The following is a 57,142-nucleotide window of genomic DNA, read 5'->3' as shown; positions in this document are numbered from 1 at the left end:
GGTTCGACGCTCGTCAGCGACGAGGCCAGGGCCGCCGTCCTGGCCGCCATAGCCGAGCTGAAGTACGTACCGAACTCCGTCGCCCGCGGCCTGGTCACCAGCCGGACCAACTCCATCGCCCTGGTCATCCCCGAATCGGAGTCCCGGCTCGGCGCCGAACCGTACTTCGCCGCCGTGATCCGCGGCGTGAGCACCGGCCTCGCCGACACCCGGACCCAGCTCCAGCTGATCCTCGTCCGTGACCAGGGCGAACGCGACCGGCTCACCGCGTCCGTCGCGGAGCGGCGGGTGGACGGCGTCCTGCTGGCCTCCGTGCACGAGCACGACCCGCTGCCCGCGCTGCTGGAGGACATGGGCCTGCCCACCGTGCTCGCGGGCCGCCGCGGCCCCGGGGAGTCGCTCAGCCACGCCCACGCCGACAACGTGGGCGGCGCCTGCGCGGCCGTCCGGCACCTGCTGGAGCGCGGTCGCACCAGGATCGGCACGGTCACCGGGCCGATGGACATGGACGTCGGCCGCGGCCGGCTCCAGGGCTGGCAGGACGCGCTGCGCGCGGCCGGTGCGCGGCCCGAGGAACGGCTCGTGGCCCGCGCGGACTTCACCGAGGAGGGCGGCCGGGCCGCCGTGCGCACGCTCCTGGACCGCGTTCCCGGCCTGGACGCCCTCTTCGTGGCCTCCGACGTGATGGCGGTGGGCGCCCTGAGCGAGCTGCGCGCCCGCGGGCTGCGCGTCCCCGAGGACGTGGCCGTGGTCGGCTTCGACGACTCCTTCCTCGCCCGGCACACCCATCCGCCCCTGACCACCGTCCGGCAGCCCGTCGAAGAGCTGGGCACCACCATCGCCCGCGTCCTGCTGCGCGAGATCGCCGACCCCACGGCCCCCCGGCAGCAGATCGCGCTGACGACGGAGCTGGTGGTCCGCGAGTCCTCCTGAGAGCCCGTGCCCGGACCCGTGCCCGGCGCCCCGTGCCCGGGCCCCGCGCGGCCGGGTCAGTCGCGCCGTATCGGACCGATCCGCTTGTGCGAGACGGCGAACGCCGCGAAGTCCGCGTAATCCGCGTCCGGCGTCGCCCAGCTCGGGTCCGAGCCGCCGAAGAAGGTCGAGAAGAACACGCCCTCGATCTGCAGCTTCTCCGAGGTCCGGAACTTCAGCTCGTCCTCGCGGAGCACCCGGCGGCCGTCGAGGAACACCTCGACCGAACCGTTGTCCTCGTCCGGTGTGTTGAGCCGTACGGCCTGTTCCACGCAGGTCCAGCGGCCGGTCGGCCACTTCCACTTGCCGCGGCCGAGCGAGGTCCCGTGCTCCACGGAGGTCGGCAGGTACGCGTACACCTCGCCGCGGCCCTTGCGCCGCCACATGTACCGCGTGGACAGGCCGTTCTCGCCGTCCGGGATGCGCCGGCCGCCGGTGACCGAGCCGCCGTACAGGCCGGGCAGCTTGCCGCCCTTGACGAAGTCGAAGCCCTTGGGAAAACGCAGGTAGTAGCGCAGGTGGAGGGAGTCGGTCGGCCCGGAGCGGAGCGGCAGGTACAGCTGCGCGCCGCCTTCCGGGCGGCCGTAGCGGCGGGCGACGGTGGGGCTGGCCGAGCGGGCCGGATACCGCACCCGCAGCACCGGCCCGTACACCGGGTGGTGCCGCAGCGCGGCGCGGTCCAGGCCGAAGGAGCCGTCCTCGCGCGGCCTGAGCCGGGGCCCGAAGAACCGGGCGACCGCCGCGGTGTCCCAGTCGAGGGACGGTTCGGCGGAGGGATCGTCCGTCTCCCGCGGCGGGGGTTTCTCGTCCGAGCCGGAACAGGAGGCGAGGAGGGCGGCCAGCGCGGCCGCTCCCGCGGCGACGAACTTCCGACGGTCCATGGGCCGGGTGCTCCTGTCCTGGCTCGGGGGCATCGGCCGCCCCGCCGCACGTGGCGGCGGGGCGGCCTGCTGTCAGGCGGCGGCGACGCGGTAGGACACCGCCGAGCTGCTCGCCTGCTTGGCGCGCAGGGTCACGGTGCCGTTCGAGTCCGCCTTTCCGGTGGCCACGGTACGGCCGTCCGCGGTGAGTTTGTACGAAGCGCCCGGTTTCAGGCCAGTTACCGTGAACGCCGCTGAACTGGCCGAGTCCAGCTGTACGTTGACCGGGTTCTGGTCGCGGAAGGCGATCGACCCGGGTGTGCCGGAGTCACCCTTGACGGAGTACGTCAGTCCGGACGGCGCGGTGTTCCGGTCGAAGTACGTCCCGGTGGTCTGCTGGGTCAGCGCCCCGGAGCCGAACGTGCCCGTGAAGGTGTTCCCGCTGAACGTCAAGTCGTCGGCCTGTCCGATCTTCAGGACGTTGCTCCCGCTGCCGTCGAAGGTGTTGCCGGTGAACGTCAGCCGGGCCGGCCGGCCGGTGTCGTTGGTGTACGCGGGCTTGTCCGAGCCCTGGTACGTGTAGACGGCGTACTGCCCGCTGTCCGTGACGGTGTTGTTCGCCGAGGTGATGTCCTGCGAGCCGACGCTGAAGCGCAGCCCGAACTTGGCCCGCGTGACGGTGTTGTTCTCGATGACGTCGTCGCTGCTGTCGAAGACCGCGATGCCCGCGCCGTTCGGCTGGTCGTGGACGTTGTTGTCGCGCACGACGGAGTCGGTGACGCCGCGGTGCAGCATGATGCCGTGCACCTGGTTGTCCGACGCGTCGTCGTCGCCCGGCGGCAGATAGGGCGGAATGCCGTTGTGGTCGCTCTCGTTGCCGACGATCTCCAGGTGGTCGCACCGCTGGGAGCAGATGATCCCGTGGTTGCCGTTGTCGTGCGCGTGGTTGTTGGTGATCGTCAGGTGGTCCGAGTCGTCGTGCGGGTCCAGCCCGTACGCCACGTTGTGGTCGTACTCGTTGCCGTCGAAGGTCATCCCGTAGGCGCCGAACGTGTAGGTGCCCATGTAGTTGTGGTGGAAGCGGCTGCCGATCTGGTCGCCGAACACGTCCAGCTTGTCGCAGACGTCCTGGTGGGTGATGTCGCAGCCGCGGGCCTTGTACGCCACGCCGTAGCTCTCGGCCGCGTAGTAGCCGAGGTAGCCGATGTCGCTGTGGTAGATGTTCATCGTCGACTCGCGCGGCGTGCCGTCGGCGTCGAGGTAGGACAGCGCCCGTATGAAGGCCCGTCCGCGCTCTCCGGAGCCGGCGGAGGTGTCGGTGTCGGGGCCGTTCCCGTCCCACGAGGTGATGTCGACGCGGTCGATGTCGATCGTGCCGTACTGCGCGGTGATGGAGGCGACCTCGGTGGGCCCGCCGCCCGCCGGGCTGTTGAGCCGCAGGGTGTTCACCTCGCCGCCCGCGGCGGAGCCGTGCAGCTCCAGGGTGGAACCGTTCTGGACGACCAGGTTGGCGTCCAGCTGCCAGGTGCCGGACTCGTCGACCTTGTGCAGGGGAGCGCTCGGGCACTGCGTGCTGATGCTCGACGGCGACCACGTGCCGGACATGAGGTACACGGTGTTGGTACTGGCGGCGTACCGCACCTGTCCGGAACAGGCCGCGGCCTGTGCGGGCGGGGCGAGCACGCCGGTCAGGCCGGTGACCAGGGCGCCCGCCGAGAGCAGGACGATGCCCGCGCGCAGGGTTCTGATGACGCCGGATGATCGGTCGGTCATGGTGTGCGACTCCTTCTCCGGTTCTCCGGCCGCCGTCCCGGTGGGGCGGCGGCCGGATCGGGGCACGGCTGACGTTGCGTCAGGCCGTGTTCTCCACGTGTCCTGCGACCTTGGGCCGTGGGGTGCCCCGGTGCCGGACGTGGTGGAGGGTCTGCAGGACGACGGCCAGGGCCAGGGCCACCAGGGCCGCGAAGCCCAGCCAGGGGAACGGCGGCAGCGAGACCTCGGTCTTGCCGTGCCGCTTGACCTCGCCGTCCCCGTCCAGGGCCACCGGGGCCCGGACGCGGGAGTCGGTGAGGTCCAGCAGGGACCGGGCGTCCGCGTCGATGCCCTGCCGCTCGGCCAGGACGTCCAGGGACTTCCCGGCGGCCCGGACCCCCTCCGCGAGGTGCATACCGCGGTGGGAGCTGCCGATCGTCACGTTCTCCAGGCGGGCCGAGGCACCGAGGTCGACGGCCGTGGTGCCGCCGGACAGGGCGCCGCCGGTGACCCGCAGCGCGGGGGAGCTGGAGGCCAGGCCCTTGCGGCTGGCCTCGCTGACCCGGACGCCCTTCAGGGTGATGTGCCGGGTGGCTCCGGAGACGAGTACGCCGGTCTCGCCGCCGTCCACCCGGACGTCGCGCAGCGCGACCCGGTCGGCCCCGCCGCCGATGGCGATGCCGGTGCGGTTGGCGGACAACGAGGTGCGTTCGACGCGGACACGGGAGCCGGTGATGCCGATGCCGCGGTCGAAGCCGCTGACGGTACCGCCGGAGACCGTGGCGCCCCGGATGCCCTCGGCCAGCAGGATGCCGGGCTCGCTGCCGTTGTGTCCGGTCAGCTCGGGCTCGCGTACCGTGACCGAGCTGTCGCTGCCGGAGACGCGCACCGCGGCGCGCGACGAGCTCTCCACCGCGGCCTTCTCCACGACGCACTCCCGGCAGGACGTCAGGTCGATGCCGCCGCCCATGTCGAAGCGGGAGGTGGGAGAGGTGAGCCGCAGGCCGCGCTGGAGCGTGGCCTTGATCCCGGCGCCGTCGTTGTCGCGGGTGCTCAGGCCGGCCAGGGTGCGGTTGTCGGTACCGCCGAGGGCGATGCCCGTACGGCCGTTGGACTCGGCCACAAGGCCGCTCGCCTTGGTGCCCCGGTCGCCCTTGAGCACGATGCCGTCCTCGGTGGCGCCGGTGGCCGTGACGTTCTTCAGGCTGACGTCCTTGGAGCCGGCCAGCCGCAGCCCGGTGTGGTTGTCCTGGAACGTCGTGCCGGTCGCCGACCCCGTACTGCCCCGTCCCCAGGTGACGCCCGACTGCTCGGCGGTCGCGGACGAGCCGAGCCGGCCGAACCCGCTGACGGTGGCGTTGCGGAAGTCCATCCGGCCGCCCGCGCCCATCGAGAGGTACGGGCGCCCGGGCGCACTGGCCGGCGCGGGGCTGGAGCCGTCCTCGGCGACCGAGGCCAGCGTGGTGCTGTCGACGTCCAGGGCGGCCCGGCTGCCGCTGATCCACGTCCCCGACTTTGCCGTCTTCCCGGCGGTGAGCAGGACCTTCTTCGTCCGGTCGTCGATGCGCAGGATGGTGTCGGGGGCGAGCAGCACGGCGGTACGGATCCGGACGGTGGACGGCCGGCCGGGCTCGGAACCGATCCACTCCCGGCCCGCGTTGGCGGCCAGCCAGCCCAGCGAGACGGACGGCGTCCCCGGGTACAGCCGGCGCACCACGACGCCGTGGCTGAGCAGGCTCACGCTGCGCGGCCGCAGCACCATCAGCTTGTCGGGCTGCCCGGTGCGCTGCCAGGCGGCGACGTCCTCGGGCAGCCCGACGGCCGCCGCCGGCGTCCCCTGGGCGCCGAGGGCCAGGACGGCCGAGAGGGCGGCCGCGGCCGCCCCGAAACGGTGTACGGTTTTCATGCGCCTGCCTCCGAACCCGCTGCCTGCGGCGAGGTCCGCACCGCGACACCGTTGACGACGGACACCTGCCGGGTCAGCCAGCGCTGCCTGCGGATGGTCAGCAGGGCGCAGATCTTCACCCCGGCCATCAGGAACGACACCAGCACGAAGCCGGGGACGAGGAAGAACGACGACGGCTTGCGCACCAGGTGCGGAAGCATCTTCATCGCCCGGCTGATCCACCACCAGGCGGCCAGGCAGGCCACGAAGAACCAGTCCTGCCGCACGATCGCCCACGCCATGAAGAACGGCGCGATCAGCAGCGTGAAGCTGCTCACCGCCTTGTCGGCCATGGTGAAGGCGAGGAACGGATGGCGCCGGATCCAGCGGGACGACAGCGCTCTGAGATCTGATCTCCAGGTGTTGCGGGACCAGCGCAGCCGCTGCTTCATGAAGATCCGCCAGGTGCCCGGGAAGGTCGACCACACCCGGGCCGAGCGCTGCATGTACGTACGGTGGCCGCGCGCCAGGGTCAGCGTGGTCAGCCGCTTGTCGTCGCCGGACATGCACGGCACGCCCATGAACGTCTCGTGCATGAAGTCGTCGGATATCTCCAGCAGCAGCTCGCGGCGGTAGACCGCGGTCCGGCCGGAGAGGCAGGAGACGGCCCGGCCCACGGCGGTCTGGGCGGCGTTCTCGTCGAAGTACCGGTAGTCCAGGTACATGTCGTTGACCCGCTGCAGGAAACCCCGCGGGTTGTAGACGTTCTGCCGGGTGCCGACGCCGCCCACCTTCGGGTCGGCGAACGGCTTGCACACCTCGGCGGCCACGTCGTCCGCCCAGATGGTGTCGGAGTCCACCAGCGCGACCAGGTCGGTGCTGCACGCCTCCCAGCCGCGACGCAGCGCGTCGCGCTTGCCGGGCACGTCGGTGATGACGACGGTCACGGGATAGCGGGCCGCGACCTCCCGGCACGCCTGGTCGGTGACGTCTATGACGAGGACGACCTCCTCGACGTCGTTGGCCAGCCAGGACTCGATGGCGTGCGCGAAGATCTCGGGGTCTTCCTGGTACACCGGGACGACGATGCTCAGCGGCAGCCGGAAGTCGTTCCGCACCGGGCGGTACAGCGCGGCCGGCGCGCGGCGCACGAGCCAGCAACTCCAGCGCACCAGGCCCAGGATGCCCAGCGGCAGGTAGACCAGGTAGTACCGGAAGTCGTAGAGCGTGGTATCCAGTAGGGCACTCATGGTTCCGTTCTCGATGACGGGTGAGCCGAGGCCGGGCAAGGGGGGAGTGGGGGCTCCGAGGGGGGTGTCCGCGAAGGTCAGGCCAGTTCGGCGGCCAGTTCGTCCGCTTCGCGGTCGGCGCGCTCGATCAGCATGTCGTTGACCTGGACGACGGCCTTGAGCAGCGGCATGTCAAGGTTCAGGGACTCGGCGAGGCCCAGGAAACCCTGGGTGTCCTTGGGCAGGCACACCCCGCCGTACGGCGCTCCCCCGCGGATGCCGTAGAGCGGGTTGTAGGAACCCTCGGCGGACCGGGCCACGGTCTGCGCGATGGGGTCGAGGTCCAGCCCGAGGGCCTGGCTGACCAGCCACATCTCATTCCAGAAGCTGATCTTCGTGGCGTTGTAGATGTTGTGGGCGCACTTGACCAGCTCGGCGGCCGCCGGGTTGGAGAAGGTACGCAGCTCCCCGCCGAACGGCGCCAGCAGCTCGGTCAGCCGCTCCACCGTACGGTTGCTGCGCGAGGCGATCACCGTCATCCACGGGTGCCGGAAGTCCTCCAACGCCGTGGCGGCGCGCAGGAATTCGGGGTTGCCGGCCAGCGAGAAGCCCTCGCCGACGCACTTCCCCGAGTGCTTCTCCAGCAGCGTCTGGACGAGGCCCTCGGTGGTGCCCGGCGGCACGGTGGAGCGGACGACCACGGTGTGGTCGCCGGTGGCGTCGGCCAGGGCCGCGCCCACCGAGGCGGTACCGTCCTCGAAGGCCGTCAGGTCGTAGCGGTGACCGACGTTGGGCGTGGGCAGCGTGAGGAAAATGAAGGCGTCCGGTTCATTACGCAGATCGAGCACGTCACGCGCGTCCAGCTCCTGCGAGCGCAGGTATTCCAGCCGCTGGTGCGAGATGTCGATGAAGGTCACCTGGTGGCCGGCGTGTAAAAAGCCCTTACCGGTAGCCGTACCGACGACGCCGGAACCCACGATGAAAATACGTGCCATGGTGCTGTCCTCCTGGTGGATGTGCGTGCTCGACGCGACGCGACAGTGGTAACGAAAAAGGTGCGGGCCGGAGGGAACCGATCCGATGTCACGGCCGTCGGAGCAATGGCGCACGGGGCGGGCCCGCGCGTTCCGGTGAGCTCGGACGGGACAGTGCTGCCGGGTGCGTCAGGCCCCCCTGCCTGATCAGCATGTATGCATCCTCCGCCGGACGGCGCCTGTACGACTGCGTGACGGTGTGAGCGCTGAGTCGCACTCTGCACTCATCGGGACGGACAGTACAGAAGCCGACTTACTGAGAGGGCAGGAAATTGCCGTGAATCCTGAATTCCGTATGCCCGGCTCCGGTACGGGTCCAAAGGCGTCGATATCCTGCAGAAAAGCGCTGATCGGAGCGGGAAACCGGCAGGCCGGAACTCCCGCCGGTGAGCCGGGCGTACGCCGTCTCCTCGGTACGGGCACCGGGGCATGACAAGCGTTTTCGCGGGCTGCGTGCCGGGGCCATCGAATTCAGTAGGTTGTCCGAATCGGCGAGATTGCCGGGACCGTTAATGAGACGCGCGGAATCACTGTTCCGTGACGTCAGGAAGAGCGCTCGTCACGCCCGTCCCTGTCGTCTCCCGAGCAGCGCGCGGCGGAGGCGGGCCGCGCCGCGCTGACCTGCGCGAGCGCGGCGCGCGGCGGATCGAGCGGGGTGTGTGGCAGTGCGGCGCGCGCCGCTGGCCGGAACCGCGTCCGTCACCTTGCCGCCTGGGCAGCGGCCTTCTCGCGCGCCGCCGCGGCCCGCTCCGGAGCGCCGAGCTGCTCCTCCAGCCGCGCCTGCGCCGACCAGTTGTACGGGCAGACGGGGCGCAGCTGAATGCGCTCGCTCAGCAGCGTGCGCGCCAGGTCCGTACGGCGTGCGCGCAGCGCCGCCTCGACCAGCGTGCGCTGCACGGCGTCCCGCTGCGCGTGGCTGCCGCCGAAGGTGTGCAGCCGGTGCCGCACCGGCAGCAGCAGATCGGCGGCGCGGCCGAACTCCTGCCGCCCGTACGCGATCAGCGCCCGGCACACCGGCAGCCCGATGTCCGCGGTCATCGCACGGTTCGACACCGCAGGCGCCGCCCCGGCCAGCCACCGCTCCCGGTCCGCCACCAGCCGCTCGGCCAGGCCGAAGCGGCCGGCGCCCACATACGCCATGACCGCGTGCACGTCGTTGAAGGCGTAGTGCGCGCCGTCGTCGCGGCGCTCCCACGCGTCGGCGAGCCGCGCCCACCGCCCGCTCTGGTCCTCGCCCGCCAGGTACAGCCGCCACAACAGGGCGGCGGCGTCCAGCAGTTCCATGGCGACGGGCGCCGACCCCTCGTGGTGCAGCGCCGCGTCGTAGATCTCCAGCACCCGCGCCGCGTCGCCCATCTCCAGTGCGTACAGGGCGTAGTGCCACCAGTTGTGCACGGTGAGCAGGGTGCCGTCCGCCCAGTGGTCGGTGCGGGCGTCCAGGAAGCGCATCCCGTCCGCGCTGCGGCCCCGCATCTCATAGCTGTGCACGACACCGTGGATCGCCCACACGTCGTACGGATGCCGCGCGAGCGCTTCGAGGCCCGCCTCCTCGGCGCGCTCGTAGTGCCCCGACTCCTCCAGCCCGAACGCGTACATGCCCAGCAGCGGGCCGCGGTGCGGGTCGTCCGCCTCCCAGGCGCCCAGCGCCCCGCCGATGCGGTCGCGCAGGCGCTGGGCGTCCCCGGTGAGGAAGTCGTGCTGATGCCCGGCGAAGAGCGCCAGCACATCGCGGGGATGGGCGACGGTGAGATCACCGAGCAGCCGGCCGGCGCCGTGCAGGTCCCCGTCCAGCCAGGCAGCCGCGGCGGCGAGATGCATCCGCTCCCGTGACGTGAGGGCCGCCTCGTCCAGACCGGAGCGGAAACGGAGGAAGGCGTCGCGCGCCGCGGCCGCGTCCTTCTCCTCCGTGCCGAGCACACCGAGGTACGCGGCCAGCACCTGGCCCATCACCGACCGTGGCGACGCCGCCAGCGCCGCGCCGGCCGCCTCGACCACCTCGGGCCGGAAGAACACCAGGTGGTCCAGGGCCCGTTCGTAGTGGACGAGCGCATCGGCACCGGTATGACTCATCCGGTGCCCGTGCCGGTCCGCTGTCATAGGTCCCTCCTGCGTAGCCGGTCCGCCTGCCCTCAGCGATGGTGGACGACCGGCGGCCGCCGGGAGCGGAATCCGGTCCCCGAGGGCCACCGCCCGTACCAGGCCAACGATCACAGCCCTACCCGGACACGATCCGGACAACCGCCGTCCGCCGCCGGACCGCGCACGAGTGCCGCGACCGCGTCGCCACCAGCACGCGTACGGCCGCCGCGCCCGCTCGCCTGCCGGGCCGTCCCCGGGCCGGCTCCGGGCGATTCGGTCAGCGGGGCCGGGGCCGGAAAGCGGGGCTCCGGACCGCCGCGCGGCACCCGTCCGTACCCAAGCGGCCCAGCCGCCGCGGCAGTCACCGGACATCCGGGGCGGGACGCGGGCCCGCACCGCCACGGAAGCGGCCGGAACCCGGCACCGGGGACCGCCGATCCCGTCACTCGGGATACGGGCGGAACCGCCGCGAGCGCGGTCGCCCTGCCTCTGCTTTCTTTCCTTTTGCCGGACCGGCAAGAAAGCTCGCCACCGCCGCGCGGCCGCCCGATGATCACAGCAAGCGGGACTTCGCCCGCCCCCACCGCAGGAGGAGACATGCCGCAGCCCACCTCTGTACCGGCCCAGCAGCACCGCCTGATCCGCACGCCCGGCGGCCGTATCCATCTCGTGGAGCAGGGCACCGGCCCCCTGGTCCTCTTCCTCCACGGCTTCCCGGAGTCCTGGTACTCCTGGCGCCACCAGCTCCCGGCGCTCGCCGCGGCGGGCTTCCGCGCGGCGGCCCTCGACGTCCGCGGGTACGGCCGCTCCTCCGCGCCCGCCGCGGTCGACGCGTACCGGATGCTCGACCACGTCGAGGACACCGCCGCCGTCATCGAGGCCCTCGGCGCCGGGAGCGCGGTCGTCGTGGGCCACGACTGGGGCTCGTCCATCGCCGCCCACACCGCGCTGCTCCGGCCGGACCTCGTCACGGCCGTCGGGCTGCTGAGCGTGCCGTACGCGCCCCGGGGCGGGCCCCGGCCCACCGAGGCGTTCGCCGCGCTCGGCGGCGACGAGGAGTTCTACGTCGGGTACTTCCAGGAGCCCGGGCGCGCGGAGGCCGAGATCGAACCGGACGTGCGCGGCTGGCTGGCCGGGTTCTACGCCGGGCTCTCGGCCGACACGATGCCGCGCGACGGCGAGGGCAGCCTCTTCTTCGTGCCCAAGGGCGGCCGGCTCCGCGACCGTTTCCCCGCCGGCAGCCTGCCGTCCTGGCTCACCGAGGCCGAACTCGACGTGTACGCCGGGGAGTTCGAGCGCACCGGCATGACCGGCGCGCTCAACCGGTACCGCAACGTCGACCGGGACTGGGCAGACCTCGCCCCGTGGGACGGTGCGCCCGTCACCCAGCCGGCGCTCTTCCTCGGCGGCACCCTCGACGCCTCCACCACCTGGATGCGCGAGGCCATCGAGGCGTTCCCCACCACCCTGCCCGGCCTGGTCTCCTGTCATCTTCTGGAGGGCTGCGGCCACTGGATCCAACAGGAGCGCGCCGAGGAGGTGAACCGACTCCTCATCGACTGGCTCGGTTCCCCCGCCGTGCGAGTCGGCTCGGACATGCCCTAAATCACACACCGTGCGACGGCGCCGGCCAGCGGGCACCAGCACCGGGAAGCGGCTGGCGTCCCTCGCCGCACTCGCGACGGCGGGCGGTGGGGCGCACTCCGGTGTTGACAGCGGGGGGTGCGCGGGGGGCGCGTTCTTTTTGCGTGCGCCCCCACCCCTCCGGACCGTGGCGTGTGAGGCCGTCCGGTTCCGTTGTGCAGTCCTGCTGCCTGCACAAAAACCTGTGGGTGAACCGCTTCTCGCCGAGTTCGGCCACCGGATGGTTCCTAAGTCTGGGCGTGCTTAATCTGCTGTCACCACCTATGCGCGTCTCGAGGGGGAGCCGTGCTCATGACGTCGATGCAGGGTTACGACAGCCTGGTTGGTAGGGGGGAGGCGTCCGGGTCGGGGGGCCCAGGCGCTCACGGGGAACGGGGGGTATTTCCGGAGCGTTCACCGTACGGTGACCGCTCGCCGCAGGACCGGCCGGCTCCGGCCGTGCGCGCCGCGGGGGCGTGCCCGGCGACCGTGCCGCCGCACCGTGTCCCGTCGCACCGGAGGACCTGTGCCGCGCCCTTCGGGCGGGCCACGGAGAGCCACCGCGCGCGCCGGTCGGACCCGGCGCGCAGCAGACGCCTGACGAGGTGCGGATACCTTGACCGGGCCGCTCTGAAGGCCGGCTTCACCGGCCGGGGCGTCGCCCCGGACGCAGCACAGGACCTGGACACCGTGCCGGGCCTCAGTCACCGCACCGAGGATCCTCACCCCACGGAGGACCCGGGCCCCGCCGAGGACGACGGCGAGAGCGATCACCACGACCGCGCCGGGCCGCGGGCCGCGCCTGCCCTTGTGGCGGGTCGCGCAGCGGGTGTCTGCAGTGAGCCCCTTCTTCTCATGCCTTTTCTTCTCGTGCCTCGCGGTGCCGTCCTGCCCTGCCCAGGAAGGCGACCACCGCGGGCTTCGCACCAGTCCCCCCACCGCGCAGACCGAATGCGTTGAATTCGCGCACAGCTATCGACTTTGACTTACAAGGAGCTCACGTGGTGGGAAAACCTGCCGAGATTTCGGCAGCGGATCTGGTTGAAACTTCAACTATTCAAAATGGGGGTACCGCGCCGACGACCGGCGCCGAGCTCATATTCGCCGAGGTGCTCGCCGGTGTGGTGAATTCCGAACAGATTTCGGTCGACAGTCATTTCTTCGACGACCTCGGCGCCAACTCCCTGCTCATGGCGCAGTTCTGCGCGCGGGTCAGGAAGCGCGGCGACCTGCCGTCGGTCTCCATGAAGGACGTCTACCGCCACCCCACCATCCGCAGCCTGGCCATGGCCCTGCCGGCCGTCCCGTCCGCCGAGGCCGGGCCGCCGGTACCGGTCGTCCCCGAGGAGCCGGCGCCCGTCGGCAGCACCCCGCGGTACGTCCTGTGCGGCACGCTCCAGCTGCTGATCTTCCTCGGCTACTCCTACCTCGCCGGCCTGGTCACCATCCGCGGCTTCACCTGGGTCGCCGCCGGCTCCGGACTGGTTGACATCTACCTGCGGTCGGCCCTTTTCGGCAGCGCCGGATTCCTCGGGATGTGCCTCTTCCCGGTCGCGGCCAAATGGATTCTCGTCGGCCGCTGGCGGACGATGGAATTCCCGGTGTGGAGCCTGGCCTATCTGCGTTTCTGGACGGTCCGGGTACTGATCCACGCGAACCCGATGCGGCTCTTCATCGGCAATCCGCTCTACGTGCTGTACCTCCGGGCCCTCGGCGCGCGCATCGGCAAGAACGTCACGATCCTCTCGCCCGCCGTCCCCGTCTGCACCGATCTGCTCACCATCGGCGCCAACACGGTGATCCGCAAGGAGGCGTACTTCCTCTGCTACCGGGCGCACGCCGGGCGGATCCAGACCGGCCCCGTCACCCTCGGCCGGGACGTCTTCGTCGGCGAGCGGACCGTGCTGGACATCAAGACGTCGATGGGCGACGGCGCCCAGCTCGGCCACGCCTCCGCGCTGCAGAGCGGCGAGGCCGTGCCGGCCGGGCAGCGCTGGCACGGCTCACCGGCGCAGCGCACGGACGTGGACTACGTACGCGTCGCGCCGGCCCGTTGCGGCACCCTGCGCCGTTTCGGGTACGGCTTCCTCACCCTGGTACAGGTGTGCGTGGTGTACGTGCCGCTGGGCGTCGGGGCCATGTACCTCGTGCTGACGGAGGTCCCCGCGCTCGGCAGGTGGCTGGGGCCCGGCACCGAAGGGCTCACCTCGGCGGCGCTCTATCTCGACGCGCTGGTCATCTCCGTGGTGGTGTTCTTCGGCTTCAACCTGCTGGGCATGGTCTGGCTGTTCACCGTGCCGCGGCTGCTGAACCTGATGATCAAGCCGGACAAGGTGTATCCGCTGTACGGCCTGCACTACTCCGTGCACCGGGCGATCGCGCGGATGACCAACATCAAGTTCTTCAAGTGGCTCTTCGGCGACAGCTCCTACATCGTCCACTACCTGCGCTGCCTCGGGTACGACCTGTCCCAGGTCGAGCAGACCGGCTCCAACTTCGGTACGGGCATCGCCCACGAGACCCCGTTCCTGAGCAAGGTCGGCAGCGGAACGATGGTCGCCGACGGGCTGTCGGTCATCAACGCCGACTTCTCCAGCACCTCCTTCCGGGTCTCCCGCGCCGAGATCGGCGACCGCAACTTCCTCGGCAACTTCATCGCCTACCCCGCGGGCGGCCGGACCGGGGAGAACTGCCTCCTCGCGACCAAGGTGATGGTCCCGCTCGACGGCGAGATGCGCGAGAACGTGGGCCTGCTCGGCTCGCCGAGCTTCGAGATTCCCCGCACGGTGGAGCGCGACACCCGCTTCGACCACTTCCGCACCGGGGACGAGTTCCGCCGGCGCCTCGCCGCGAAGAACCGGCACAACATCACGACGATGGGCATCTTCCTGTTCCTGCGGTGGGTGCACGTCTTCGTCCTCACCGTGCTGGCCGTCGCGGCCATCGAACTGTACGGCGTGGCGGAGCAGTTGCTCATCGCCGCCTACATGGTGCTCAGCATCGCCTTCACCGGCGCCTACTTCGCCCTCGTGGAGCGGGTCATCCTGCGGTTCCGCCCGCTGCGGCCGCAGCTGTGCTCCATCTACGAGCCGTACTTCTGGTGGCACGAGCGCCTGTGGAAGGTGCCCGACACCCACTTCAACGTCTACAACGGCACGCCGTTCAAGAACCTGCTGTGGCGCCTGATGGGCGTCCGGATCGGCCGGCGGGTCTTCGACGACGGCTGCTACATCACCGAGCGGACGCTCACCGCCATCGGGGACGACGCCACGCTCAACATGGGGGCCAAGATCCAGTGCCACTCGCAGGAGGACGGCACCTTCAAATCCGACCACAGCACGATCGGCGCCGGCTGCACGCTGGGCATCGGCGCCCTGGTCCACTACGGCGTCACGATGGGCGACGGCGCGGTACTGGCCGCCGACTCCTTCCTGATGAAGGGCGAGGAGATCCCAGCGCAGGCGCGGTGGGCGGGAAACCCGGCCGCCGAGACGCACCGGGCGCCCCACCGGACCGCATGACCCAGCGACCACCGCAGATGCCGGACGACGACTCGCACCGGCGTGCGCCGAGCGGCGCGCCGGCGAAGCAGCAGACGACCACGACCGCGCCGCTCCGGACAGCGGCGCGCGGCACCGCGACAACGGTGCCTGGAGGGGGAAGATCCCATGGCAAAGCCGGCTGAGAGCGGTCGGGAATTCTGGCGGGGTGTACTTGTGGGAGGCGGCGCCACCGCGCTCCCGCGGTGGACCCGGCATCCGGTACCGGGCGTCGCCGAGCACGTGGCGAGCGTCCCGGCCGAGGTGGTCACGGCGGTACGCCGGCTGGCGGAGGAGCTGGCGGTGCCGTTCGACTCCCTCCTGCTGGCCGCGCACGCCAAGGTCCTCGCGGCCCTGGCGGGCGAGCGGGAGGTGGTGACCGGCCATGTCGCCGTACGGGACGGCCGGCCGCTGCCCTGCCCGCTGACGACCGGCGCCGGCACCTGGCGGACGCTGGTGCACGACGTGGACCGCGCCGTCTCCGCACTGCTGACGCACCGTGAGTTCCCGGTCGAGGAGCTCCGGCGGGAACTGGGCGTGACCGGTCCCGAGTACGAGACGGTGTGGGACCCGACCGGCGGCGAGGGCGAGCCGGCCGGGAACACCGTGCTGTGGGTGGGCGTCACGGCACGTGGCGAGGAACTGGTACTGCGGCTGCGGTACCGCACCGAGGCGCTGGATGCGGCGTGCGTGGACCGGATCGCCGGCTACCACCGCCGCGCACTGGCGCTGCTGGCCGCCGGGCCCGACGCCGACCACACGCGGCAGAGCCTGCTGTCCGCCGGCGAACTCCGCTACCAGCTGGAGGAGTTGGCCGGACCGGAACGCGAGCTGCCCGACGCCCGCTTCCACGAGCTGTTCGAGCAGCGCGTACGCAGCCACCCGGACGCCGTCGCCGCCGTACAGGGCACCCGGCAGTGGACGTACCGGGAGCTCAACGCGCGCGCCAACCGGCTGGGCCGCGCCCTGCTCGCCAGGGGCCTGCGCCGGGAAGGCGTCGTCGCCGTGGTGACCGAACGCAACCTGGACTGGATGGCCGCCGTGCTGGCGGTCTTCAAGGCCGGCGGTGTCTACCTGCCCATCGAGCCGCACTTCCCGGCCGACCGCATCGCCACCACGCTCTCCCGCGCCGAATGCGGCCTCGTGCTCACCGAACCCGGCAGCACCGCCACCCTGGACGAGGCGCTGGCCTCCGTGCCCGGCGCCCGCAAGCTCCTCATCGGCACCGCGTACGAGGAGGGGCACGCCGAGGACGACCTCGGAATCCTCATCGAGCCGGACCGGCTCGCGTACATCTACTTCACCTCCGGCTCCACCGGCGAGCCCAAGGGCGCGATGTGCGAGCACGCCGGGATGCTCAACCACCTCTACGCCAAGATCGAGGACCTCGGCATCGGCGAGGGACAGGTGGTCGCCCAGACCGCGCCCCAGTGCTTCGACATCTCGCTGTGGCAGCTGGTCTCCGCACTGCTGGTCGGCGGCCGGACGCTGCTGGTCGGGCAGGACGCCGTACTGGACGTCCAGCGGTTCATCGACACGATCGCCGAGGGCCGGGCCGGCGTCGTCCAGGTCGTCCCCTCCTACCTCGAAGTCGTACTGTCCGCGCTGGAGGCAGCGCCCCGCGAACTGCCCGACCTGCGCTGCGTGTCCGTCACCGGCGAAGCCCTGAAGATGGAGCTGGCCCAGCGGTTCTTCACGGTCCTGCCGGGCCTGAAGCTGGTCAACGCCTACGGCCTCACCGAGACCTCGGACGACACCAACCACGAGGTGATGGACCGCGCGCCCGAGGGCGACCGGGTACCGCTCGGCCCGGCCGTGCGCAATGTGCACGTCCACGTCGTCGACGACCACCTCGCCCCGGTACCGCTGGGCGCCCCCGGCGAGATCGTCTTCTCCGGCGTCTGCGTCGGCCGCGGCTACGTCAACGACCCGGAGCGGACCCGGCAGGCGTTCCTGCCCGACCCGCACCGCCCCGGCGCACGGCTGTACCGCAGCGGCGACCGCGGCCGCTGGCAGGCGGAGGGCAAGCTCGAATTCCTCGGCCGCCGGGACACCCAGGTCAAGATCCGCGGCTTCCGCATCGAGATCGGCGAGATCGAGAACGCGCTGCTGCGGATGGACGGCGTACGGGACGGCGCCGTGGTGGTCGCCGAGCGCGCCGACCGCAGCAAGCATCTGATCGCCTTCTACTCCGGACGCGAACTGGAAGCCACCGCGCTGCGCCAGGGACTGGGGGAGTCGCTGCCCGGTTACATGGTGCCCGCCGCCTTCCACCACCTGGACAGCCTGCCGCTGACCGCCAACAGCAAGATCGACCGCAAGGCGCTGACCGCGCTGGCCGGCCGGCTGGGGATGGCCGAGGAGGACTACCACGCGCCGCGCACGGCCACCGAAAAGCGGCTGGCCGCCGCCTGGTCCACCGTGCTCGGCATCCCGCAGGAACGCATCGGCCGGCGCGACCACTTCTTCGACCGCGGCGGCACCTCCCTCTCGGCGGTCAAACTCGCCGTCACCCTGAAGCGCGCCGTCTCCCTGAAGGACGTCACCCGCCACCCGGTCCTCGCCGACCTGGCCGACCTGGTCGACGGCCGCGCCGTACGCCGCGAGGGACTGCTGCACGCCCTCGCGGAGCCGGGCGGCTCCACCGCCGGGGCGCTGGTGTGCTTCCCGTACGCCGGCGGCAACGCGGTCAACTTCCAGCCGCTGGCCCGCGCCCTGCGCGGCACCGGGCGCGCGGTGTACGCCGTGGAACTGCCCGGACACGACCTCGCGGCGCACAGCGAGCCGTTCGCGTCCCTGGAGGACGTGGCCGAGCAGGCCGCCACCGAGATCGTCCGGCGCGGCCTGGACAACGTACTGCTGTGGGGCCACTCCTCGGGCACCGCCTTCGCGGCCGAGACGGCCCGGCGCCTGGAACAGCGCGGCGTGACCGTCCAGCGCCTCTTCCTCGCCGCCCAGCTGCCCGGCGACGCCGCCGCCCGGCGCGCCGCCATGACCGCACTCGCCGGCCGCGACAACGCGCGGATCGCCGCGCAGCTGTCGGCGGAGGGCGGCTACACCGAACTGGAGGAGCTGGACGCCCAACGTGCCGAGCACGTCGGCGCGGCCTACCGCCACGACTGCGTCGCCGCCCACCGGTACTTCGCGGGCCTGCTGCAGGACCCGCCGACGGAGAAGCTGTCCGCACCGATCACCGTGGTCGTCGCCGCTGACGACCCGGCCACGGCCGACGCCCGGCTGCGCCACCTCGACTGGCAGCTGCTCGCCGAGGACGTACAGCTGCACGAACTGGCCGACGGCGGCCACTACTTCCTGCGCACCCGCCCCGACCGGGCGGCAGAGGCCGTACAGGCCGCCGCCGCTTTGCTGGCTTCTTCTTGAGAACAACGAAAGGAAGATCGGAAATGTCGTCATTCCCGGCGTCCCTGCTCGACGTGGAACGCCAGCCAGGCAGGCCCCCGATGGTGCGGGCCGAGACCACAGGCGACGCGTCGCGCTGGGTCGCCGAGCACCGGGACGCCCTGCGCGCCGCCGTTGCCGAACACGGCGCGCTGCTCGTCCGCGGCCTGGGCTTACGGGACCCGGCCGGTACCGGGGCCGTCTTCCGGCGGCTGGCCACCGGCCTGCTGAGCGAACAGGAGGCGTTCGCGCCCCGGCGGACCTATCCGGAGGAGGGCGTCTACTCCTCCACCAAATGGCCGCCGAACCAGCAGATGTGCATGCACCACGAGCTGAGTTACACCCTCACCTTCCCCGGCCTGATGATGTTCGCCTGCCTGACCGCGCCGGCCGAGGGCGGGGCCACCGCGGTGGCCGACGCGCCCACCGTGCTCGACGCGCTGCCCACCGACCTGGTGCGGCGCTTCGAGCGGGAGGGCTGGCTGCTCACTCGCAGTTACAACGACGAGATCGGCGCGTCCTGGGAGGAGGCGTTCGGCACCGATGACCGCGGCGTCGTCGAGCGGTACTGCCGCGCGAACGCGATCGCCTTCGAATGGCAGGACGACGGCGGCCTGCGCACCCGCCAGCGCCGCAGCGCCGTGGTACGCCACCCGGTCACCGGCCGGCGCTGCTGGTTCAACCAGATCGCCTTCCTGAACGAATGGACCATGGCGCCCGAGGTGCGCGAGTACCTGGTGGACGTCTACGGCGCCGACGGGCTGCCGTTCAACACACGCTTCGGCGGCGGCGATCCCATCGGAGAGGACATCGTGCAACTGCTCAACGAGGTCTACGAGAAGCACACCGCCCGGGAGCCGTGGCAGGCCGGCGATCTGCTCCTGGTGGACAACATCCGTACCGCGCACAGCAGGGAGCCCTTCGAGGGCCCGCGCGAGGTGCTGGTGGCGATGGCCGACGGGGTGCGGCTGGCCGACTGCGCGCCCACGATCGAGGTGAGCGCCCGATGACCACCATCCACCCCACAGCGGCCGAAACCACCGGCCAGGGACCGAAGCGGGTACCGCCCTTCGCGGTGGTCTCCGGCTCCCAGGTCCAGCGCGCCCTGCGGGGCCGCGAGCGGCAGCTCGTCGACCTGGTCGAGGCCACCTACCGGCTGCACGGCGCCGGCGACACGGTCAACCCGCCGTCGTACTTCCTGCGGTTCCCGGACCGGCCGTCCTCGCGGATCATCGCGCTGCCCGCGTCGGTGGGCGGCGAGGAACCGGTCGACGGCCTGAAATGGATATCCAGCTTTCCCGAGAACGTCGCGGCCGGCATTCCGCGGGCGTCGGCGGTCCTGATCCTCAATGACCACGACACCGGCTACCCGTTCGCCTGCCTGGAGAGCTCGATCATCTCCGCCACCCGCACGGCCGCCTCGGCGGCGTCGGCGGCCGACTGGCTCAGCCGCGGCCGGCCGCGCCCCGTGCGCGTCGGCTTCTTCGGTACGGGCCTCATCGCCCGTTACATCCACACGTTCCTGGCCGCCACCGGCTGGGCGTTCGAGGAGATCGGCGTGCACGACGTGTCCGCCGACAGCGCCGCGGGCTTCCGCACGTACCTCGAACAGTCCGGCTCCGGCGGCCGCATCACCGTCCACGACAGCGCCGAGCAGCTGATCCGCCTGAGCGACCTGGTGATCTTCGCCACCGTCGCGGGCCGGCCGCACGTCAGCGACGTGTCGTGGTTCGCACACCATCCACTGGTGCTGCACGTCTCGCTGCGCGACCTCGCGCCGCAGATCGTGCTCGCCTCGTCCAACATCGTCGACGACGTCGAACACTGCCTAAAGGCCGACACCTCACCCCACCTGGCCGAACAGCTCTCCGGCAGCAGGGACTTCCTGCACGGGACGCTGGCCGAGGTGATGGCGGGGAAGGTGCGGCCGGCGGCGGACCGACCGCTGGTCTTCTCGCCGTTCGGGCTGGGGGTCCTGGACCTGGCGGTCGGCAAGTACGTCTACGACGAGGTGGTCCGCTCGGGGGAGCTGCACGTCATCGACGGCTTCTTCCACGAGTTGCGCCGGTACGGATGAGCGGCCGGGTCCTACGGCCGCACATGGGGGGTCATCAAATGAGGGGGTCATCGTGCCAGTCATATCCGTTCCCCTGGACTTCAATGAGGAAGAGCTCTACGTCGACCTGCGCTCGATCTTCGGACAGCCACTGTTCCTGAAGTGCGAGGGCTTCAACTTCGCCGGGTCGATCAAGCTGAAGGCGGCGGCGGAGATGGTCGAGGCCGCGGAGCGCGAGGGCGCACTGATGCCGGGATCGATCCTGGTGGAATCCTCGTCCGGGAATCTGGGCGTGGCACTCAGCATGATCGCGGCGAGCAAGGGCTACGGGTTCCTGTGCGTGACCGACCCGCGCTGCAACCTGTCGTCCCGGCGGATGATGGAGGCCCTGGGCAGCCAGGTCCACCTCATCGCCGAGCCGGACGCACACGGGGGCTGGCTGGGCGCGCGGATCGATTACGTGCGCGCCCTGTGCGCCTCCGACGACCGGTACGTCTGGCTGAACCAGTACACCAACCCGGGCAACTGGAGGGCGCACTACCGCACCACCGCTCCGGCCATCGCCCGGCAGTTCCCGGACCTGGACGTGCTGTTCGTCGGCGCCGGCACCACCGGCACGCTGATGGGCTGCGCGCGCTACTTCTGGGAGTACCACCGCAGGGTCCGGGTGATCGCCGTCGACAGCGTCGGCTCGGTCACCTTCGGCGGCCCGCCCGGCCGCCGGATGATCCCGGGCCTGGGCACCAGCGTCCGCCCGGCGCTGCTGGACGAGTCCTACGTGGACGAGGTGATCCAGGTGGAGGAGGCCGACACCGTCCGCGCCTGCCACCGCCTGGCCCGCAGCGGATTCCTGTTCGGCGGTTCCACCGGCACGGTGGTCAGCGGCGCGACCGACTGGCTGGCGCGCCACGAGGAGGACCGCGACCTGACGGCGGTGGCGATCGCCCCTGACCTCGGCGAGCGCTACCTCGACACCATCTACCAGACCAACTGGCTGCAGGACCTCTACGGAGAGGAGATCCTCGACGCCGACGAGCTGACGGCCGGCACCCGCTCGGCCTGAGGCATGCGCCATGGGGCGCTGCCGCCGCGCCCACCGGCCCCGCTGCGAACGGGGGTCGGTGGGCGCGGCGTGTGTCGAGGTGCGAACGCGCCGCTCGACGATGCGGTCGCGCGCGCAGCACGTCCCCGGCGCGGCCTCAGTCGCGTGCCGGCAGCTGCGCCAGGAAGTCCAGCAGCGCCGCGTTGACTTCCTCGGGGCGCTCCTGCTGCGTCCAGTGGCCGCAGCCGGGCAGCGTGACATTGGCGTGCAGCCGCGGCAGCAGCTGGTCCAGGGCCGGCAGCAGCCGGTCCATGCCGGGGAACGCCCGGACCAGGTCCCGGTCCCCGGCGACGTACAGCGCGGGTATGTCGATGCCCCGGTCGTGGAAGGGCGCGAGCAGCTCCCAGTTGCGGTCGATGTTCCGGTACCAGTTGAGGCCGCCGGTGAACGCCCGGTCGCCGTGGACCGCGTAGTCGCGCACGAAGGCGTCGATGTCCTCGTCGGTGAGCCAGCCGGGCAACTCCTTCGGCTCCTCCATCGTGTCCAGCACCGAATGGCCCTCGGGGATCACCCACGGCACCGGCGGGTCGGTGAACGGGCTGTCCCCGGAACCGCCGTACAGCAGCCGCCGGAACGTCGACCGCACGTCCCGGGCCAGCTCGGCGTCCGCGACCCCGGGCTCCTGGAAGTACTGCTGATAGAAGCCCTCGCCGAGCTGCGCGCGCAGAGCCGGCAGTGGCGCGGCCGTGCCACGCGGCACCGGCGGCACGCTCAGCCCGGCGACGCCGCGCACCACGTCCGGCCGGAGCATGGCGGTCGTCCAGGCGACCGGCGCGCCCCAGTCGTGCCCGACCACGACCGCCTGCTCCTCACCGAGGGCCCGTATCAGTCCGATCACGTCCCCGGTGAGATGCAGCATCGTGTATGCGGAGATGTCCGTCGGCTGCTCGCTGCGGGCGTACCCGCGCTGGTCGGGGGCGACGACCCGGTACCCGGCCGCCGCCAGCGGCCCGAACTGGTGCCGCCAGGAGTACCACGACTCCGGGAAGCCGTGCAGCAGCAGGACCAGCGGCCCCTGCCCCTGCTCGGCGATGTGCAGCCGGACGCCGTTGACGTCGACGAACCGGTGCTCGACGGAAGGAGCCTCCGGTGAAGGGGTCTCGTCGGAAGGGGCCACCAGTCCTCCTGCACTCGTGTGTACGTGACCTTGAGCCACACCTGATGAACGGTCCGGGGGACGGCCTTGTTCCGCGTTCCGCCTTTTCTGCCGGGGGAGTTGGGGAGCCGCAGCCCGTCAGTCCAGAAGACGGCTCGGTGCGGCCTGGCGCCAGGAGTCCACGACGATGTCCCGCAGCTCGTCCAGGTCCTCCAGCGCGGCCAGCCGCACCCGCACCCAGGCGGAACCCGCCTCGTGCGGCGGCACCCAGAACTTCTCCGGCTCCGCTGCTATCAGCTCCCCCCGCTCCAGCACGGGGCACCGCACGGCGAACGAGGTCTCGTCGTCGGGGAGCGTGAGGTACATCTTCCCGGCGACCCGGAAGGTGGGCATGCTCCAGGCTTCCTTCTCCACCGTCTCCGGCAGGGAGAGGGCGATCCGGCGTACGTCATCGGAGTCGGGCATGGGATCACCGTAAACCGCACCACTGACATCGGCCCGCCGGAACGCCCGACCGGGACAGCCCCTGATCAAGCGGCCGTCGGAGCCGTCAGCACCCGTTGAGTACCGACGACAGCGCACTCTTCTCGGCGGAGTCGACGCTCAGCCCGTAGTAGTACTTCACCTGGACCCAGGCCCGCGCGTAGGTGCACTTGTAGGTGGTGCGGGAAGGCCACCAGGTGGCGGGGTCCTGGTCGCCCTTGGCCTGGTTGACGTTGTCGGTGACGGCGAGCAGCTGCGGCCGCGTGAGGTCGTTCGCCAGGTTCTGCCGCTTGGCGGTGGTCCAGGCGTACGCGCCGGAGTCCCACGCCTCGGCGAGCGGCACGAGGTGGTCGATGTCGACATCGGAGGCGGCCGACCACGTGGCGCCGTCGTAGGGCGAGTACCAGCTGCCGCTGGTCGCGGCACAGGAGGAGTCGGTGACGACATTCGTGCCATCGCGCTTGAGCACCGTCTCGCGGGTGTTGCACGCCCCGCTGATGGTGATCCAGTGCGGGAACAGATCGCGGCTGTACCCGTCCCGCGAATGCTCGGCACTGACGCTGAGCGAAGCCAGATACGAACGGGCGGTGGCGGCGCTTACGGGAGTGGGCAGCGCGGCCTGTGCGGGGACGCTGCTGAAGAGACTCAAAGCGGCGGTGGCGGCGGCCACCACACTGGTGGCGAGGACGCCACGACGCCGAACGGATATGTGCATGACACGCTCCTCGTTCCGAGACGGAAGACGGTATTCCGAGAAGAGCAACTGGGGGAGTGGCGCACTCATAGTGCTCCGCTTCCGTCTATGCGGGTAGACGCCGGAGGTGAAATCTGCGTGACCGCATGGGGTATGGCGGCGGGATGTCCCCGACCGTTGCGGCCCGCCGGGTCAGCTCTTCGGTTCGGCAGCGCCGTTCCGGCTCGGCTCCAGGCCGCGGCGCAACTGGTGCAGTCCTCGCCGGGCGTGGCTCTTGACCGTGCCGAGGGGCCAGCCGGTGCGTTCCGCGATCTGCGCCTGGGTGAGGTCGTCGTAGAAGGCCATGCGCAGCACCTGTTGTTGCGGCTCCGGCAATCGGGCGAGCTCCCGGCTCACCAGTACGCGGTCGAGTGCCTCGTCCGGCCGCCCGGTCGTCTCGTCGGCGTGCGAGAGGGCGGCCGAGCCCGCCGCGACGATCAGCCGGGCCCGGCGCGAGCGTGCCGCCAGCGCGTCCGCGATCTTGTGCCGGGCGATCCCGGTCAGCCACCCGGTGACCGGCCCGCGGCTCGCCCGGTACCGGTGCCGGTCCCGCCACACGGCGAGGAAGACCTGCTGGGTGACGTCCTCGGCCTCCTGCGAGTCGCCCAACGCCCGCCGGGCCAGGCCGAGGACCAGCGGCTGCCAGCGGTGGTACGCGAGGGCCAGGCACGCCTCGCTGCCCGCGGCGAGCCGGCGCATGAGCTCCTCGTCGGTGAGCGAATGGGGCATGACGGCTGCGCCTCCTGGCAGGGCCCGGCGGAAAGGCGGCACCATCGTGAAAACCTTCCTCCGTTCCGGCAACTCGCGTCGTTTGTGCGTCGTATGCTCGATCCGTGGAGCGCGGGCATACAGGACACGCGGACCGGCAGCCGGATGGTCCCGGTACCGGTACCGCGATGACGACAGGCGCCCTCGCCAGGCGCCTCGGTGTCGCGCCCACCACCCTGCGCTCCTGGGACCGGCGTTACGGCCTCGGCCCCGCCGTGCGCCCCGAGGGAGAGCACCGGCGCTGGACACCCCAGGACGTCGCCGTACTGGAGGAGATGTGCCGCCTCACGTCCGCCGGCGTACCCCCGGCCGAGGCAGCCCGTACCGCCAGGAAATGGGCCACGACAGCGAGCCGGCGGGACGAGCGCGACGAGGAGCGGCCCGCGCCCACCGCACTCCCGGCCTCCTCGTGCAGCGCCCTGCGCCCCGGTGACGTGCGTCTGGAGTGCCGGGGCCTCATCCGCGCCGCGACCCGACTCGACGCCCCGGCGATGTCCCGCCGGCTGACGGCCCTCGTCGACACGCACGGACTGGTCACGGCCTGGGACCAGGTGATGGTGCCGACCCTGCACGCCGTCGGCCGTAAATGGGAAACCACGTCCAGCGACCGCTACGTAGAGGCCGAACACCTGCTGTCCTGGCACGTCTCCACCGCGCTTCGCCGTGTCCCCGCACCCCCGACGACGGACGGCACGCCGCTGCTGCTGGCCTGCGTACCGGAGGAGCAGCACACGCTGCCCCTCGAAGCGCTCAACGCCGCGCTCTCCGAACGCGGCCTGCCCACCCGTATGTTCGGCGCGGCAGTACCGATCGACGCACTCGCCGCGGCAGTACGGCGCACCGGGCCCCCGGCAATCGTCCTCTGGTCCCAGGTACGCGGCACCGCCGGCCCGGCCCTCGCCCGGCAGCTGGCCACCACGCAGTGGGGCGTGAGGGGCGCCCGCCGCCAACCCGCCATGCTGCTCTGCGGCCCCGGCTGGGCATCAGCGCCCCCGCAACCGGGAATGCGGCATCCGCTCACCCTGCACGACGCCCTCTCGACCCTCACGCGACTCCGCGAGGCCGACAGCACGGTGCCGGCCAACTAGTCACATCAGCCACCGCATCGTGCCGTCCCCGGCCGGCGACACCGGGACGGGGACGGCGGATGGACAACGTCAGGTGCCGGCCTTGCGCCCGTATACGTACACCTCGTCGCCGGTCTTCAGCAGCTTCCAGTAGCTCTTCGCGTCCGCGGGCCGCATGTTGACGCAGCCGTGCGAGCCCGGTGCCGACCACACGCTGCCGTCGATGGCATGGAACGCCTCGCCGCCGTCGAAGAACTGGCTGTACGGCATGGGCACGTCATACAGCGAGGAGACGTGGTCCTTGTGGCGCCAGTAGACGTGGTGCAGTCCGGTGCGCGTCTCGTGCTTGTTCCGCCCCGTGCGTACCGGCACGGGGCCCTTGACGAGCTTGCGGCCGTCCTGGATCCAGCTGATCTGCCGGGTCAGGTCCACACACGCGATGCGGCCCTTGTTCACGGGGCAGTTGCCCGCCCGGTTGGGGTTCTTCCCCGCGGCGCGCTGCTGCTTCACGAGCTTCATCACGTTCCAGGTGACCGGCCCCGCGTATCCGTACTGCGGATAAATGCCGTGCCCCCGCTGGAAATCCCGGATCGCGCGGCAGTCGCCGGCCGACTGCCTGCCGTCGGCCTTCCGCCCGAGGAACCTCTCGGCCTCTTTCTGGTACGGCCCCTGCAGACCGCCGCACCAGGAGCCGGAGGCGGCATGCGCCGGCGCCGACTGCAGCCCGACCACTAACAGCGGCGACAACAGCCCGGCCGCCGCCGCGTAAACAGCCCCGCGTCTCCCACGGGATATTCGAGTACTCGTCATGGACCACCGCTTTCGTCTCGACGCCGCGCAGGGCGTCCACCAACGGATGAGTGCGCCGCATGAGGCCACGAACACCTCATGAGCCTCTCGAGCCCTCAGATTAGACGCCTATCAGCCACCAAAACCGGTGATTACCGAACATCGGAAGCCGCACCGGTGCCTCACCGGCAGACGACTCTCCGTACTAACTTGCTGTGCAGCATACTTGTACAGCAAGATACTCAGCGTGGCAGTCAACGAAGGGCTTCGGCAGCAATGGTTGCGGGGTGTGCTGGACCTGTGCCTGCTCGCCGTGATCGCACAGCGTCCGACCTATGGCTATGAGATGACGGTGCGTCTGGCCGAGCAGGGCCTGGAGGTCGCCAGCGGTTCGATCTACCCGGCCTTGGCCCGGTTGCGCTCGCGAGGTCTGGTGGACGTGACACGGCGTCCGGGGGAGGGCGGTCCGGTGCGTACCTACTACCACCTCACCGACCTCGGACGGCGTGAACTCGCTGAATGGACCGCGCAATGGGGCGACTTCGCTGCCGGGGTGGGACGCGTACTGCCGTCATGACGCACATGCCTGACGCAGGTGACCCGACGGGATCAGGCTCAGGGTCGAACCCGGACCGGCACCAGGACCGGGGCCCGGACCAAGAATCAAGATCGAAATAAAGACGAGGGTGGGGACAATGGCGCTTGACACAGTGGGGCAGGCACGTCGGGTCTGGAGACGGCTGGGTGTACCGGAGCAGGCTGCGCAGGAGATGGCCGAGGAGCTGAGTGCCGACCTCGCGGCGGCCGCCGCCGACGGTCGCACGGCCGAGGACTACGTCGGCGGCGACATAGCGGCCCTGGCACGCACGTGGGCCGCCGAGCGCGGCCTGATCCGCTCTCGCAAGCGGGTCGGGCGCGTCATCGCCGCCACCGTTCTGGGCGCTCTGCCGGGTGCCTTCATGGCTCTGTTCTTCGTCTTCGCCCCGACGTCGCGGTTCGCCGAGTTCGCCTTCGCGCCCGCCTCGCCCTTGGACAACTGGGCCGTGCGGGCCGTCTCCGTCGGCCCCACGGGATCGCAAATCTGGCTGGGCATGTCCGTGCCCGTCATGCTCGCCCTGTACCTCTTGAGTGCGCTGGCCGCCTACGCAGGCTCACTGGCTGCGGTCTCCGCGGTCCTGCGTCACAGCGCCGATCCGCACCGCCGCCGGACCGTCAAGGCCATCGCCCTGGCCGTCCCTCTCATCGGAATCATCGCCACTCCCGTGGGCGTCGCCCTGGCCGCGGCCCTGAACTTCTCAACAGTCGCTTTCCGCCCCGTCTGTCTGCTGGTCCTGTCCCTGCTCGTACTGGGCGTCGCGCTGGTACGCATACGAGTCGTCACCCGCACCCCGGACACCGTGGCAGCTACCTGAGTTCCAAGGTCTGTTCGGCGACTGCGCTCCTCCCCAGGGAGGGGGCTCGTCCGGCTGCGCCCACCCAGGGAGGAGTGCCTCGTCCGACTGCGGCCGAGAGGATGTGTTTACTGCCCGCGCGGTCGGGCAGGCAGAACATCACGTGCTTCGGACTGTAGGCACGCCCCGTGGGAGAAGTGGCTTCCTGGCGGGCGCGTCTTGCTGGTCGCTGCTCCGCCCACGGGCCCGGCAAGAAGAGTGTCGAGGACCAGGGAGAGCCAGGACCATGCTCAGCACGCCCCCCACGACCACGACCACGGTCACCGAGAACGAGCCCAAGCACGTCCCCGAGAACGAGGTTCTGAACGAGGTACAGGACCAGGACACGCGCCCCGCGGAGGAGTCGGCGGCGGCCGAGACCACCGTGGCGCGGCGCGCCGCCGCCCGCCGTCACGGGGAGACGTCCCGTACTCGCCCGCCGGGCAAGCCCGCCCGCCGGACCCGCCGGCAGCGCGATACGGCCCCCGCCCCGCGCCGTCGCGGACGTCACTCGCACCATGACGCCCCGGACACGGAAGACGACTTCCGCCGCCTGGCCGGCCTGCCCGACGGCCCCGAGCGCGAGGACCTCTCGCAGCGACTGGTCTGCGCCTGGATGCCGATGGCCGAGCGCCTCGCGCTGCGCTTCCGCAACCGCGGGGAGACCGTCGAAGACCTGCAGCAGATCGCGGCCCTGGGCCTGGTGAAGGCGGTCAACGGTTACGACCCGGAACACGGAACCGCCTTCGAGAGCTACGCCATCCCCACCATCACCGGCGAGATCAAGCGCCACTTCCGCGACAACCTGTGGGGAGTGCACGTCCCGCGCCGCGTACAGGAGCTGCGTAACCGGGTACGCACCGCCCGGCAGGAGCTCACCCGCAGCGTGGACGAGCACGGGCCCTCCCACCAGGAGATCGCCGAGCACACCGGGATGACCGAGGAAGAGGTCCGGCTCGGCAGCCAGGCCCTGGAGAGCTTCAGCACGCTCTCCCTGGACGCCGAACTGGCCGGCGCCGACGACGGTTACTCCCTCCAGGACACGCTCGGGGAGACCGAGGCCGGGTTCGACCTGGTCATCGACCGGCAGACGGTCAAGCCCGAACTGGAGGCCCTGCCGGAGCGCGACCGGCAGATCCTCTACATGCGGTTCTTCGGGGACATGACCCAGAGCCGGATAGCCGAACAGTTCGGCATGTCGCAGATGCACGTCTCCCGCCTCATCAGCCGCGCCTGCCGCCGCCTCGCCACCCGTGTCGGCGCTCCGGACCCTCAGTGAGCGGAGGGGTACGGCCTACCGGCGCCCGGTAGGCCGTACCGCCCGGAGCCCGGCCCGGCCCGGCTGTCCGGGCGTTGTCAGTGGTCGCCGCTAGCGTGTTTCCCATGCGCACCCGACCGGCGAATCGTCAGTCGTTCCACCGCCGGCCAGGACGGCCGGCGGCGGGCGCATTGGCGGTCTGCCGACCGGACGCCCGCCATCCACTGCGGAGTTGCGAGGAGCCAGGGAAATGCGAATCGTACTGAGTGACTTCATGAGCCTGGACGGCGTCGTCCAGGCCCCCGGCGGGGAGAAGGAGGACACCGACGGCGGTTTCGCGCACGGCGGGTGGTCCATGCGGTACTTCGACCCGGAGAGCATGGGCCCCGTGATCGACGAAGCCCTGTCGGCCTCGGAGGCGCTGCTGTTCGGGCGGCGCACTTGGCAGGGCATGGCCGCGGCCTGGCCCGAACGGGCCGGGGACCCCTTCGCCGACCGCATGAACGAGATCACCAAGTACGTCGTCTCGGGCACCCTGTCGGCCTCGGACCTGTCGTGGCACAACTCGAACCTGGTGCGTCCCGGTGACCTTCTCGACACCGTCGCCGGTCTGCGTGCCAAGCAGGGCGGCGACGTGCAGGTCATGGGCAGCCCGAGCCTCGCCCGCACGCTGATCGAGAATGATCTGGTCGACGAGTACCGGCTGCTGATCGAGCCGGTGCTCCTCGGCGGCGGCAAGCGGCTTTTCCCGGAAGACGGGCAGGCCCGCCCGCTGGAGCTGGTCTCCGCCACGACCGCGGCGACCGGCGTACAGATCTGCGTCTTCCGCCCCGCGAGCCCCCGCCCGGCGTGACGACCGAGGTCAGGACCGAGGTCACGACCGGCGGCGAGGCTTACCGCGCTTGGCCCCCTTGGCGCCACCGGCCCGCTTCGGGCCGCCGGCGCCCTGGGGGCGGCCGGAACCACTTCGGGGGCTCTTGCCGGCCGACTTACCGGCCGGTTTGCCCGCCGACTTGCCGGCCGCCGGCTTCCGCCGCGCGTCGGCGGGGGCCGCGGCCGGGGCGGAGGCGCGCCCTCGCGTGCTGTTGACCGTCCGCCCGCGGACGATCCCGATGAAGTCCTCCACCTGGTCGGTGGTCCGCTCCTCCGGCCACGACAGCGCCACGGCCGACACGGGAGCGTCCGTGACCGGCCGGTACGTGAGGTCCCGGCGGTGGTGGAGACGGGCGAGCGACTGCGGGACGACGAGGACACCGATGCCCGCCGCCACCAGCTCGATGGCGTCCGCCGTCGTGGCGGGGCGCTCGAACGCGGGCTCTCCCGGCAGGCTCTCCCAGTCGAGGGTGTCATCGAGCGGATGCAGTACGACCTCGTCGGCGAGATCCTCGACGGAGATCTCGTCCGCCGCCGCGATCAGGTGGTCCTTCGGGATCACGACCACCGTGGTCTCGGTGTAGAGCGGGATCGCGCTGAAGTACGTACGGTCGACCGGCAGCCGTACGAAACCCGCGTCCGCGTCGCCGCTCCGCAGTAGGTCGTACGCCTCGGCGGCGGGCACCTGGAGCAGGGTCAGCGGGGTGTCCGGCAGCCGCTCGTTCCAGATCCGCACCCATTTGGCGGGTGTCACTCCTGGGACATAAGCGAGCCGGAACGAAGGGGATGCATCCGAGCCTGTCACCTGGCCAGGTTACCGGGCGTGGTCAAAGGCAGTGCACACGATCGATACCCTTGACACATGACGTCGCACCAGACCACCCAGACGATGAAGCCTGCCACCGCGGCAAAGAAGCTGGGTGTGTACCTCCCCGCCACCCCCGCCGAGTTCCAGGAGGGTGTTGTTTCGCGCGCCGAGCTGAACGCGCTGCAGGCCGATCCGCCCGCGTGGCTGCAGGACCTGCGGCGCAACGGCCCGCACCCCCGGCCCGTGGTCGCGGCGAAGCTGGGCATCTCCATCTCGGGGCTCGCGCGCGGCGGGATCACCGAGGCGCTCACCACGGAGCAGATCGACGCGCTGAAGCAGGAGCTTCCCGAGTGGCTGCAGAAGGAGCGCGCCACGCAGGCCGAGGTCCGGAAGGAAGCCGCCCGGATCAAGGAGAAGAACGCGGAGCGGGCCGCCGCTGAGCCGAAGCAGTAGTCCCAGTCCCGCTCACCGTCATCGGCCCCGGAGTGCGCAGTACGGCTGCGGCGCAGGCGGCGATGGCGCACAGGGCAACGGGCAGGAAAAAGGTGAGGTTGAGCGGGGCGAGGTGGGTCAGCGGCCCGATGACCGCCGGGCCGGCGAGCATGCCGAGGTAGCCGAGGCCGGCGACGCGGGAGACGTTGACGCCGGCCGCGTCCTGGTCGGCGTGGCCCGCGGCGCTGAACAGCTGCGGGATGCAGCCGGAGAGGCCGGCTCCGAAGACGGCCCAGCCCGCCAGGGCGAGCGGGATCCAGGGGGAGAGCGCCGCCACCGCAATACCGAGCGCGGCCAGCGCGGCGCCGTAACGCAGGACGGCCACCGCCCCGAACCGGCCCGCCACGCGGTCGGCGAGCAGCCGGCCGACGGTCATGGTGGTGGAGAAGGCGCCGTACGCGAGCGCCGCGGTGGCCGGCGGCGCGTCCAGTACATCCCGGAGATGCAGCACGCTCCAGTCGTTGGCCACCCCTTCGCAGAGCATGAGCATCAGGGCGAGGGCGGCGAGGAGCCAGATGCGGCGGGGGGTACGGCTGCGGCGCCCGGCCTCCGTACCCTCGGAGATCTCCTTCGTATCAGGAGCCGTACGCACGGACCGCAGTAGCCCGCCCGCGGCCGGTGCGGCGACGGCGAGTCCGAGGACGGCCACCGCGCCGAGCGTCGCGGCGGGGCTCCACCCCCAGCTGAGCGTACGGGCTCCGACCAGCGCCGCGAGGACGCCGCCGATGGAGAAGGTGGCGTGGAAGGCGGACATGACAGGGCGTCCGTAGGCTCGCTCGACCTGGACGGCGTGGGCGTTCATGCTCACGTCCAGGCAGCCGTTGCCGAAACCGAGCAGCAGCAGGGCCGCGCCGAGTGCCCAGACGTTCGTGGCGAGGCCGGGCAGGACGACGGCCGCACTGCACAGGGCCGCGCTGAGCGGCACGACGGTACGGGCGCCGATGCGGTCGGTGAGCGGTCCCGCGAGCTGCATGCCGGCGAAGGCGCCGAGCCCGAGCAGGAGCAGGAGCCAGCCCAGTACCGCGTGACTGATTCCCGCGCGGTGTTCGACGGCGGGGATGTGGACCACCCACATGCCCAGGACGAAGCCGTTCAGAGCGAAGTAGGCAAACGTGGCCAGTCGGCCGTGCCGCAGAGATCTCTCCATCCCGCGAACATAGCGAACAGAAGACGTGTTCGTAAGGTTGAATTACGCACACGATTGCTGTTCTATCGGGATGTGGCAACGACAGCGAGTACAGATCGGCTGAGGATGATCACCGAGGCCGTACGCGAGGCGGGAAGCATCGGCGTCGCCGAGCTGGCCGCCCTGACCGGCGCGTCGGAGATGACGGTGCGCCGCGACCTGGAGGTGCTGGCCGGTCAGGGCGTACTGGAGCGTTACCGGGGCGGGGCGCGCAGCCTCCTGCTGCGTGGCGAGGAACCGCCGTTCGCGCTGCGGGCGCAGGAGGGGCTCACGGTCAAGCGGCGCATCGCCGCCGAGGTCGCCGGCCTGCTCGCCGACGGCGAGTCCGTCGTCCTGGACAGCGGTACGACCTGTCTGGAGGTGGCCCGCGCGGTGGCGGGCCGTCGGCTGACCGTACTGCCGCTGTCCCTGCACGCGGTGAACGCACTGACCGGCGCGCCGCAGCTGACGCTGCTCGTCCCCGGCGGCCGCCCCAGGCCGGGGGAGCTGGCGCTGACCGGGCCTTTGACGGAGGCGTCGCTGTCGGCGTTGCGTTTCGATACGGCGGTGATCGGCTGCTGCGGGCTGAGCGCGGCGCACGGCCTGACCGCGTACGACTTGGACGACGCGGCGGTCAAGCGTGCGGCGATCGCCTCGTCCCGCCGGGTCATCGCGGTGGCGGAGGCGCCGAAGCTGACCCGTACGGCGCTGGCTCTGGTCGCTCCGGCAACTTCGGTGCATGTCGTCGTGACGGACGAGGACGCGGCGGAGGAGGAGACCGATGCGCTGGTGGCGGCGGGGGTGAGCGTGCGGAGGGTGTGAGCCGAGCCGTGTAGGGGCCGCTAGGTACGAGAACCGGGTCCGGAGGCGGGTCCGGGGTCGGGCTCGGGATGGTCCTCATGGCCGGACTCCTCCGCCGCGAGGGCGGGGATCACACCGCCGGCGAGCACGGTCCGGCGGCGCCCGGCCGGGAGACGGTGCCGTACTCGGTACTCCTCCTGCCGCGTCACATTGGTCACGACAAGCGTCGGCTCGGTGGCATCAGTGGCATCAGTGGCATCAGTGGCATCAGTGGCATCAGTGGCATCGGTGGTGGCGTCGGGAGCGAGCGCGGTGTGCAGCTTCTCCATCCGCAGTTCGTCGTCCTGCTGGATGCGGTCGTAGTCCGCCGGATCCTGGAACTCCAGTGGGAGCACGCCGAAGTTGGCGAGGTTCTGCCAGTGGATACGGGCGTAGGACTTCGCGATCACCGCGCGCAGGCCCAGGTAACGGGGCGTCAGAGCAGCATGTTCCCGGGAGGACCCCTGCCCGTAGTTGTCGCCGGCGACGACCACATGCCCGCCGCTCTCCGCATCCCCTCGCGCACTGTCGCGATGGGCTGCCGCCCGCTGCGGATACTCCGGATCGATACGGGTGAAGGTGAAGTCGGCGAGGCGCGGGATGTCGGACCGGAAGGGCAGGGCCTTGGCACCGGCGGGGGAGATCTCGTCGGTGGAGACATCGTCACCGGCCTTGAGCAGTACCGGTGCGCGCAGGGTGTCGGGCAGCGGGTCGAGGTCGGGCAGGGCGGAGATCCCCGGCCCGCGTTCCAATTGCACTTCGCACGCTTCCCGCGGGGGCAGGGGCGGCTCGAGCATGGCGGTGTTGACGGGACCCTGGCGGAGGACCGGCAGCTCAGTGGGGCGGATGGTGGAGTGGCCCGTGTCGGTGTCGGCAGCCCAGTCGCGAGGATCGGTGATCACTCCGGTCAATGCGGAGGCAGTGGCCGTCTCCGGTGAGCACAGCCAGATCCTGTCGTCCTCGGTACCGGAGCGTCCGGGGAAGTTGCGCGGGAAGGTACGCAGCGAGTTCCGGCCGGCCGCGGGGGCCTGGCCCATGCCGATACAGCCCAGGCAGCCGGCCTGGTGGATACGGGCGCCGGCGGCGATGAGGTCCAGTACGGCCCCGGAGCGGGTGAGGTCCTGCAGCGTTTCGCGGGAAGTGGGATTGACGTCGAAGCTGACCCCGGGGGCGGTCTGCCGTCCCTTGGCCATGGCCGCGGCAACCGCGAAGTCGCGCAGGCCGGGATTGGCGGAGGAGCCGATGACGGCCTGGTGGACGGGCTGGCCGGCGACCTCTCGTACGGGGACGACGTTGCCCGGCGAGGTGGGGCGGGCGATCAGCGGTTCGAGAGTGCCGAGGTCGATCTCGTCCGTCCGGTCGTAGCGGGCGTCCGGCTCGGCGGCCAGCGGCCGGTAGGCGTCCTCGCGCCCCTCGCTGCGCAGGAACTCCCGTACCGCCTCGTCGGACGGGAACACGGTCGCGGTCGCCCCCAGCTCCGCCCCCATGTTGGCGATTACATGGCGGTCCATGGCGCTCAGGCAGGCGAGCCCGGGCCCGTGGTACTCGATCACCCGGTTCACCGCGCCTTTGACGCCGTGCCGCCGCAGCATCTCCAGGATCACGTCCTTGGCACTCACCCACTGCGGCAGGGTGCCGGTCAGCCGTACGCCCCAGATCTCCGGCATCGTGAGACGCAACGGCCGACCGGCCATCGCGAGCGCGACCTCCAGCCCGCCGGTACCGATGCCGAGCATGCCCAGCGCACCCGCAGCACAGGTGTGCGAATCGGACCCGGCCAGCGACTTCCCCGGAACCCCGAAGTGCTGCATGTGGACCGGGTGCGAGACGCCGTTGCCGGGTTTGGAGTACCAGATCCCGAAGCGGCGGGCGGCGGAGCGGAGGAAGGCGTGGTCCTCGGCGTTGCGGCCGTCGGTCTGCAGGATGTTGTGGTCGACATACTGCACGCTGACCTCGGTACGGACCCGGTCCAGCCCGATGGCCTCCAGCTCCTGCATCACCAGGGTGCCGGTGGCGTCCTGCGTCAGGGTCTGGTCGATGCGCAGCGCGACCTCACTCCCCGGCTCCAGCACGCCCTCCACGAGGTGATCCGCGATGAGCCGGTGCGCGAGACTACCGTTACCGTCCGCCCTCACCCGCGAGCTTGCCGCCATGCCCGCCTCCTGGTCCGTCAGGTCGTCGAGTACTTCCACGAAGAGCAGGACACGAGCGTACGGGTGTCACCGGAACCCTGCGCCTCGCACGCGCGGAACTTGACGAAGGTGTCCCCGTTGGTGTCCGCCGACTCGGGGAAGGACTTGTTCTTGTACTGCCAGCCGGCGCTCACCCCGGCGGTCGAGTAGATCACGCCCTGCCGCTCCGGGATCCCCCAGAGGTAGAACTCCCACTGAATCGCGACCGGCAGGTTGTTGCTCGCCTTGTCCCGGATGGCGAACCACTCGCCGACGTCACCGAAGCAGGCATCGGCTCTGGACGAGTCGTACACGCACTCCCAGCTGCTTCCCCCACTCGCGGACCCCGCGTAGTCGACCTCCCACTCCGCAGCGGAAGCCGGCCCGGCAGCGAGCGCCACCGCCCCCAGGGCACAGGCGCCCACGGCGGTCAGCTTGGCCTTGATACCTGTCACGTTCGTCATGTCCCACCCCATGGATTCGGTCCGACTCGAGTCGCTTCACGTCGCTTCGCTTCACTGCTTCACGTTGCTCCACTCGCTGCGACTCGCCTGACCAGAGCGTGCCGCTACGCCACGCCGGTGGGAACGGAAAACCCCGTCCGGGACAGCCCGGCGACGGTCCCAGCTGGTCACAGCGCTGTCCGACCCATGTCCCGGACATGGACGGCGCGCGTCCACCCCACCGTTTACGGGCCCGGCGCACGGGGTCAGTAATTGTTGCGGACAGATCCTGACCTCAACGTTTTTTAGCGTGGTCCTGACCGACGGAACACGAAAACACCGAAAGGCGGCGACCATGACCGACAACGAGCCGACCATCCCCGACCCGGCCGGGAATCCGGCTGTCACCGGTGAGCGCGCCGAGTGGCTCGACGCGCTGGCCAAGCACCGGCACTTCCTGCGCTTCACCACCCGTGACCTCACCGACGAGCAGGCCGGGCTGCGGACCACCGCGAGCGAGTTGTGCCTGGGCGGCCTGATCAAGCACGTCACCGCGGTCGAGCGCAACTGGGTGGAATTCATTCTGAACGGGCCCTCGGCAATGGGGGACTTCACGGCGATGACCGAGACCGACTGGGCCCGCCGGGCGGACGAGTTCCGGCTGCTGCCCGGTGAGACGCTGGTCGGCGTACTCGCCGACTACGCGGAGGTGGCCCGCCGGACCGACGACCTCGTAGCCACTCTGCCCGACCTGGACACCGCGTGGCCGCTGCCGAAGGCTCCGTGGTTCGAACCGGGCGCGCAGTGGTCGGCCCGCCGGGTGCTGATGCACCTCATCGGCGAGACCGCTCAGCACGCCGGCCACGCCGACATCATCCGAGAGTCGCTGGACGGCGCCAAGAGTATGGGTTAGGGCGGGGCCACGGGGGCCGCCGGAGTGGTCCGCGCCTGAGCGCGTGCCGAAGAGAAACGTGCCGAAGAGAAACGTGCCGAAGAAAAACGTGCATGCGTACGGGATCTCGGCCGTGCCAGGATGGCGTGGCGTCTGGAAGCGAGGTCTCGTGGACGAGTTGAGGCGATTCCGCCTGGCGGTGGTCGCGTGGGCGGCCGGCGGAGCGGGGGCGGGCGCGGCAGCCGCGGTGGCGCAGGAGTTGGCCGACGGTGTGCGGACGGTCGTGCTCGTCGAGGGGAGCAGCGATCAGGCCGCGCTCGAAACGCTGGCCACGCGCTACGGCCGCGACCTCGATGGGGAAGGCGTCGCGGTAGTACCACTGGGAGGTGCGACGAGCATCGGGCGCTTCCTGGACGTGTGCGGACCTCCGGGGCTCGGCCTTCCGCTGGCCGGCCTCTGCGACATCGGCGAAGAACGGCACTTCCGGCGTCATCTGGAGCGGGTCGGGCTCGGGTCCGGTCTTACGCACGCCGGACTGGAGACACTCGGGTTCCACGTGTGCGTCGCCGACCTGGAGGACGAGCTGATCCGCGCCCATGGCGCCGACGGCGTGCAGCAAGTCATCGAGGCCCAGGGCGAGACGCGCCCCTTCCACATCTTCCAGGGCCAGCCGGCGCAGCGGGAACGGCCCGTGGAACACCAACTGCGACGCTTCATGGGCACGCACAGCGGCCGCAAGGCGCTCTACGCGCAGGCACTGGTCGCCCACCTGGACCTCGACCGGGTTCCCCAGCCGCTGGAGCGCCTCCTCGAGTACGTCTGACACGCCGTGGTCAGGCGGGTTCAGTGTCGGTCCGCTCGGAAGCGCGCGGGTTCACCGTGGTCCGCGGGATGCGGAGGCGACCGCCCGCCGTATCGCCGCACCCGCCGGAGCGGCGCTACGGTATACGGGACCGTGGGTGCACGGGGGCGCCCGGTCACGGGGACTGCGATGATTGATCAGCATCAGCATCAGCATCAGCACACAGCGCCTGTACGGTTTTACGAAGTGCTTGGCCCACTACAGGTCCGGCTCGGCACTGATCAGCTCGAACTGGGCCCGGCGCAGCAGCGCGTGGTACTCGCGGTGCTTCTGCTGCATGCCGGCCAACCGGTTTCGACGGATCGGCTCATGGAAGCCGTGTGGGGGTCCGCACTGCCGACACGCGCACAGAACCTGCTGCAACGGCATGTCTCCGCGCTGCGCCGGGTGCTCGAACCGGACCGGCGGTCCCGTGCGCCTTCCTCCCTGCTCACCTGGAGTGAAGCCGGTTACCGGCTGGGCGTGCCCGCCGGTGCACTGGACCTGCATGTCTTCAACCAGGAGGTGGCACGTGCGCGCGAGGCTCGGGCCACGGGTGCCCTGGCTGTCGCGGCCGACGCGCTCCATGGTGCCCTGCGACTGTGGCGGGGGCGGCTGTGCGAGGGATTGACCGCGCCGTTACTGGACATCGAGCGGGAACGGCTGGAGGAGCAACGGCTCACCGTGCTGGAGGAGCGTATCGAGGTGGATCTGGCGCTGGGCCGGCACGCCGTTCTGGTGGCCGAACTGGCCGGCCTGGTCCGGCACCACCCACTACGGGAACGACTGCACGCCCACCGCATGCTGGCGTTGTACCGTTCCGGCCGTCAGGCCGAGGCCCTGGGCGCGTATCACGACGCCCGGCGGCTGCTTGCCGACGAATTGGGTATCGATCCCGGCGCCGAGCTGCGCCGCCTTGAACAGGCCGTACTCACCGCCGACCCCGCCCTGAAGTCGCCGCCCATGCCACGCACCGAAGCGGCACGGGTGCCCCATCTGCTGCCCGGCGACGTCTCGGGTTTCACCGGACGACAGGAGCAGTTGGCGGAGCTCGACATGCTGACACAGCCGGGTGCAGCCGACCCGGGGATGGCGATCGGCGCGGTCACAGGTGCCGCCGGGGTGGGCAAGACGGCCTTGGTGGTGCACTGGGCCCACCGGGCGCAAGAGGCTTTTCCCGATGGGCAGTTACACATCGACCTGCGCGGATACGACCCTGAACAGCCGGTGACACCCGGTGACGCCCTGGCCCGGCTGCTCACCGCACTCGGGCTCAGCGAGCAGAGCATCCCGTTGGAGGTGGAAGACCGGGCCGCCCGCTACCGCAGCGAGCTCGCGGGGCGGCGCATGTTGGTGGTCCTGGACAACGCCTCCTCAGGGGAACACGTCAAGCCGCTGTTGCCCGGGACCTCGACCTGTGCAGTGGTCGTGACCAGCCGGGACACCCTGGCCGACCTGGTGGCCCTGCACGGCGCCCGGCGGCTCAGCGTCGACACACTGCCCGCAACCGACGCCATCACCTTGCTGCACCGGCTGATCGGCTCCCGGGTACCGGCCGCTCCTCAGGCCGCCGCGCGACTGGCCGCCCTTTGCGCACGGCTGCCGCTGGCGCTTCGCATCGCCGCCGAAATGGCCGTGTCCCGCCCGCACGACGACCTGTCCACCCTGGTCAGCGAGCTGACCGACCAGCAACGCCGACTGGACCTGCTCGACTCCGGCGGCGACCCCCGTGCCGCCGTACGCGCCGTCTTCTCCTGGTCCTACCAGCAGTTGTCCACCCCCGTTGCCCGCACCTTCCGCCTCCTGGGCCTGCATCCCGGGCCCGACATCGACCCTCATGCGGCAGCCGCCCTCACCGGCGCCGGCCTGGAGGAGACCCGCCGCTCCCTCGATGCGCTGGTGCGCGCGCATCTCCTCCAGCGCACGAAGAACTCCCGCTACGGCATGCATGACCTGTTGCGGGCCTACGCCGCCGAACTCGCTACCAGCAGTGACCCGGAAACCGACCGGTGCGCCCGTCTGACCTGCCTGTTCGACCACTACCTGACCAGCGCCAGCAGTGCCATGACCACCTTCCACCCCGCCGCGCCGTACCACCGGCCACCGCCCCATTCCCTGCCCCGCCCGCTGCCTTTCGTCACCGGACCGGACGCGGCGCGGAACTGGCTGGAAGCCGAACGCGACAACCTGGTCGCCGCCTGTCTCCATGCCGCGCGTCACGGCTGGCACGCACAGGCTCTCGGCCTGGCCGACGCACTCTCCCGCTACCTCGACGTCAGCAGCCGCTACGCCGAAGCGCACGCCGTACACACTCACGCTCGCCGCACCGCCCGCCAAGCCTGCGACCGGATGGCCGAAGCCCGCGCGGTATACCGGCTCGGCATGGTCTGCTTCTGGCAGGGCCACTACCCGCAGGCAAGTGACCACCTGAACCAGGCCCTCCACCTGTTCCGGGAAACCGGCAACACAGTCGACGAAGGTGACGCGCTGAGCCATCTCGGTCTCCTCCACTGGCGACAGGGCCACTACCAGCGGGCCACCGACCACCACGAGCGCGCCCTCGCGCTCTTCCGGCAGGCCGGCGACAGAGACGGAACCGCCCTGGCACTGCTCTTTCTCGGCCTGTCCGCCTGGAAGCAGGGCAAGCACGACCTCGCTGCCGACCGGCTTCACAACGCACTGGACCTGTGCCGAGAACTGGGCAACCGCTCCGGGGAGGCATACGCCCTCACTGCCCAAGGCTGGCTCCGCTGTTCTCACGACGACCATGAGCGAGCCATCGAGCTGCACGGCCAAGCGCTGCGAATCTTCCGGCAGCTCGGCAACCGCTCCGGCGAGGCCACCGCGCTCAACGGACTGGGGGAGAGTTTGCACGCCGGCGGCCGGACAGCCGAGGCCCGCGCCCAGCACACCGCCGCCCTGGCCATGGCGGTTGCCATCGGTGCCCGGTACGAGCAGGCCCGCGCCCACGAGGGACTTGCCGCCACTCATCACGCCACCGGCGATCAGCTCCAGGCCCACCGCCATGGGAAAGAGGCCCTGGCCCTCTACACCACTCTCGGCGTGCCCGAGGCCCGAACCGTACTCAGCCGACCGTCCTCACTGGACTACGAGAACTCACTGGACTGCAAAGACTCACTGGACTACGAAGATTCACTGGACTACGAAGACTCACTGGGCTTCAAAGACTCCGCTGAGAACCCGGCGTCCCTTCTTCCCGAAGACGAGAAGCTCGGCGGCTCTCTTCCGCTTCAGTGATCGCCTCTCTCAGCACCTGGCCGACCTCACGAACCATCCGCAGGACCTCATCCAGAGTCTCCGCACGGTCCGCCGCATCCGTCAGCTCAGCCAGCCGCGCTCCTTGGCACAGGTGCGGAGGCAGGACCTCCGCCACCTCCGCGACCAGGCCACGAAGTCGCATCCCCGCCCGTTGCTCCGCCGTGGGGGCTGCGAGCCGCACCGTGTACTCGGTCATGCCCTCTCCTCCGTCCGAGGAACGATCATGAACCTGTCGCCCCGGGCGCTGTAGACGACCTGCACGTCCTCACCCGCCGCGTTACGACCTGCCGCCTCCGCGTCCAGCCGCGGCAACGACCGCGGATCGCCCGCTGGTAACCATCGGACCACGGCACCTCGCCCCGCACCCGGCACACCGTTCATGCCCCTGTCACTCGTCTCCATGCGAGAAGTCGTCCGAGGAATCGTCGAATGCTTCATCACGTGCTCACTGCCTCTGTCTCATGAGGAACTCCGCCGACCGGGCCAACAGCCCTACCGCGTCACGGATGTGTGAGCTTCATGGTCCCTGGCCGAATTACAGAACTCGCTGCACTGACCGCTGCAGCAACGCGGGGCCATGGGCCGAGGTGGCCGCCCGCGGCACGGCCGCCGCGCTCCGCGGACCGTGTGCAGTCGGTCCTGCAGCCGGTACTGCAACGCACCTCAGCAAGATGAATTCCGAGCCTTCCGGCACCGGAGCTCAGCGCATCCACACGGCACCGTGCCGCACCGCCGGCCACGAGAGGAGCCGGCGGTGCGGCGGGCAGTACCAACGGTCGAGCGGCACCAACAACGGGGGAAAAGCCATGACCTACGTTTCTGCGATCAGCGCCCAGGGATGGTGGTCCCGGACTCGGGCCGTCCTTCACGACCTGGGTGATCTGACCCGCTTCGCCACTCAACTCCTCACTGCACCGGGATACGGCCACCGCCCCGAGACGATCACCGTCCCACCGCCCTCTGCCGGCCCCCGCCCGACGGTCCATGCCCCCCGGGCGGCCGCTCCGGTCCTGCTGGTTCACGGCTATCTGAACACCGAACAGTGCTGGGCCCCACTGCTCCGCCGCCTGCACCGGACGGGCTTCAGGGACACCAGTTGCCTGCGTTACAACACGCTGACCACCGGCATCCCGGAGCTCGCCGCCGCCCTCACCCGGGCGGCCCGCGCGGCCATGGAACGCACCTCCTCCGACGGCGTCCACCTCGTCGGCTACAGCCTCGGTGGCCTGGCCGTCCGCTACGCGGTCCAACGCCTCGGCCTGGAGACGAACACCCTGTCCGCCGTCACCATCGGCACTCCTCACCACGGCACTCCGTGGGCCAGGGCCGCGATCGGACCCGCCGCCCGCCAATTGCGCCCGGATTCAGCGGTGTTGGTCACCTTGCCCGACCTGGCAGCTGACCACCCGGTGCGGTGGCTGTTCCTCTACAGCGACTGCGATCTGATCGCCCCGTCCGTCAGCGCCTCGGCCGGCCGGCTCTCCGACGCGGTGCACGTTCCTGGCCGTGGACACCTGGGCGTGCTCACCGATCCTCGGGCAGCGGAAGCGATCGTGGCCCACCTCTGCCGGGCCGACTCGGCCGCCACTGCGGGAGCCGAGCTCCTCCAGGGGGTGGCCTAGGCCGTGTCCCGTAACCGGTGTGCACGAGCGGGCGGTGCCGTGGTCGTCGGCCGCAGTGGTTACTGCAGCGACCTCTGCAACCACGTGCCGCTTGCCGCCGGCCGCGAGCCCTCACAGGGAACCGCAGCTGCCGCGGCGCACGGCCGCGGACCGTACCAGGCACCTAGCTGATGAGGAGTCTTCCCATGCGTCGCATGCGCGTAGTCCTCGCCGACGACCACGCCCTGTTCCGGGAGAGCCTCGCCGACCTGCTGAACGCCCGGCCTGCCACGACCGTTGTGGGGCACGCCGCCGACGGTGTGCAGGCAGTCCGGTACGCGGCCGCCGAACACCCCGACCTGCTGCTGCTCGACCTTCAAATGCCCCTTACCCACGGCGCCGGCACGGTGCGTGAAATCCTCGACGCCGCTCCGCGCACGAGCATCCTGTGCTTGTCCGCCCATGCGCAGCCGTACCTCGTGGAGGAGATACTCGCCGCCGGAGCCTGCGGTTTCCTGCATAAAAGCATCGACCGCGAGGCACTGCTCATGGCCATCGGACGGGCCCTCACCGAACCTCCGGACAGGACGGTACTGGTTCCCGCAGAAACGGAGCACCGCCTACCGACAGACGCACCACTGTCCCGCCGCGAGCATCAGGTGCTGGTCGGCGTGGCGTCCGCGATGAGCAACCGGCAGATCGCCCGCCGGCTCGACATCACGGAGGGTACGGTCAAGCGCCATCTGCACAGCGTATTCCGCAAGCTTGGTGCGGTGTCCCGGTTGGACGCTGTCAACAAGGCCACCCGGGCGTCACTTTTACCCTCCCCGGCGGCCCCGCCGCCGCGCGGATCGCCGAGGAGGCGGTCCTTCCCGGCGACCCGCGCACGCCCGCTCCGTCACTCATCCGGCAGCTGAGGGCCGGCGCAGCACGGCCGCGGGCGCCGGGCCGCCCCGCCGGGCCGCGTGTCAGCCCGCCTCCGGCACGGGACTGCGGGAAGATGCCTCCTCCGCGGGTGCACGGAGAGCGGCGGCCCGGCGGGCGCGCCAAGGGACCGGCGGCCATGGCGAGGGAGGAACAGCGGTGCGGGACGCGGACGTCGTGATCGTGGGCGCGGGCGCGGCCGGTCTGTCGCTCGCCCACTGGCTGTCCGCGGGCCCGGCGCACCGCCGCCCCACCGTGCTCCTCGTCGAGGCCCCGCACGGGCCGCTCCGGCCGCCGCAGCGCACCTGGTGCTTCTGGCAGGCCCCCGGCGGCCCGTACGACACGGCCCTGACCGCCTCCTGGGAGCAGTTGCGCGTTCGGTCCCCGGACGGCACCGAGACGGTCGGACGGCCCGCTCCGTTGCGCTACAACATGCTCCGCTCCGGCGACTTCGAGCGGCTGGTCGGCGACCGGCTGGCCGGTATGGAGGGCTTCCGGACGCTCCGGGCCGAGGTGACGACCGTACGGGACGCACCCGGTGGCGCCGAGGTGCACGGGCACGACGCCGCAGGCCACCCGGTCCGCCTACGGGCCCAGTGGGTGTTCGACTCCCGGCCGCCGCGCCGCCTGCCGCCGGCCCGCACCTGCCTGCTGCAGCACTTCCGCGGCTGGTTCGTCCGCACCGAGCGCCCGGCGTTCACCCCGGGGACCGCCGACCTGATGGACTTCCGCACCCCGCAGCCCGCACACGGCCTGTCCTTCGGATACGTCCTGCCGCTGAGCGCGCACGAAGCGCTCGTGGAGTACACGGAGTTCACCCGAGAGGTGCTCGACGACGCCGGGTACGAGCGGGCACTGCGCCACTACACCGCGGACGTGCTGGGCCTCGGCGCCCTGGACGTCACCGCCACCGAGCAGGGCGTGATTCCGATGACCGACGCGCGCTTCCCGCGCCGCGCGGGCCGCTCGGCGTTCCGCATCGGTACGGCCGGCGGCGCCACCCGGCCCGCCACCGGCTACACCTTCTCCGCGGTGCAGCGCCAGACCCGGGCCGTGGCCGCCCGGCTGCTGGCCGGGCGGGTACCGCTGCCGCCGCGCCCGCACCGTATCCGGTCCCGGGCGATGGACGCGGTGCTGCTGCGCGCCCTGGACAGCGGGCGGGTCGACGGCGCGGACTTCTTCACCGGCCTCTTCCGTGAAGTGCCCATGGAACGGCTGCTGCGCTTCCTCGACGGCCGCTCCCGCCTCGCCGAGGACCTCCGCATCGGCCTGCACACCCCCGTCGGCCCGATGCTCCGTACCGTCGCCGAACTCCCGCGCCTGCCGCGCCGCCACCCGCAGCCGGGCCCGCCGACGGCCACCCGCCCGGCACCGCCGTGAACCGACGCACCTCCCGCCGTACGAAGCACACTCCGCCCCCCAGCCACCCGACCGGAAGAGTCCGCTCCATGCCCCTGCTGCGCGATGACGCCCTGTCCGCCGCGTTCGACCACGCCGCCGCCACCTACGACCGGCTGGTCGCGGCCAACCCCGGCTACCACGCGCAGCTGCGGCGCTCGGCGCGACGGCTCGGGCTGCCCGTCGCGGGACGCCGGCTGCGCCTGCTGGACCTGGGCTGCGGCACCGGCGCTTCGACGGCCGCGCTCCTCACGGCGGCCCCGCACGCCGAGATCGTGGCGGTGGACGCCTCCGCCGGGATACTCGACCGGGCCCGCGCCAAGGCATGGCCGCCGAACGTCTCGTTCGTGCACGCGCCGGCGGAACGGCTCGAAGAGGCCGGCGTCGCCGGGCCGTTCGACGCGGTCTTCGCCGCGTACCTCTTCCGCAACGTGGCCGACCCCGACGCGCTCCTCACCGCCGTACGCGACCTCCTCGCACCGGGCGGCCGGATCGCGGTGCACGAATACACCCTCGGCGGCCGGGCCGTGGACCGTGCGGTGTGGACCGCGGTCTGCCGTGGCGTGGTCCTGCCCGCGGGGCGCCTCGCGGGCGACGGGGAGCTGTACCGTCATCTGTGGCGCAGCGTCGTGGAGTTCGACACCGCCCGCGACTTCGGCCGCCGGATGGCACGGGCCGGGTTCGACCGGGTGCGGGTCCTGCCGCTGCCGGGTTGGCAGACCGGCATCACGCACACCGTGGTCGCGGCGGCCCCGGGGATGACGGAGGTGGCCGCATGAGGACGGACGGTACGGCCCCGCGGCGCGGGCGGGACCGGCGGGCGCGGGTGGTACCGGCACCGCGTGGCCGACAGCGGGTCACGGAACCGGCGCCGCACGTGGCGGTGGCGGGCGGCGGCATCGCCGGGCTCGCGGCGACGACGGCGCTGGTGGAGCGGGGTGTGCGGGTCACGCTGTACGAGCGGGAGCCGGTGCTCGGCGGGCGGCTTGCCGGGTGGCGCACCCAGCTCGCCGACGGTTCGGCGGTGACCATGAGCCGCGGCTTCCACGCCTTCTTCCGGCAGTACTACAACCTGCGCGGGCTGCTGCGCCGCGCGGATCGGTCCCTCGGAATGCTCACCGGGCTGCCGGACTATCCGCTCCAGCACAGCAGCGGCACCCGCGACGGCTTCGCCCGGGTGCCACGCACGCCCCCGTGGAGCGCCCTGGGCTTCGTCGCGCTCAGCCCCACCTTCGGCTGGCGCGACCTGCTGCGGATGAACGCCGGGGCCGCGCTGCCCCTGCTGGACGTGCGCGTACCGCAGGTGTACGAGCGCCTGGACCGCGTCAGCGCCCATGACTTCCTCTCCCGGATCCGCTTCCCCGAGGCGGCCCACCACCTGGCGTTCGAGGTGTTCTCGCGGAGCTTCTTCGCCGACCCGCGCGAACTGTCCGCCGCCGAGCTGGCCCTGATGTTCCACATCTACTTCCTCGGCTCCAGCGAAGGTCTCCTCTTCGACGTCCCCGACGAGCCGTACCCCCAGGCGCTGTGGGACCCGCTGGCCCGGTACGTGCAGGAGCGCGGCGCTGAGATCCGTACCGGTACGGCGGTGGCGAGCGCAGCCCCCGCACCCGGCGGCGGGCTGCGCGTGACCGCAGGGGACTCCGAGCAGCATCACGACGCGCTGGTGCTGGCGCTCGACGGGGGCGGGTTGCGGCAGGTCGTGGCGGCGTCACCCGGCCTCGGCGACGAGCGGTGGCGGTCCCGCATCGCGCGGCTGCGCGGTGCGCCGCCTTTCCTGGTGTCCCGCTTCTGGCTGGACCGGCCGGTGGCCGCCGACCGGCCCGGCTTCCTCGGCACCAGCGGCTTCGGGCCGCTGGACAACGTCAGTGTGCTGGAGCGCTGGGAGGGCGAGGCGGCGCGCTGGGCCGGGCGCACCGGCGGTTCGGTGGTCGAGCTGCATGCGTACGCCGTCGACCCCGGCGTGGACCGCATGGCCGAACAGGACCGGCTGCTGGCCCAGTTGCACCGGGTCTACCCGGAGACACGGGACGCGAAGGTCGTCGACGAGCGCCACGAGTGGCGCGGTGACTGCCCGCTCTTCCCGGTGGGCGGCTTCGCCGACCGCCCGACCGTCCGAACCCCCGATCCGGCCGTCGTCGTGGCGGGCGACCTCGTCCGTACGGACCACCCCGTGGCCCTCATGGAGCGCGCCGCGACGACGGGCTTCCTCGCCGCCAATGCCCTGCTGGCCCGCTGGGGCGTGGCGGGTCAGACTCTGTGGACCGTCCCGGAACAGGGCCGCTCGGCCCCCCTTCGCGCGCTGTCGCGCTTGGCGGACCGGTAGGCGCGACCGCGACGAGACCGTGACCGCAACGGGACCGCGACCGCGACGGGACCGTTCGCGCGGGCCGCGCCCCGGGGGACCGTACGGTCCGGGGGACGGGCTGCGCGCCGAGGGGACGGGCGCGCCGCCCCGGAGGAGCCGGCCTCAGCCCGGGAAGCGGCCCGTGCTGCGGAGGGTCCAGCGGCGTTCGGCGTAGGCCAGGTCGTCGCGCCAGAGGCGGGCGGCGGCGGCGCGCATCAGGGGGCGGAGTACCGGGGCCGCGGCGCGGGCGACGGCGAAGCCGGGGCGGTCGGAGGCGGCGACGACGGCTTCGACGACGGCGGTGCGCGGCCGGCCGCGGGCATCAGCGCCGAGCGGCGTGGCGTGCGTCTCGACCACCGAGCCCCGGCCCTCGCCCTCCGTGATGTGCATGACGACCGTGCGGGGTTCCGGAGCGGTGAAGACCGCGCGGACCGGGACCACGGCGCGCCCGGCGACCTTGAAGGACACGTCCACCGCGAAGCCGTCCCGCTCGGCCGCGTCCGCGCCCCCGCCCTCGGGGGTACCGACGACGGTGAGGTCGACGAAGGAGTACGGGTGGAACCACGCGCCGTGCCAGGGGTCGAGCCGGTTGGCGACCACGTCGTCCGGCTCGCAGGTGCCGACGCCCGTGTAGACCGCCGCGACGGCCGTCGCGGGGTCGGGCCGCACCGGGAGGACCGGCCGCTCGCCCGGCTCCTCGCCCCCGGCGCGGTCCAGCCGCACCCAGGCCAGCACCCCGTCGTCGTACGCCGGGAAGGGCTCCCAGCCGGCGAACGGCTCGCCGTCCAGGGCGAGTCCGTGCCAATGGCAGATCAGGGTGCCGCAGCGCACCGGGCTGTCCTTCAGGGGCGCCCCGAGGTGCGGGCAGGCGCCGGGGCCCGCCCGGAGCCGGCCCGCCGCGTCCCGCCAGAGCACGACCTCGGTGCCGGCGACGGTCCGGCCGACGGGGCGGCCCGGGCGGATGCCGCTCGCCGCGCCGACGACGTACCAGTTGCCCGACGGCCGGGCGAGCGCCCGCTTCAGGGCGTCGGCGATCAGGCCCGGTTTGGCCTCCCGCCAGGTGGGGCGCTGCCGCTCCCACGGGACGGGATTCCGGCGCAGGCGCAGGGGGTAGCGGCCACGTTTGCCGAACGGGTCGCCGGCGCCGACGGTCATGGGGCCACCTTCTGCTGCGGGTAGCGGGTCACGCCGAGCGGGGCGGGCAGCGGGTGCCGGTCGCGGGCGGCACGCGCACGGGCGGCGGTCACCTGGGCCAGGCCCTGCAGCGCGACGGCCGCGCGGCGCCGGCGCGGCACCACCGCGCGGCGGTGCAGGACGGCGTACCCGTCGTCCCGCACGGCGTCGAGGATGCCACCGTAGAGGACGAACGCCGTACGGATACACGGCCGGGAGACCGGGGCGAGCATGGGCAGGCCGGGTGCGGCCTGCCGGTAGACGCCGCGGGTCAGTCCTGCCGCGGCACGCAGGGCCTCCGTGATGCGCGGGTCGCGGCGGCCGGTGGCCCGGCTCCAGAGCAGCAGTGCACGGTCGACGCCGTGCGCGGCCAGCAGATCGGCCGGGAGGTAGACGCGGCCGCGGTCGAGGTCCTCGCCGACGTCCCGCAGGAAGTTGGTGAGCTGGAAGGCGATGCCCAGGGCCGCCGCGTGCGGTTCGGCCGTCTCGCGCGGGACGACCGTGCCGAGTACGGGCAGCATCTGCAGGCCGATCACCGCGGCCGAACCGTGCATGTAGCGGCGCAGGTCCGCCAGGGTCGGGTAGTCGGTGACCGCCAGGTCGGACCGCATGGCGGCCATGAAGTCGGTGAAGTGGCGGTGGTCGATGCCGTACCGGGCGGCGGTGTGGGCGAGTGCCCGCACCACCGGCTCGGGGCTCGCGCCGTCCCGCAGCCCGCTCTCCAGCCGCCGCCGCAGCAGGTCCAGGGCGTGCCGGCGGTCCGCGGTGGTGGCCCGGCCGTCCAGGCTGTCGACGATGTCGTCGGCCCAGCGGGCGAAGCCGTACAGGGCGTGCACGGCGGGCCGCTGCTCCGGCGGCAGCAGCCGGGTGGCGAGGAAGTAGGTCTTGCCGTGCCGGGCGTTGAGCGCGCGGCAGCGGGTGTAGGCGGCGCGCAGGGCGGGGTCGGTGATGCCCGCCGCGTCCAGTTCGCGGTCGGTCATGCCGTGCTCTCCTTCGTGGCGGGGTGCTCGGATGGGGCGGGTGCGGGGACTCGGCCCCGGCCGGTGGCGGGCCTCCGGGGGCGCATTCCGGTGACGCGGGCGGCGGCGAGCTTCCCGGAGATCAGGACGGTCGGCACGCCGACGCCCGGGGTGGTGCCGCAGCCGGCGAGTACGGCGTTCTCGGTGCCGCGGACGAGGTTGCGCGGCCGGAACGGGCCGGTCTGGGCGAAGGTGTGGGCGGCGGAGAAGGGGGTGCCCGCCGCGTGTCCTTCGGCGCTCCAGTCCGCCGGGGTGACCAGGCACTCCTCCTCGATGGCGGCGCCCAGCCCGGGGAGCCCGCGCCGCTCCAGCTCGCGCAGGAGGGTGTCGCGGTACCGGGGCGCGAGGTCGCGCCAGGCGTGCGCGTCGGGGCCGAGCGCGGTGTTCGGGCAGGGCGCGAGGACGTAATGCAGATGGCGCCCCGGGGGTGCGAGTGAGGGATCGGTGGCGGTGGGCCGGGTGATGAGCAGGGAGGGGTCGCTCATCAGGCTCCCGGTCCGCGTCAGTTCCTCGAAGGTGGTCCGCCACGCGGCTCCGAAGGAGAGGGTGTGGTGGCCGAGCCCCGGCCAGGTGCGGTCGGTGCCGGCGTGCAGGACGACGGCGGAGGGCGAGTGGCGCAGTGGCAGGGGCCGGCGCGGCCGGTGGCCGAGCAGGCGGTAGGCGACGGGCAGGTCGGGGGTCAGCACGACGGCGTCGCAGGGGATGCGGTCCTGTGCCGTGACCACGGCCCGTACGCGGTCGCCGGACCGCTCCAGGCCGGTGACGTCGCATCCGTAGCGGAACTCCGCACCGGCGTCGGCGGCCGCGTCGGCCATGGCCCGGGGCAGCGCGTGCATCCCGCCGCGCGGAAAGTACACACCGGCCACGGTGTCCATGTACGCGATGACGGCGTAGGCGGCGAGGGCACGGGCGGGCGGCACGCCGGCGTACAGGGCCTGGAAGGTGAAGACCCGGCGCAGCCGCTCGTCGGTGAGGAACCGCCCGACGCGCGCGTCGAGGCGGCCGAAGCCGCCGAGCGCGGCGAGCCGGGCCAGGTCGGGGACGAGCAGCTCCAGCGGTGAGTCGAAGTTGGCGTCGATGAAGCGGCGCATCTGGGCCGCGTGGATCCGCTCCAGCCAGTGGCGCAGCCGCCGGTACCCGGCCGCTTCGCGGGCCCCGGCGAACCGCTCGACCTCGGCCTCCATGGCCTCGGCGCGTGTGTGTACGTCGAGCCGGCTGCCGTCGGCGAACCGAGCGTGGTAGGCGGGGTGCAGCGGGACGAGGTCGACGCGGTCGCGGAGCGCGTCGCCGACCGCGGCGAAAGCCTCGTCGGCGAGGTCGGGCATGGTCAGGACGGTCGGTCCGGTGTCGATGCGGTAGCCGCCGAGGTCCAGCCGCCCGGCCCGGCCACCGGGCAGCGCGTGCCGTTCGACGACGGTCACCCGCCGCCCCGCGCCGAGCAGGTGCAGCGCCGCGGACAGACCGGCGAGTCCGGCCCCGACCACCACGACGTGGTCCGTGGACCCCTTGAGAGCTTTCATCGGCCGCCTCTCGTCGCATCCGGTCGCATCCGGTCGCATCCAGGAAATGAGGCACCACGTGATTCGGCGCGGGCGCGCTCTTCGGATGCGGCGAGCGTACTTTCCCTTTTGCCCGGAGCAGCCGCTTCCAGCGGATATGCCGTAGATTTCGCGGCACACGTGGCCGAGCGGCGCGCTCCGGCCGTCTCCTCCCCGTCGCCCCTCTGCTCCGGGGCTGTCGCGCCAACTACGCGGAAAACACCGTCGTCGGCAACGCACCCCAGCGACGGCGCGCAGCGCTCGTCGGCCCGTTTCGGTAGAAGCTGCCATGGCGTCCGCGCGCCCCGGCCGCATGTTGATCCCGTACGGAACACGATGCGTGGAAACACTGCTGGAGGGCACCGCGAGAGCGATGGAAGACCGAGTACAGGACTACGAAGCACCGGAGGGCCGCGCCAAGCGCCGACTGCGTCTCGGCGTGGTCGCAGACCCAGGGCTGCCCAGTGATGTCGCAGCCGCCGTGGTGGACGGCCACCTGCCGGCTGTGCTGAGCCGGCGGGTGGCCGCCGACGTCGAGTGGGAGGTGGAGCTTCAGCGGCAGGAACTGCCGCTGGACGAGCACGGGGCGGTACCTCTGCTCGCGCTCGCCGGCGAGCGCAAGGCGGAGACCGGTTGGGACATGTTCGTCTACCTCACCGACCTGACCCGCGGAACGCCCTCCCAGCCGGTACTCGCGGACCTGAGCACCCGGGACCAGGCCGCACTGATCAGCCTGCCCGCCGTCGGCGGCCTGCGGCTGCGTCACCACGTCACCCGTACGCTGATCCACCTCGTCGCCCGACTCCACCGCGCCGCACCGCAAACGTCCGGCCGGCGGGCATTGCGGCGCTGGGGCGAGTGGGTTTCCTCCGTACGCGAGCGGACCTCCGGCGAGCACGCCATCGACACCTCCCTGGTACTGGTGGGGCGCCGCGGAAGACTGCGACTCCTGCTGGGCATGGTGCGCAACAACCGTCCCTGGCGCCTCGTTCCCCACCTCGCCAGCGCTACCGCCGCGGCCGCGGCAACAGCGGCGTTCGGCATCTTCTACTCCAGCATCTGGCAGATGGCCGACGCGATGTCCGCCCTGCGGCTCACGGTCGTCTCCCTGCTGGCCATCGGCGTCATGGTGGGCTGGCTGCTGTCCTACAACCACCTGTGGGACTCCCCGCGCGGCCACCGCACACGCAAGGACAGCGCCCTCTACAACGCCTCGACCCTGTGCACCCTCACCCTCGGAGTGAGCTGCATGTACCTCCTGCTGTACGTGCTGGCGCTGATCGCGGCCCTCGTGGTCGTCGATGACGGCTACCTCAGCTCCCAGCTGGGCCATCCGGTCGGCATCAGCGACTACGCCACGCTGGTGTGGCTGGCCTGCTCCATGGGAATCGTCGCCGGCGCACTCGGCTCGAGCCTGGACACGGAGGCAGCCGTCCGGCAGGCGACCTACAGCCGACGCGAGCAGGAACGGCAAGCCCGCAACCGCCGCCAGGCCGAAACCGAAGAGACCGAAGAACACCCCGCGCCTGCCCAGCCCCGAAACCAGGAGCGCTGAGGCCGGTCTTCCTCCAGGGGCAACACACCATCGACGGCATGGGCAATACAACTGCTATACGCGGTTGAGCGGAGCGCAGGGACTGACGACCGATAGGTGGTCGTGGAGGGGGCGGTCGGTCGCGATATCGAGAACGAGCTCAACGGGACGGCGTGACCGGGGACCACACGCCCATCCATTGTTTGGCGCCCCACGCCTCGTACCGTTGCACTTCGGTGAACCCCAGCTTCGCCGCGAGGCGCATCGAGCGGTCGTTGGCGGTCTGGGTGCAGAGCACCACCGGCTCGCCGGGAAGCACGTCGGCGAACCAGCCGAGCGCCGCCTCGCACGCCTCGGTGGCGTACCCGTGTCCCCACGCCTCTGGCAGGAGCAGGTAGCCGAGTTCGGCCTCCCCGGCATCCAGACGGACATGACTTCGACGTTCCGCGTCGCGCCGGTTGAGCTCGATGGTGCCGATCATGGCTCCGTCGAGCTCGATCACGAAGATGCCGGGGCGCCTCTCGGGCGCCTCAGGCAACGTGCGCTCAAGCTCATCACGCGGTCGCGGGCCGCCTAGATAGGTGCCCACCTCCGGCGACGCGAACAGCTCGATAAACGCCGCGCGGTCCCGGGCCTCGGGCGCGCGGAGCACGAGCCGCTCGGTCCGTATCGGGGCAGGTGGCCAGGCGACGGGCCCAAGCTCGGTCATGGCGGGCAACCTAGCGCACGTCCGCCGGGCCGGAGCCTCGGACAACCGACAGAGGCAGCAGCTTCTGACCCGTTCGCCCGATCTCACCGAGTGCGGTGGAGTATCCGACCCGAGTGCCCCGATCCTGTCCCTCAGCTATCACGCTGGGGCCAGCGGTCCGAAGTCGTCGTGGAAGCGCACGGGGCCGACCGCAGCGGTCTGGGCCCCTGTGGCGTCAGCGCCACGAGTACGCCTGGACCTGTTGTTGATGCGCCACCCTCTTGCCGGGCGGCTCTGGAGACCTCGTGACCGCTTGAGCCCGTTGTTCTTCGGAGAAGCCGGGAAGGATGTTCTCGTAGACGGAGGCATCGTCGAGAAGGCCGAGGCCGGTACGGTCATCGCGAGTGCCGCCGAGGTACCGCCGTGAGTGTCGTAGAGGTACCGCCATCGGCTACCGTTCGGGCGCTGGCCGGTCGCGGATCGCGAGCGGGGCTGTGGGGGTCGGCGCCTCCCCAGTACTGTGGCTTCGCATGACCGACTCCGAGACCGGGATCACCGCGGACCTGGTCCATGACCTGCTGCAGGAGCAGCATCCGGACCTCGCAGGGCTGGCGATTCGCGAAGTAGCGGGTGGGTGGGACAACCAGCAGTGGCGTCTGGGGGACGAGTTGGCCGTGCGCATGCCGCGTACGGAACGTGCCCCGGACCTCCAGCGCAAGGAGTGCCGTTGGCTGCCCGTCCTGGCCCCGCGTCTGCCGCTTCCGGTCCCCAACCCGGTACGGATCGGTGAACCGTCCGCGCGCTTCCCGAAGCCGTGGACCATCATGACGTGGGTCCCCGGCGATCCACTGGATTCCACGGCGATCAGCCGCAGCGATCACGCGGCCGACACTCTGGCGGCTTTCCTCAGAGCGCTCCACGTGAATGCGCCTGCTGAGGCCCCGCTCGGTTCGGACCGCGGTGCTCACCCCAAGAAGTACACGGACGGCTTCGACCACTTCTTCCAAGCCGTTGTCCCCGGTGGCATTGCCGACGATGTCCGGGCCGTCTGGGCTGATGCTGTTGCGGCGGCCGAGTGGGAGGGGCCGCCGGTTTGGGTGCACGGTGACCTTCATCCCGCGAATGTCGTCGTCTCGGACGGGGCGCTCTCGGGCGTGATCGACTTCGGTGACATGTGCGCCGGTGATCCGGCATGGGACCTCGCGGCTGCATGGGTAGTCCTTCCTGCGGGCGCCGCCTCACGCTTCTTCGACGAATATGCGCGTGCGGACGAGGCGACGATCCGGCGGGCCCGAGGGCTGGCTGCTCTGAAAAGCCTCTTCCTGATGCTGATGGGCCAGAACGGTGACCGGGGCCTTCCCGGCGGCAAGCCGACATGGGGCCCCGCAGGCCGGGCAGCACTCGATCGTGTTCTGAGAGGCGGTGTGATGTAGGCACGAAGCCGCGGAGCCACGAAGCTGCGGAGCCACGAAGCCCGTCGGTCTGTACCGCTTGTCGATCTGTACTGCCCGTATCGGTCTGCACCGCCCGTCGGTCTGTATCGCCTGACGGACGGCGTTCGTCTCGCGACGGGGGAGTGCGGTCAGGGAAGTCGCCGGTGGGCCCGGCGGTGTCAGTGGCCGCCGGTACCCTCCACCGGATGATGGTGGGCACCGAAAACACGAGACTGGTCATCCTGCGGGGCAACAGCGCTTCGGGCAAATCGTCCGTGGCGGTCGGCCTCCGCACCCGCTTCGGTCGCGGACTGGCCTGGGTGGAACAGGACAACCTGCGCCGGGTCGTGCTGCGTGAGCGGGACAGGCCCGGCGCGGCAAACATCGGCCTGATCGACCTGACCGCCCGTTACGCGCTGGACGCCGGGTACCACGTAGTGGTGGAGGGCATCCTGTACGCCGACCATTATGGCGAGATGCTCGCTCGGCTGCGCGCCGACCACCGCGGCCCGACCCACGGCTACTACTTGCACGTGCCGTTCGAGCAGACCCTCGCTCGCCACGCCACCAAGCCGATCGCGCACAAGGTCAGTGAGCCACAGCTGCGGGAGTGGTACCGGGAACTCGATCTGCTGCCCGGCGGCATCGAAACCGTCATCGAAGCCGACAGCACCCTCACCGGCACGGTCGATCGCATCATGCTCGACACCGGCCTGGCTGGCCTTCCCGCTCTGCAGCACTGACAGCACTGACAGCACTGACAGACACGCTCGCCGCCCGCCGCACGGCCCGCGACCGGGACCACCGCATCGCGGTCCTGCAGGCGTCAGCCGACGGCGAGCCCGTCTACCGCCGCCTGGGCTTCCGCCCCTGTGGCCAGTTCACCGAACACACCATCAACCCCTGACCTCCCGCACTCCACAAACCATCTGCCCGAATGCTCCAGTCCAGTCCAGTCCAGCCCAGCCCACTGCGCACCCGCTTCCGGTACACGCCCTGGAAGTGCGCCTCCCTGCCGCAAGGAGGATCGTGGTGACTACCAGCAATGTTGCGCACGCCGGTGACGGAGCGAGACACGGGAAGACGAGGAGAGCAGTGACGGATTGGAGTTCTTGGACAACGACCGGGGTGATCGCCGGGCCGGGCGGGGTTGCCACGGTGGAGGTAGGCGTTATTACCGGCGACCTCACCGTGCACACCACGTGGTCTGCCGATGACGGGCAGGCGTTGGTCGCCGTTCAGTACACCGGGGCCTCGGATTGGTTCACGATGGACGGCGGGCCCGCCCATTGCTCTTCAGAGGCCGAGTCTCGCGAACTCCACCAAGCAGCGGTTGAGGCGGCGCGGCGAGGTGGCAGGGCCACGGTTCCCACCGAATGAGGAAAGCGATCGCCCTGCACGACCGTATCGGGAGACAGGTTTGCTCTGTTCGAAGGCACGGGACATTGGGCTGCTACTGAATCCGAATGTGGTGGATTTGACCTGGTCAGCGGTCGGTGTCTCGCGCGAGCCCGCCGGGTAGCGGGAGGCGGTCAGCCGCGGAATCGCATGCGATAAACCCGGCGACATCGAGGATCATCCCCGGGATACTGGTCGCCCATGGATGAGGTCAACGTCATCGTCGCCCACTCCGAGCGCGCGACCCTGCGCGTCGGCGAGGTGTTCCTGAAGGTGGATGCCGATCAGGGGCGCATCGACGTCGAGGTCGAGGCGATGGCCCTGGCGCCGGTCCCGACCCCGAAGATCCTGTGGCGCAAGCCGCCCGTGCTCGCGATCGCCGCGGTCCCGGGGACGGCGCTCGGCCGCCTCGGTGAGCCGTCGACCGCGTCCCCGGCGGCGTGGGCCGCGGCGGGTGCCGCCGTCCGGACGTTGCACGACGCGCCGTTGCCACCCTGGCCCGGCCGGGCCGGCCGGGACCTCGAGGAGTTGGCGGCGGAGCTCGACGGCGAGTGCGAGTGGCTCGTGACGAACGACGTCCTGCCCGCCGACCTGGTCACCCGCAACCGCCAGGTCGCCGAGGCCGCGCTCCGGCCGCGGCCTCCGGTGTTCACGCACGGTGACCTGCAGATCACTCACGTGTTCGTCCACGGTGACGAGATCACCGGCATCATCGACTGGTCCGAGGCGGGCCAGGGTGATGCCCTGTACGACCTCGCCACCTTGACGCTCGGGCACGAGGAGCACCTCGGCGACGTCGTCGTCGGCTATGGCACCGACGTCGACCTCGACCTCGACGTGATCCGCGGATGGTGGTCGTTGCGAAGCCTGCTGGGGGTCCGCTGGCTGGTCGAGCACGGCTTTGACCCGTTCGCGCCGGGCTGCGAAGTCGATGTGCTCAGATCCCGGGTGTGAGGAGGGCGCGCCGGCCGGATTGCAGCGTGTACGTGCTGACGCATCGAGCAGGCCATCTCCTGGGGCGCATCGCCTGCCCTTACCCCCAAGTCCCGTTCGCACCTCGACTCCGCCGACCGGGCCGGCCTTCGGAGGCTGGGGCAACTGCCAGACCGCCGGAGAGGCATACAGCGCCGG

Annotated in this window: 46 protein-coding genes and 1 pseudogene (1 of these 47 cut by a window edge); 28 read left to right on the top strand and 19 right to left on the bottom strand. The window is 71.4% G+C overall.

Annotated features, from left to right (window positions below; genetic code table 11):
• Nucleotides 1–933, top strand: the 3' portion of a protein-coding gene (locus ACIGXO_RS00235; RefSeq protein ID WP_399778445.1) for a LacI family DNA-binding transcriptional regulator. It extends 84 nt beyond the left edge of the window; 933 of the gene's 1,017 nt are visible here — the last part of the coding sequence; its start codon lies off the left edge, out of view; its stop codon occupies nt 931–933.
• Nucleotides 934–989: 56 nt separating this feature from the next.
• On the opposite strand, the gene ACIGXO_RS00230 is transcribed toward ACIGXO_RS00235, so the two are convergent.
• The 6 genes from ACIGXO_RS00230 to ACIGXO_RS00205 form a co-directional block, all read right to left on the bottom strand.
• On the bottom strand, nt 990–1,853 hold the full coding sequence (locus ACIGXO_RS00230; RefSeq protein ID WP_399778443.1) for a polysaccharide lyase: 864 nt from the start codon (nt 1,851–1,853) through the stop codon (nt 990–992).
• A 72-nt stretch (nt 1,854–1,925) separates the two neighbouring features.
• Nucleotides 1,926–3,605: a right-handed parallel beta-helix repeat-containing protein gene (locus ACIGXO_RS00225; protein WP_399778441.1), complete on the bottom strand. Its 1,680-nt coding sequence runs from the start codon at nt 3,603–3,605 to the stop codon at nt 1,926–1,928.
• Between the two features lie 79 nt (nt 3,606–3,684).
• Entirely contained in the window at nt 3,685–5,490 is a 1,806-nt protein-coding gene (locus ACIGXO_RS00220) for a right-handed parallel beta-helix repeat-containing protein (protein WP_399778440.1), read from the bottom strand.
• On the bottom strand, nt 5,487–6,719 hold the full coding sequence (locus ACIGXO_RS00215) for a glycosyltransferase (protein WP_399778438.1): 1,233 nt from the start codon (nt 6,717–6,719) through the stop codon (nt 5,487–5,489). The genes ACIGXO_RS00220 and ACIGXO_RS00215 overlap by 4 nt, the downstream gene beginning before the upstream one ends.
• 77 nt (nt 6,720–6,796) lie before the next feature.
• Nucleotides 6,797–7,693: a hypothetical protein gene (locus tag ACIGXO_RS00210; protein ID WP_399778436.1), complete on the bottom strand. Its 897-nt coding sequence runs from the start codon at nt 7,691–7,693 to the stop codon at nt 6,797–6,799.
• 738 nt (nt 7,694–8,431) lie between these two features.
• Nucleotides 8,432–9,829 (bottom strand): tetratricopeptide repeat protein, encoded by a 1,398-nt coding sequence (locus ACIGXO_RS00205; RefSeq protein WP_399778433.1) that lies wholly within the window; start codon nt 9,827–9,829, stop codon nt 8,432–8,434.
• 579 nt (nt 9,830–10,408) lie between these two features.
• Here ACIGXO_RS00205 and ACIGXO_RS00200 point away from each other — a divergent pair.
• From ACIGXO_RS00200 to sbnA, 6 genes are all read left to right on the top strand, one after another.
• On the top strand, nt 10,409–11,416 hold the full coding sequence (locus tag ACIGXO_RS00200) for an alpha/beta fold hydrolase (protein ID WP_399778430.1): 1,008 nt from the start codon (nt 10,409–10,411) through the stop codon (nt 11,414–11,416).
• A 1,019-nt stretch (nt 11,417–12,435) separates the two neighbouring features.
• Nucleotides 12,436–14,955, top strand: coding sequence for a Pls/PosA family non-ribosomal peptide synthetase (locus ACIGXO_RS00195; RefSeq protein WP_399778428.1), 2,520 nt, complete (start codon nt 12,436–12,438; stop codon nt 14,953–14,955).
• Between the two features lie 147 nt (nt 14,956–15,102).
• A complete protein-coding gene (locus ACIGXO_RS00190; protein ID WP_399778425.1) occupies nt 15,103–18,354 on the top strand; it encodes an amino acid adenylation domain-containing protein in 3,252 nt (1,083 codons plus the stop codon).
• A gap of 23 nt (nt 18,355–18,377) precedes the next feature.
• Nucleotides 18,378–19,382, top strand: a complete 1,005-nt coding sequence (locus ACIGXO_RS00185; RefSeq protein ID WP_399778423.1) for a TauD/TfdA family dioxygenase — start codon at nt 18,378–18,380, stop codon at nt 19,380–19,382.
• The gene (sbnB, locus tag ACIGXO_RS00180) at nt 19,379–20,449 is read left to right on the top strand and encodes a 2,3-diaminopropionate biosynthesis protein SbnB (protein WP_399778420.1); all 1,071 of its coding nucleotides are present in this window, start codon (nt 19,379–19,381) and stop codon (nt 20,447–20,449) included. The genes ACIGXO_RS00185 and sbnB overlap by 4 nt, the downstream gene beginning before the upstream one ends.
• 52 nt (nt 20,450–20,501) lie before the next feature.
• The gene (sbnA, locus tag ACIGXO_RS00175; RefSeq protein WP_399778418.1) at nt 20,502–21,491 is read left to right on the top strand and encodes a 2,3-diaminopropionate biosynthesis protein SbnA; all 990 of its coding nucleotides are present in this window, start codon (nt 20,502–20,504) and stop codon (nt 21,489–21,491) included.
• A 136-nt stretch (nt 21,492–21,627) separates the two neighbouring features.
• Here sbnA and ACIGXO_RS00170 read toward each other — a convergent pair whose 3' ends face one another.
• The 4 genes from ACIGXO_RS00170 to ACIGXO_RS00155 all read right to left on the bottom strand — a co-directional run bounded on the left by ACIGXO_RS00170 (nt 21,628) and on the right by ACIGXO_RS00155 (nt 24,571).
• The gene (locus ACIGXO_RS00170) at nt 21,628–22,647 is read right to left on the bottom strand and encodes an alpha/beta fold hydrolase (protein WP_399778415.1); all 1,020 of its coding nucleotides are present in this window, start codon (nt 22,645–22,647) and stop codon (nt 21,628–21,630) included.
• 117 nt (nt 22,648–22,764) lie between these two features.
• Nucleotides 22,765–23,091 (bottom strand): MmcQ/YjbR family DNA-binding protein, encoded by a 327-nt coding sequence (locus ACIGXO_RS00165; protein ID WP_399778412.1) that lies wholly within the window; start codon nt 23,089–23,091, stop codon nt 22,765–22,767.
• An 85-nt stretch (nt 23,092–23,176) separates the two neighbouring features.
• Nucleotides 23,177–23,824: a DUF1524 domain-containing protein gene (locus ACIGXO_RS00160; protein WP_399778409.1), complete on the bottom strand. Its 648-nt coding sequence runs from the start codon at nt 23,822–23,824 to the stop codon at nt 23,177–23,179.
• Between the two features lie 171 nt (nt 23,825–23,995).
• Nucleotides 23,996–24,571 (bottom strand): RNA polymerase sigma factor, encoded by a 576-nt coding sequence (locus tag ACIGXO_RS00155; RefSeq protein WP_399778406.1) that lies wholly within the window; start codon nt 24,569–24,571, stop codon nt 23,996–23,998.
• Between the two features lie 167 nt (nt 24,572–24,738).
• Between ACIGXO_RS00155 and ACIGXO_RS00150 the strand changes: the two genes are divergently transcribed.
• Complete coding sequence (locus ACIGXO_RS00150; RefSeq protein WP_399778403.1) at nt 24,739–25,698, top strand: MerR family transcriptional regulator; 960 nt, start codon at nt 24,739–24,741, stop codon at nt 25,696–25,698.
• Between the two features lie 69 nt (nt 25,699–25,767).
• On the opposite strand, the gene ACIGXO_RS00145 is transcribed toward ACIGXO_RS00150, so the two are convergent.
• A complete protein-coding gene (locus tag ACIGXO_RS00145) occupies nt 25,768–26,487 on the bottom strand; it encodes a L,D-transpeptidase family protein (RefSeq protein ID WP_399778401.1) in 720 nt (239 codons plus the stop codon).
• Nucleotides 26,488–26,713: 226 nt separating this feature from the next.
• Between ACIGXO_RS00145 and ACIGXO_RS00140 the strand changes: the two genes are divergently transcribed.
• The 4 genes from ACIGXO_RS00140 to ACIGXO_RS00125 all read left to right on the top strand — a co-directional run bounded on the left by ACIGXO_RS00140 (nt 26,714) and on the right by ACIGXO_RS00125 (nt 30,007).
• The gene (locus tag ACIGXO_RS00140) at nt 26,714–27,043 is read left to right on the top strand and encodes a PadR family transcriptional regulator (protein WP_399778398.1); all 330 of its coding nucleotides are present in this window, start codon (nt 26,714–26,716) and stop codon (nt 27,041–27,043) included.
• Nucleotides 27,044–27,161: 118 nt separating this feature from the next.
• Nucleotides 27,162–27,878 (top strand): hypothetical protein, encoded by a 717-nt coding sequence (locus tag ACIGXO_RS00135; protein WP_399778395.1) that lies wholly within the window; start codon nt 27,162–27,164, stop codon nt 27,876–27,878.
• A 403-nt stretch (nt 27,879–28,281) separates the two neighbouring features.
• Complete coding sequence (locus ACIGXO_RS00130; protein WP_399779879.1) at nt 28,282–29,175, top strand: SigB/SigF/SigG family RNA polymerase sigma factor; 894 nt, start codon at nt 28,282–28,284, stop codon at nt 29,173–29,175.
• A 229-nt stretch (nt 29,176–29,404) separates the two neighbouring features.
• Entirely contained in the window at nt 29,405–30,007 is a 603-nt protein-coding gene (locus ACIGXO_RS00125) for a dihydrofolate reductase family protein (protein WP_399778393.1), read from the top strand.
• Nucleotides 30,008–30,028: 21 nt separating this feature from the next.
• On the opposite strand, the gene ACIGXO_RS00120 is transcribed toward ACIGXO_RS00125, so the two are convergent.
• Nucleotides 30,029–30,832: a LysR family transcriptional regulator substrate-binding protein gene (locus tag ACIGXO_RS00120; protein ID WP_399778390.1), complete on the bottom strand. Its 804-nt coding sequence runs from the start codon at nt 30,830–30,832 to the stop codon at nt 30,029–30,031.
• Nucleotides 30,833–30,889: 57 nt separating this feature from the next.
• Between ACIGXO_RS00120 and ACIGXO_RS00115 the strand changes: the two genes are divergently transcribed.
• A complete protein-coding gene (locus ACIGXO_RS00115; protein WP_399778387.1) occupies nt 30,890–31,288 on the top strand; it encodes a DUF5997 family protein in 399 nt (132 codons plus the stop codon).
• On the opposite strand, the gene ACIGXO_RS00110 is transcribed toward ACIGXO_RS00115, so the two are convergent.
• The gene (locus ACIGXO_RS00110) at nt 31,242–32,474 is read right to left on the bottom strand and encodes an MFS transporter (protein ID WP_399778384.1); all 1,233 of its coding nucleotides are present in this window, start codon (nt 32,472–32,474) and stop codon (nt 31,242–31,244) included. The genes ACIGXO_RS00115 and ACIGXO_RS00110 overlap by 47 nt on opposite strands.
• A gap of 105 nt (nt 32,475–32,579) precedes the next feature.
• Here ACIGXO_RS00110 and ACIGXO_RS00105 point away from each other — a divergent pair, with 105 nt between their 5' ends.
• Nucleotides 32,580–33,314, top strand: a complete 735-nt coding sequence (locus tag ACIGXO_RS00105) for a DeoR/GlpR family DNA-binding transcription regulator (protein WP_399778381.1) — start codon at nt 32,580–32,582, stop codon at nt 33,312–33,314.
• Nucleotides 33,315–33,334: 20 nt separating this feature from the next.
• Here ACIGXO_RS00105 and ACIGXO_RS00100 read toward each other — a convergent pair whose 3' ends face one another.
• Both ACIGXO_RS00100 and ACIGXO_RS00095 read right to left on the bottom strand, forming a co-directional pair.
• On the bottom strand, nt 33,335–35,485 hold the full coding sequence (locus tag ACIGXO_RS00100; protein ID WP_399779876.1) for an aconitate hydratase: 2,151 nt from the start codon (nt 35,483–35,485) through the stop codon (nt 33,335–33,337).
• A gap of 17 nt (nt 35,486–35,502) precedes the next feature.
• A complete protein-coding gene (locus ACIGXO_RS00095) occupies nt 35,503–35,967 on the bottom strand; it encodes a hypothetical protein (protein WP_399778378.1) in 465 nt (154 codons plus the stop codon).
• A 334-nt stretch (nt 35,968–36,301) separates the two neighbouring features.
• On the opposite strand from ACIGXO_RS00095, the gene ACIGXO_RS00090 reads away from it, so the two are divergent.
• The 8 genes from ACIGXO_RS00090 to ACIGXO_RS00055 all read left to right on the top strand — a co-directional run bounded on the left by ACIGXO_RS00090 (nt 36,302) and on the right by ACIGXO_RS00055 (nt 47,207).
• Nucleotides 36,302–36,859 carry a DinB family protein gene (locus ACIGXO_RS00090; RefSeq protein ID WP_399778375.1) on the top strand — a complete coding sequence of 186 codons (558 nt, stop codon included), beginning with the start codon at nt 36,302–36,304 and terminating at the stop codon, nt 36,857–36,859.
• A gap of 148 nt (nt 36,860–37,007) precedes the next feature.
• Complete coding sequence (locus ACIGXO_RS00085; RefSeq protein ID WP_399779873.1) at nt 37,008–37,661, top strand: TOPRIM nucleotidyl transferase/hydrolase domain-containing protein; 654 nt, start codon at nt 37,008–37,010, stop codon at nt 37,659–37,661.
• Nucleotides 37,662–37,829: 168 nt separating this feature from the next.
• Nucleotides 37,830–40,937 carry a BTAD domain-containing putative transcriptional regulator gene (locus ACIGXO_RS00080; RefSeq protein WP_399778372.1) on the top strand — a complete coding sequence of 1,036 codons (3,108 nt, stop codon included), beginning with the start codon at nt 37,830–37,832 and terminating at the stop codon, nt 40,935–40,937.
• 827 nt (nt 40,938–41,764) lie between these two features.
• Nucleotides 41,765–42,580, top strand: a complete 816-nt coding sequence (locus ACIGXO_RS00075) for an esterase/lipase family protein (protein WP_399778369.1) — start codon at nt 41,765–41,767, stop codon at nt 42,578–42,580.
• A 185-nt stretch (nt 42,581–42,765) separates the two neighbouring features.
• Nucleotides 42,766–43,476 (top strand): response regulator, encoded by a 711-nt coding sequence (locus tag ACIGXO_RS00070; RefSeq protein ID WP_399778366.1) that lies wholly within the window; start codon nt 42,766–42,768, stop codon nt 43,474–43,476.
• 166 nt (nt 43,477–43,642) lie between these two features.
• Nucleotides 43,643–44,863, top strand: a complete 1,221-nt coding sequence (locus ACIGXO_RS00065) for a lycopene cyclase family protein (RefSeq protein ID WP_399778364.1) — start codon at nt 43,643–43,645, stop codon at nt 44,861–44,863.
• Between the two features lie 68 nt (nt 44,864–44,931).
• Nucleotides 44,932–45,660, top strand: a complete 729-nt coding sequence (locus ACIGXO_RS00060; RefSeq protein WP_399778361.1) for a methyltransferase domain-containing protein — start codon at nt 44,932–44,934, stop codon at nt 45,658–45,660.
• Nucleotides 45,657–47,207: an FAD-dependent oxidoreductase gene (locus tag ACIGXO_RS00055; protein WP_399778358.1), complete on the top strand. Its 1,551-nt coding sequence runs from the start codon at nt 45,657–45,659 to the stop codon at nt 47,205–47,207. Before ACIGXO_RS00060 ends, ACIGXO_RS00055 begins: the two co-directional genes overlap by 4 nt.
• A gap of 144 nt (nt 47,208–47,351) precedes the next feature.
• On the opposite strand, the gene ACIGXO_RS00050 is transcribed toward ACIGXO_RS00055, so the two are convergent.
• The 3 genes from ACIGXO_RS00050 to ACIGXO_RS00040 are packed head-to-tail and all read right to left on the bottom strand — an operon-like array spanning nt 47,352 to nt 50,940.
• Entirely contained in the window at nt 47,352–48,383 is a 1,032-nt protein-coding gene (locus ACIGXO_RS00050; protein ID WP_399778355.1) for a DUF5914 domain-containing protein, read from the bottom strand.
• Nucleotides 48,380–49,381, bottom strand: a complete 1,002-nt coding sequence (locus ACIGXO_RS00045; protein ID WP_399778352.1) for a phytoene/squalene synthase family protein — start codon at nt 49,379–49,381, stop codon at nt 48,380–48,382. Before ACIGXO_RS00045 ends, ACIGXO_RS00050 begins: the two co-directional genes overlap by 4 nt.
• Nucleotides 49,378–50,940 carry a phytoene desaturase gene (locus ACIGXO_RS00040; protein ID WP_399778349.1) on the bottom strand — a complete coding sequence of 521 codons (1,563 nt, stop codon included), beginning with the start codon at nt 50,938–50,940 and terminating at the stop codon, nt 49,378–49,380. The genes ACIGXO_RS00045 and ACIGXO_RS00040 overlap by 4 nt, the downstream gene beginning before the upstream one ends.
• Before the next feature lie 391 nt (nt 50,941–51,331).
• Between ACIGXO_RS00040 and ACIGXO_RS00035 the strand changes: the two genes are divergently transcribed.
• Entirely contained in the window at nt 51,332–52,513 is a 1,182-nt protein-coding gene (locus ACIGXO_RS00035; protein ID WP_399778346.1) for a hypothetical protein, read from the top strand.
• Nucleotides 52,514–52,652: 139 nt separating this feature from the next.
• Here ACIGXO_RS00035 and ACIGXO_RS00030 read toward each other — a convergent pair whose 3' ends face one another.
• A complete protein-coding gene (locus ACIGXO_RS00030) occupies nt 52,653–53,201 on the bottom strand; it encodes a GNAT family N-acetyltransferase (protein ID WP_399778343.1) in 549 nt (182 codons plus the stop codon).
• 509 nt (nt 53,202–53,710) lie between these two features.
• Here ACIGXO_RS00030 and ACIGXO_RS00025 point away from each other — a divergent pair.
• The 5 genes and pseudogenes from ACIGXO_RS00025 to ACIGXO_RS00005 all read left to right on the top strand — a co-directional run bounded on the left by ACIGXO_RS00025 (nt 53,711) and on the right by ACIGXO_RS00005 (nt 56,965).
• Complete coding sequence (locus ACIGXO_RS00025; RefSeq protein WP_399778339.1) at nt 53,711–54,613, top strand: aminoglycoside phosphotransferase family protein; 903 nt, start codon at nt 53,711–53,713, stop codon at nt 54,611–54,613.
• 209 nt (nt 54,614–54,822) lie between these two features.
• A complete protein-coding gene (locus tag ACIGXO_RS00020; RefSeq protein WP_399779870.1) occupies nt 54,823–55,356 on the top strand; it encodes a kinase in 534 nt (177 codons plus the stop codon).
• 23 nt (nt 55,357–55,379) lie between these two features.
• Nucleotides 55,380–55,520, top strand: a pseudogene (locus tag ACIGXO_RS00015) (GNAT family N-acetyltransferase); the annotation flags it as partial.
• A gap of 188 nt (nt 55,521–55,708) precedes the next feature.
• Entirely contained in the window at nt 55,709–55,993 is a 285-nt protein-coding gene (locus tag ACIGXO_RS00010; RefSeq protein WP_399779867.1) for a hypothetical protein, read from the top strand.
• Nucleotides 55,994–56,212: 219 nt separating this feature from the next.
• Nucleotides 56,213–56,965, top strand: a complete 753-nt coding sequence (locus ACIGXO_RS00005; protein WP_399778336.1) for a phosphotransferase family protein — start codon at nt 56,213–56,215, stop codon at nt 56,963–56,965.
• Nucleotides 56,966–57,142: the final 177 nt, after the last annotated feature.

This window comes from Streptomyces sp. NPDC053542 (assembly GCF_044544685.1).
Lineage (GTDB): Bacteria > Actinomycetota > Actinomycetes > Streptomycetales > Streptomycetaceae > Streptomyces.
Note: the sequence above shows the minus strand (reverse complement) of the source record. Positions and strands in the feature narration are given on the sequence as shown.

Excerpts from the sequence above, each read along its gene's own strand:
- ACIGXO_RS00230 (WP_399778443.1), bottom strand. The coding sequence starts at position 1,853 with ATGGACCGTCGGAAGTTCGTCGCCGCGGGAGCGGCCGCGCTGGCCGCC.
- ACIGXO_RS00225 (WP_399778441.1), bottom strand. The coding sequence starts at position 3,605 with ATGACCGACCGATCATCCGGCGTCATCAGAACCCTGCGCGCGGGCATC.
- ACIGXO_RS00220 (WP_399778440.1), bottom strand. The coding sequence starts at position 5,490 with ATGAAAACCGTACACCGTTTCGGGGCGGCCGCGGCCGCCCTCTCGGCC.
- ACIGXO_RS00215 (WP_399778438.1), bottom strand. The coding sequence starts at position 6,719 with ATGAGTGCCCTACTGGATACCACGCTCTACGACTTCCGGTACTACCTG.
- ACIGXO_RS00210 (WP_399778436.1), bottom strand. The coding sequence starts at position 7,693 with ATGGCACGTATTTTCATCGTGGGTTCCGGCGTCGTCGGTACGGCTACC.
- ACIGXO_RS00205 (WP_399778433.1), bottom strand. The coding sequence starts at position 9,829 with ATGACAGCGGACCGGCACGGGCACCGGATGAGTCATACCGGTGCCGAT.
- ACIGXO_RS00200 (WP_399778430.1), top strand. The coding sequence starts at position 10,409 with ATGCCGCAGCCCACCTCTGTACCGGCCCAGCAGCACCGCCTGATCCGC.
- ACIGXO_RS00190 (WP_399778425.1), top strand. The coding sequence starts at position 15,103 with ATGGCAAAGCCGGCTGAGAGCGGTCGGGAATTCTGGCGGGGTGTACTT.
- ACIGXO_RS00185 (WP_399778423.1), top strand. The coding sequence starts at position 18,378 with ATGTCGTCATTCCCGGCGTCCCTGCTCGACGTGGAACGCCAGCCAGGC.
- sbnB (WP_399778420.1), top strand. The coding sequence starts at position 19,379 with ATGACCACCATCCACCCCACAGCGGCCGAAACCACCGGCCAGGGACCG.
- ACIGXO_RS00165 (WP_399778412.1), bottom strand. The coding sequence starts at position 23,091 with ATGCCCGACTCCGATGACGTACGCCGGATCGCCCTCTCCCTGCCGGAG.
- ACIGXO_RS00160 (WP_399778409.1), bottom strand. The coding sequence starts at position 23,824 with ATGCACATATCCGTTCGGCGTCGTGGCGTCCTCGCCACCAGTGTGGTG.
- ACIGXO_RS00155 (WP_399778406.1), bottom strand. The coding sequence starts at position 24,571 with ATGCCCCATTCGCTCACCGACGAGGAGCTCATGCGCCGGCTCGCCGCG.
- ACIGXO_RS00150 (WP_399778403.1), top strand. The coding sequence starts at position 24,739 with ATGACGACAGGCGCCCTCGCCAGGCGCCTCGGTGTCGCGCCCACCACC.
- ACIGXO_RS00145 (WP_399778401.1), bottom strand. The coding sequence starts at position 26,487 with ATGACGAGTACTCGAATATCCCGTGGGAGACGCGGGGCTGTTTACGCG.
- ACIGXO_RS00135 (WP_399778395.1), top strand. The coding sequence starts at position 27,162 with ATGGCGCTTGACACAGTGGGGCAGGCACGTCGGGTCTGGAGACGGCTG.
- ACIGXO_RS00125 (WP_399778393.1), top strand. The coding sequence starts at position 29,405 with ATGCGAATCGTACTGAGTGACTTCATGAGCCTGGACGGCGTCGTCCAG.
- ACIGXO_RS00115 (WP_399778387.1), top strand. The coding sequence starts at position 30,890 with ATGACGTCGCACCAGACCACCCAGACGATGAAGCCTGCCACCGCGGCA.
- ACIGXO_RS00110 (WP_399778384.1), bottom strand. The coding sequence starts at position 32,474 with ATGGAGAGATCTCTGCGGCACGGCCGACTGGCCACGTTTGCCTACTTC.
- ACIGXO_RS00105 (WP_399778381.1), top strand. The coding sequence starts at position 32,580 with ATGATCACCGAGGCCGTACGCGAGGCGGGAAGCATCGGCGTCGCCGAG.
- ACIGXO_RS00100 (WP_399779876.1), bottom strand. The coding sequence starts at position 35,485 with ATGGCGGCAAGCTCGCGGGTGAGGGCGGACGGTAACGGTAGTCTCGCG.
- ACIGXO_RS00095 (WP_399778378.1), bottom strand. The coding sequence starts at position 35,967 with ATGACGAACGTGACAGGTATCAAGGCCAAGCTGACCGCCGTGGGCGCC.
- ACIGXO_RS00090 (WP_399778375.1), top strand. The coding sequence starts at position 36,302 with ATGACCGACAACGAGCCGACCATCCCCGACCCGGCCGGGAATCCGGCT.
- ACIGXO_RS00080 (WP_399778372.1), top strand. The coding sequence starts at position 37,830 with ATGATTGATCAGCATCAGCATCAGCATCAGCACACAGCGCCTGTACGG.
- ACIGXO_RS00075 (WP_399778369.1), top strand. The coding sequence starts at position 41,765 with ATGACCTACGTTTCTGCGATCAGCGCCCAGGGATGGTGGTCCCGGACT.
- ACIGXO_RS00070 (WP_399778366.1), top strand. The coding sequence starts at position 42,766 with ATGCGTCGCATGCGCGTAGTCCTCGCCGACGACCACGCCCTGTTCCGG.
- ACIGXO_RS00060 (WP_399778361.1), top strand. The coding sequence starts at position 44,932 with ATGCCCCTGCTGCGCGATGACGCCCTGTCCGCCGCGTTCGACCACGCC.
- ACIGXO_RS00055 (WP_399778358.1), top strand. The coding sequence starts at position 45,657 with ATGAGGACGGACGGTACGGCCCCGCGGCGCGGGCGGGACCGGCGGGCG.
- ACIGXO_RS00050 (WP_399778355.1), bottom strand. The coding sequence starts at position 48,383 with ATGACCGTCGGCGCCGGCGACCCGTTCGGCAAACGTGGCCGCTACCCC.
- ACIGXO_RS00045 (WP_399778352.1), bottom strand. The coding sequence starts at position 49,381 with ATGACCGACCGCGAACTGGACGCGGCGGGCATCACCGACCCCGCCCTG.
- ACIGXO_RS00040 (WP_399778349.1), bottom strand. The coding sequence starts at position 50,940 with ATGAAAGCTCTCAAGGGGTCCACGGACCACGTCGTGGTGGTCGGGGCC.
- ACIGXO_RS00035 (WP_399778346.1), top strand. The coding sequence starts at position 51,332 with ATGGAAGACCGAGTACAGGACTACGAAGCACCGGAGGGCCGCGCCAAG.
- ACIGXO_RS00030 (WP_399778343.1), bottom strand. The coding sequence starts at position 53,201 with ATGACCGAGCTTGGGCCCGTCGCCTGGCCACCTGCCCCGATACGGACC.
- ACIGXO_RS00025 (WP_399778339.1), top strand. The coding sequence starts at position 53,711 with ATGACCGACTCCGAGACCGGGATCACCGCGGACCTGGTCCATGACCTG.
- ACIGXO_RS00020 (WP_399779870.1), top strand. The coding sequence starts at position 54,823 with ATGGTGGGCACCGAAAACACGAGACTGGTCATCCTGCGGGGCAACAGC.
- ACIGXO_RS00005 (WP_399778336.1), top strand. The coding sequence starts at position 56,213 with ATGGATGAGGTCAACGTCATCGTCGCCCACTCCGAGCGCGCGACCCTG.